The organism is Streptomyces sp. NPDC048603 (assembly GCF_043199475.1).
Classification (GTDB): Bacteria; Actinomycetota; Actinomycetes; order Streptomycetales; family Streptomycetaceae; genus Streptomyces.
Genome location: NZ_JBICVY010000005.1, coordinates 454675 through 509733 on the forward strand (window position 1 = coordinate 454675; position 55059 = coordinate 509733).

54 protein-coding genes (2 of these 54 cut by a window edge) are annotated in these 55059 nt (G+C 69.9%); 23 read left to right on the plus strand and 31 right to left on the minus strand.

The window, feature by feature from the left end; genetic code table 11:
- Nucleotides 1–199: the 3' portion of a hypothetical protein gene (locus ACGFQ9_RS14810; protein WP_393574150.1), read on the plus strand. 104 nt of this gene lie to the left of the window's left edge; the window shows 199 of its 303 coding nt (coding positions 105–303); its start codon lies beyond the left edge, outside the window; the stop codon is at nt 197–199.
- 75 nt (nt 200–274) lie between these two features.
- On the opposite strand, the gene ACGFQ9_RS14815 is transcribed toward ACGFQ9_RS14810, so the two are convergent.
- Nucleotides 275–1168, minus strand: coding sequence for a slipin family protein (locus tag ACGFQ9_RS14815; RefSeq protein ID WP_393574299.1), 894 nt, complete (start codon nt 1166–1168; stop codon nt 275–277).
- Nucleotides 1169–1740: 572 nt separating this feature from the next.
- Here ACGFQ9_RS14815 and ACGFQ9_RS14820 point away from each other — a divergent pair.
- The 4 genes from ACGFQ9_RS14820 (at nt 1741) to ACGFQ9_RS14835 (ending at nt 6462) form a co-directional block, all read left to right on the plus strand.
- The gene (locus ACGFQ9_RS14820; protein ID WP_393574151.1) at nt 1741–2043 is read left to right on the plus strand and encodes a hypothetical protein; all 303 of its coding nucleotides are present in this window, start codon (nt 1741–1743) and stop codon (nt 2041–2043) included.
- Between the two features lie 211 nt (nt 2044–2254).
- Nucleotides 2255–4150, plus strand: a complete 1896-nt coding sequence (locus tag ACGFQ9_RS14825) for a potassium channel family protein (protein ID WP_393574152.1) — start codon at nt 2255–2257, stop codon at nt 4148–4150.
- 531 nt (nt 4151–4681) lie between these two features.
- Nucleotides 4682–5932, plus strand: coding sequence for a molybdopterin-dependent oxidoreductase (locus ACGFQ9_RS14830; RefSeq protein ID WP_393574153.1), 1251 nt, complete (start codon nt 4682–4684; stop codon nt 5930–5932).
- Nucleotides 5929–6462, plus strand: coding sequence for a hypothetical protein (locus ACGFQ9_RS14835; protein WP_393574154.1), 534 nt, complete (start codon nt 5929–5931; stop codon nt 6460–6462). Before ACGFQ9_RS14830 ends, ACGFQ9_RS14835 begins: the two co-directional genes overlap by 4 nt.
- Here the strand turns inward: ACGFQ9_RS14835 and ACGFQ9_RS14840 are convergent.
- Nucleotides 6432–7088, minus strand: a complete 657-nt coding sequence (locus ACGFQ9_RS14840) for a class I SAM-dependent methyltransferase (RefSeq protein ID WP_393574155.1) — start codon at nt 7086–7088, stop codon at nt 6432–6434. The two genes, ACGFQ9_RS14835 and ACGFQ9_RS14840, sit on opposite strands and share 31 nt — an antisense overlap.
- Before the next feature lie 222 nt (nt 7089–7310).
- Between ACGFQ9_RS14840 and ACGFQ9_RS14845 the strand changes: the two genes are divergently transcribed.
- The 4 genes from ACGFQ9_RS14845 to ACGFQ9_RS14860 are packed head-to-tail and all read left to right on the plus strand — an operon-like array spanning nt 7311 to nt 8747.
- Entirely contained in the window at nt 7311–7460 is a 150-nt protein-coding gene (locus tag ACGFQ9_RS14845; RefSeq protein WP_393574156.1) for a hypothetical protein, read from the plus strand.
- A complete protein-coding gene (locus ACGFQ9_RS14850) occupies nt 7457–8026 on the plus strand; it encodes a PRC-barrel domain-containing protein (protein WP_393574157.1) in 570 nt (189 codons plus the stop codon). The genes ACGFQ9_RS14845 and ACGFQ9_RS14850 overlap by 4 nt, the downstream gene beginning before the upstream one ends.
- On the plus strand, nt 8023–8490 hold the full coding sequence (locus tag ACGFQ9_RS14855) for a PRC-barrel domain-containing protein (RefSeq protein ID WP_393574158.1): 468 nt from the start codon (nt 8023–8025) through the stop codon (nt 8488–8490). Before ACGFQ9_RS14850 ends, ACGFQ9_RS14855 begins: the two co-directional genes overlap by 4 nt.
- A gap of 35 nt (nt 8491–8525) precedes the next feature.
- The gene (locus ACGFQ9_RS14860; RefSeq protein WP_393574159.1) at nt 8526–8747 is read left to right on the plus strand and encodes a DUF2180 family protein; all 222 of its coding nucleotides are present in this window, start codon (nt 8526–8528) and stop codon (nt 8745–8747) included.
- A gap of 194 nt (nt 8748–8941) precedes the next feature.
- Here the strand turns inward: ACGFQ9_RS14860 and ACGFQ9_RS14865 are convergent, their stop codons facing one another.
- Together ACGFQ9_RS14865 and ACGFQ9_RS14870 are read right to left on the minus strand one after the other, a co-directional pair.
- The gene (locus tag ACGFQ9_RS14865) at nt 8942–10432 is read right to left on the minus strand and encodes a SulP family inorganic anion transporter (protein ID WP_393574160.1); all 1491 of its coding nucleotides are present in this window, start codon (nt 10430–10432) and stop codon (nt 8942–8944) included.
- A 456-nt stretch (nt 10433–10888) separates the two neighbouring features.
- Nucleotides 10889–11533, minus strand: coding sequence for a PadR family transcriptional regulator (locus ACGFQ9_RS14870; protein ID WP_393574161.1), 645 nt, complete (start codon nt 11531–11533; stop codon nt 10889–10891).
- 49 nt (nt 11534–11582) lie between these two features.
- Between ACGFQ9_RS14870 and ACGFQ9_RS14875 the strand changes: the two genes are divergently transcribed.
- The 4 genes from ACGFQ9_RS14875 (at nt 11583) to ACGFQ9_RS14890 (ending at nt 15152) form a co-directional block, all read left to right on the plus strand.
- A complete protein-coding gene (locus ACGFQ9_RS14875) occupies nt 11583–12458 on the plus strand; it encodes a class I SAM-dependent methyltransferase (protein ID WP_393574162.1) in 876 nt (291 codons plus the stop codon).
- Between the two features lie 120 nt (nt 12459–12578).
- On the plus strand, nt 12579–12755 hold the full coding sequence (locus tag ACGFQ9_RS14880) for a hypothetical protein (protein WP_393574163.1): 177 nt from the start codon (nt 12579–12581) through the stop codon (nt 12753–12755).
- A 564-nt stretch (nt 12756–13319) separates the two neighbouring features.
- Nucleotides 13320–13883 carry a DM13 domain-containing protein gene (locus tag ACGFQ9_RS14885; protein ID WP_393574164.1) on the plus strand — a complete coding sequence of 188 codons (564 nt, stop codon included), beginning with the start codon at nt 13320–13322 and terminating at the stop codon, nt 13881–13883.
- A gap of 204 nt (nt 13884–14087) precedes the next feature.
- Nucleotides 14088–15152, plus strand: a complete 1065-nt coding sequence (locus ACGFQ9_RS14890; protein WP_393574165.1) for a PucR family transcriptional regulator — start codon at nt 14088–14090, stop codon at nt 15150–15152.
- 68 nt (nt 15153–15220) lie between these two features.
- Here the strand turns inward: ACGFQ9_RS14890 and ACGFQ9_RS14895 are convergent, their stop codons facing one another.
- The 4 genes from ACGFQ9_RS14895 to ACGFQ9_RS14910 all read right to left on the minus strand — a co-directional run bounded on the left by ACGFQ9_RS14895 (nt 15221) and on the right by ACGFQ9_RS14910 (nt 17823).
- Nucleotides 15221–15685 carry a hypothetical protein gene (locus ACGFQ9_RS14895; RefSeq protein WP_393574166.1) on the minus strand — a complete coding sequence of 155 codons (465 nt, stop codon included), beginning with the start codon at nt 15683–15685 and terminating at the stop codon, nt 15221–15223.
- Nucleotides 15686–15774: 89 nt separating this feature from the next.
- Complete coding sequence (locus ACGFQ9_RS14900; RefSeq protein WP_393574167.1) at nt 15775–15984, minus strand: hypothetical protein; 210 nt, start codon at nt 15982–15984, stop codon at nt 15775–15777.
- A complete protein-coding gene (locus ACGFQ9_RS14905) occupies nt 15981–16562 on the minus strand; it encodes a hypothetical protein (RefSeq protein WP_393574168.1) in 582 nt (193 codons plus the stop codon). The genes ACGFQ9_RS14900 and ACGFQ9_RS14905 overlap by 4 nt, the downstream gene beginning before the upstream one ends.
- On the minus strand, nt 16549–17823 hold the full coding sequence (locus ACGFQ9_RS14910; protein WP_393574169.1) for a cation:proton antiporter: 1275 nt from the start codon (nt 17821–17823) through the stop codon (nt 16549–16551). Before ACGFQ9_RS14910 ends, ACGFQ9_RS14905 begins: the two co-directional genes overlap by 14 nt.
- Before the next feature lie 224 nt (nt 17824–18047).
- On the opposite strand from ACGFQ9_RS14910, the gene ACGFQ9_RS14915 reads away from it, so the two are divergent.
- Both ACGFQ9_RS14915 and ACGFQ9_RS14920 read left to right on the plus strand, forming a co-directional pair.
- Nucleotides 18048–18335 carry a hypothetical protein gene (locus ACGFQ9_RS14915; RefSeq protein ID WP_393574170.1) on the plus strand — a complete coding sequence of 96 codons (288 nt, stop codon included), beginning with the start codon at nt 18048–18050 and terminating at the stop codon, nt 18333–18335.
- Nucleotides 18336–18589: 254 nt separating this feature from the next.
- Nucleotides 18590–19105 (plus strand): hypothetical protein, encoded by a 516-nt coding sequence (locus ACGFQ9_RS14920; protein ID WP_393574171.1) that lies wholly within the window; start codon nt 18590–18592, stop codon nt 19103–19105.
- A gap of 22 nt (nt 19106–19127) precedes the next feature.
- Here the strand turns inward: ACGFQ9_RS14920 and ACGFQ9_RS14925 are convergent, their stop codons facing one another.
- From ACGFQ9_RS14925 to ectA, 9 genes are all read right to left on the minus strand, one after another.
- Entirely contained in the window at nt 19128–20966 is a 1839-nt protein-coding gene (locus ACGFQ9_RS14925) for a glycoside hydrolase family 15 protein (RefSeq protein ID WP_393574172.1), read from the minus strand.
- A 213-nt stretch (nt 20967–21179) separates the two neighbouring features.
- A complete protein-coding gene (gene ehuA, locus ACGFQ9_RS14930; protein WP_393574300.1) occupies nt 21180–21941 on the minus strand; it encodes an ectoine/hydroxyectoine ABC transporter ATP-binding protein EhuA in 762 nt (253 codons plus the stop codon).
- A 22-nt stretch (nt 21942–21963) separates the two neighbouring features.
- On the minus strand, nt 21964–22599 hold the full coding sequence (gene ehuD, locus ACGFQ9_RS14935; RefSeq protein WP_393574301.1) for an ectoine/hydroxyectoine ABC transporter permease subunit EhuD: 636 nt from the start codon (nt 22597–22599) through the stop codon (nt 21964–21966).
- Nucleotides 22599–23282 carry an ectoine/hydroxyectoine ABC transporter permease subunit EhuC gene (ehuC, locus tag ACGFQ9_RS14940; protein WP_393574173.1) on the minus strand — a complete coding sequence of 228 codons (684 nt, stop codon included), beginning with the start codon at nt 23280–23282 and terminating at the stop codon, nt 22599–22601. The genes ehuD and ehuC overlap by 1 nt, the downstream gene beginning before the upstream one ends.
- A gap of 14 nt (nt 23283–23296) precedes the next feature.
- Nucleotides 23297–24214: an ectoine/hydroxyectoine ABC transporter substrate-binding protein EhuB gene (ehuB, locus tag ACGFQ9_RS14945; protein WP_393574174.1), complete on the minus strand. Its 918-nt coding sequence runs from the start codon at nt 24212–24214 to the stop codon at nt 23297–23299.
- A 98-nt stretch (nt 24215–24312) separates the two neighbouring features.
- Nucleotides 24313–25215, minus strand: a complete 903-nt coding sequence (thpD, locus tag ACGFQ9_RS14950; protein ID WP_393574302.1) for an ectoine hydroxylase — start codon at nt 25213–25215, stop codon at nt 24313–24315.
- Nucleotides 25216–25285: 70 nt separating this feature from the next.
- Nucleotides 25286–25690 (minus strand): ectoine synthase, encoded by a 405-nt coding sequence (locus ACGFQ9_RS14955; protein WP_393574175.1) that lies wholly within the window; start codon nt 25688–25690, stop codon nt 25286–25288.
- 46 nt (nt 25691–25736) lie between these two features.
- Nucleotides 25737–27005, minus strand: a complete 1269-nt coding sequence (gene ectB, locus ACGFQ9_RS14960) for a diaminobutyrate--2-oxoglutarate transaminase (RefSeq protein ID WP_393574176.1) — start codon at nt 27003–27005, stop codon at nt 25737–25739.
- Between the two features lie 80 nt (nt 27006–27085).
- On the minus strand, nt 27086–27631 hold the full coding sequence (gene ectA, locus ACGFQ9_RS14965) for a diaminobutyrate acetyltransferase (RefSeq protein WP_393574177.1): 546 nt from the start codon (nt 27629–27631) through the stop codon (nt 27086–27088).
- Between the two features lie 344 nt (nt 27632–27975).
- Between ectA and ACGFQ9_RS14970 the strand changes: the two genes are divergently transcribed.
- Complete coding sequence (locus ACGFQ9_RS14970) at nt 27976–28488, plus strand: MarR family winged helix-turn-helix transcriptional regulator (RefSeq protein WP_393574178.1); 513 nt, start codon at nt 27976–27978, stop codon at nt 28486–28488.
- A 45-nt stretch (nt 28489–28533) separates the two neighbouring features.
- On the opposite strand, the gene ACGFQ9_RS14975 is transcribed toward ACGFQ9_RS14970, so the two are convergent.
- Entirely contained in the window at nt 28534–29682 is a 1149-nt protein-coding gene (locus ACGFQ9_RS14975; protein WP_393574179.1) for a PP2C family protein-serine/threonine phosphatase, read from the minus strand.
- A gap of 398 nt (nt 29683–30080) precedes the next feature.
- On the opposite strand from ACGFQ9_RS14975, the gene ACGFQ9_RS14980 reads away from it, so the two are divergent.
- A complete protein-coding gene (locus ACGFQ9_RS14980) occupies nt 30081–30434 on the plus strand; it encodes a DUF3040 domain-containing protein (RefSeq protein WP_393574180.1) in 354 nt (117 codons plus the stop codon).
- 25 nt (nt 30435–30459) lie between these two features.
- Here ACGFQ9_RS14980 and ACGFQ9_RS14985 read toward each other — a convergent pair whose 3' ends face one another.
- The 3 genes from ACGFQ9_RS14985 to ACGFQ9_RS14995 all read right to left on the minus strand — a co-directional run bounded on the left by ACGFQ9_RS14985 (nt 30460) and on the right by ACGFQ9_RS14995 (nt 33833).
- A complete protein-coding gene (locus tag ACGFQ9_RS14985; protein ID WP_393574181.1) occupies nt 30460–30693 on the minus strand; it encodes a hypothetical protein in 234 nt (77 codons plus the stop codon).
- Between the two features lie 38 nt (nt 30694–30731).
- Nucleotides 30732–32036 carry a Na+/H+ antiporter NhaA gene (nhaA, locus tag ACGFQ9_RS14990; protein ID WP_393574182.1) on the minus strand — a complete coding sequence of 435 codons (1305 nt, stop codon included), beginning with the start codon at nt 32034–32036 and terminating at the stop codon, nt 30732–30734.
- Between the two features lie 255 nt (nt 32037–32291).
- Nucleotides 32292–33833, minus strand: coding sequence for an alanine/glycine:cation symporter family protein (locus ACGFQ9_RS14995; protein WP_393574183.1), 1542 nt, complete (start codon nt 33831–33833; stop codon nt 32292–32294).
- Nucleotides 33834–34415: 582 nt separating this feature from the next.
- On the opposite strand from ACGFQ9_RS14995, the gene ACGFQ9_RS15000 reads away from it, so the two are divergent.
- The gene (locus ACGFQ9_RS15000) at nt 34416–35288 is read left to right on the plus strand and encodes a potassium channel family protein (RefSeq protein ID WP_393574184.1); all 873 of its coding nucleotides are present in this window, start codon (nt 34416–34418) and stop codon (nt 35286–35288) included.
- 26 nt (nt 35289–35314) lie between these two features.
- Here the strand turns inward: ACGFQ9_RS15000 and ACGFQ9_RS15005 are convergent, their stop codons facing one another.
- Together ACGFQ9_RS15005 and ACGFQ9_RS15010 are read right to left on the minus strand one after the other, a co-directional pair.
- Nucleotides 35315–40210 (minus strand): DNA repair ATPase, encoded by a 4896-nt coding sequence (locus ACGFQ9_RS15005; protein ID WP_393574185.1) that lies wholly within the window; start codon nt 40208–40210, stop codon nt 35315–35317.
- Nucleotides 40211–40307: 97 nt separating this feature from the next.
- A complete protein-coding gene (locus ACGFQ9_RS15010) occupies nt 40308–42392 on the minus strand; it encodes an SPFH domain-containing protein (RefSeq protein ID WP_393574186.1) in 2085 nt (694 codons plus the stop codon).
- Nucleotides 42393–42990: 598 nt separating this feature from the next.
- Between ACGFQ9_RS15010 and ACGFQ9_RS15015 the strand changes: the two genes are divergently transcribed.
- Genes ACGFQ9_RS15015 through ACGFQ9_RS15025 form a run of 3 tightly spaced genes read left to right on the plus strand, consistent with a single transcriptional unit; the run spans nt 42991 to nt 44053 of the window.
- Nucleotides 42991–43572, plus strand: coding sequence for a TetR/AcrR family transcriptional regulator (locus ACGFQ9_RS15015; RefSeq protein WP_393574187.1), 582 nt, complete (start codon nt 42991–42993; stop codon nt 43570–43572).
- A gap of 39 nt (nt 43573–43611) precedes the next feature.
- The gene (locus ACGFQ9_RS15020) at nt 43612–43899 is read left to right on the plus strand and encodes a YciI family protein (protein WP_393574188.1); all 288 of its coding nucleotides are present in this window, start codon (nt 43612–43614) and stop codon (nt 43897–43899) included.
- Nucleotides 43900–43909: 10 nt separating this feature from the next.
- Nucleotides 43910–44053 (plus strand): hypothetical protein, encoded by a 144-nt coding sequence (locus ACGFQ9_RS15025; RefSeq protein WP_393574189.1) that lies wholly within the window; start codon nt 43910–43912, stop codon nt 44051–44053.
- Between the two features lie 105 nt (nt 44054–44158).
- Here the strand turns inward: ACGFQ9_RS15025 and ACGFQ9_RS15030 are convergent, their stop codons facing one another.
- The 4 genes from ACGFQ9_RS15030 to ACGFQ9_RS15045 form a co-directional block, all read right to left on the minus strand.
- Nucleotides 44159–44692, minus strand: coding sequence for a hypothetical protein (locus ACGFQ9_RS15030; protein WP_393574190.1), 534 nt, complete (start codon nt 44690–44692; stop codon nt 44159–44161).
- 28 nt (nt 44693–44720) lie between these two features.
- Nucleotides 44721–47609 (minus strand): DNRLRE domain-containing protein, encoded by a 2889-nt coding sequence (locus ACGFQ9_RS15035; RefSeq protein ID WP_393574191.1) that lies wholly within the window; start codon nt 47607–47609, stop codon nt 44721–44723.
- Nucleotides 47610–47786: 177 nt separating this feature from the next.
- Nucleotides 47787–47951: a hypothetical protein gene (locus tag ACGFQ9_RS15040; protein WP_393574192.1), complete on the minus strand. Its 165-nt coding sequence runs from the start codon at nt 47949–47951 to the stop codon at nt 47787–47789.
- A 46-nt stretch (nt 47952–47997) separates the two neighbouring features.
- Complete coding sequence (locus ACGFQ9_RS15045; RefSeq protein WP_393574193.1) at nt 47998–48645, minus strand: peroxiredoxin-like family protein; 648 nt, start codon at nt 48643–48645, stop codon at nt 47998–48000.
- 117 nt (nt 48646–48762) lie between these two features.
- Between ACGFQ9_RS15045 and ACGFQ9_RS15050 the strand changes: the two genes are divergently transcribed.
- Nucleotides 48763–49389: a TetR/AcrR family transcriptional regulator gene (locus tag ACGFQ9_RS15050; RefSeq protein WP_393574194.1), complete on the plus strand. Its 627-nt coding sequence runs from the start codon at nt 48763–48765 to the stop codon at nt 49387–49389.
- Nucleotides 49390–49756: 367 nt separating this feature from the next.
- The gene (locus ACGFQ9_RS15055; protein ID WP_393574195.1) at nt 49757–50641 is read left to right on the plus strand and encodes a DUF5655 domain-containing protein; all 885 of its coding nucleotides are present in this window, start codon (nt 49757–49759) and stop codon (nt 50639–50641) included.
- 304 nt (nt 50642–50945) lie between these two features.
- On the opposite strand, the gene ACGFQ9_RS15060 is transcribed toward ACGFQ9_RS15055, so the two are convergent.
- From ACGFQ9_RS15060 to ACGFQ9_RS15075, 4 genes are all read right to left on the minus strand, one after another.
- A complete protein-coding gene (locus ACGFQ9_RS15060; RefSeq protein ID WP_393574196.1) occupies nt 50946–52085 on the minus strand; it encodes a DnaB-like helicase N-terminal domain-containing protein in 1140 nt (379 codons plus the stop codon).
- On the minus strand, nt 52082–53302 hold the full coding sequence (locus ACGFQ9_RS15065; protein ID WP_393574197.1) for a DNA cytosine methyltransferase: 1221 nt from the start codon (nt 53300–53302) through the stop codon (nt 52082–52084). The genes ACGFQ9_RS15060 and ACGFQ9_RS15065 overlap by 4 nt, the downstream gene beginning before the upstream one ends.
- A complete protein-coding gene (locus ACGFQ9_RS15070) occupies nt 53299–54168 on the minus strand; it encodes a hypothetical protein (protein ID WP_393574303.1) in 870 nt (289 codons plus the stop codon). Before ACGFQ9_RS15070 ends, ACGFQ9_RS15065 begins: the two co-directional genes overlap by 4 nt.
- A 193-nt stretch (nt 54169–54361) precedes the next feature.
- Nucleotides 54362–55059, minus strand: the 3' portion of a protein-coding gene (locus ACGFQ9_RS15075) for a hypothetical protein (protein WP_393574198.1). 133 nt of this gene lie beyond the right edge of the window; the window shows 698 of its 831 coding nt (coding positions 134–831); its start codon lies beyond the right edge, outside the window; it ends in the stop codon at nt 54362–54364.

Sequence of the window (55059 nt, forward strand, 5' to 3'; positions counted from 1 at the left end):
GCGGAAGAAGCGAGCCGGAATGCGGCTTCGCGCCTATGGCGTCCTGTGCTTCTACGCCCTCATGCTCGCCAACGGGGTCCCTCGGATCGCCGACGCGTCCACGGAGACGGTCATGTTTTGTATGAACGTCGGGTTCGGCTTCATCGCCGCTGCCGTGCTCCTGTTCCTGCTCGCGGAACGCAAGGACCCGCAGCGCTAGGGCGGCGTCGCGTGCCGCTTCCCGAGGGAAGCTGTTCGTCCCGCGCGGCGGTCCCGCCCACGTGGTGCCGGCCCCTCAGGTCCGCCGCACCGTCCCTGTTGCCTTCACGTGGGAGGGCTGGGCCGGGAGCGAAGACTCGCCGCCCGGTCCGCTACCCGTCGTCCGTGCGGTTGTCCTTGCGGGCTGCAGAGTGGCCTGGTCCTGGTGATGGTCCCCAGCGCGTTCGAGGAAGCGCAGAAGTTCGACGGGGAAGGGCAGGACCAAGGTGGAGTTCTTCTCAGCGGCCACAGCCACGACGGTCTGCAGAAGCCGCAGCTGGAGTGCGGCCGGCTGTTCGGACATGACCGCTGCGGCCTGGGCGAGCTTCTTGGACGCCTGGAACTCGGCGTCGGCGTTGATCAGCCTGGAGCGCCGCTCGCGGTCGGCCTCGGCCTGCCGGGCCATGGAACGCTTCATGCCCTCGGGCAGGGAAACGTCCTTGATCTCGACACGGTCGATGGTCACGCCCCACTCGACGGCCGGACTGTCCATCATCAGTTCCAGGCCCTGGTTGAGCTTCTCCCGGTTGGACAGCAGCTCGTCGAGGTCGCTCTTGCCCAGGATCGAGCGCAACGAGGTCTGCGCCATCTGTGACACGGCGAATCGGTAGTCCTCCACGCGGATGATCGCGTCCACCGGGTCGACGACCTTGAAGTAGATCACCGCGTCCACCCGCACGGTGACGTTGTCCCGGGTGATGCCGTCCTGGGCCGGAACCGGCATCGTGACGATCTGCATGTTCACCTTGTGCATCCGGTCGACCACGGGAACGACCATTGTGAACCCCGGACCGCGGACGGAACCCATCAAGCGGCCGAAGCGCAGTACGACTCCGCGCTCGTACTGCCTGATCACCCGGGCGGCGGCCGCCACGTACAGCACTGCACCGACGCCCACCAGTGCGAGTACGGTCAGCAGTCCCTCCAGCATGACAATCACCAGAAATCATCAGATTTTACTTCTTCTTGGGATTGTTCCCGCTGAGGGTGCGGGGTAGACCCGGGATGCCGCTCGGGCGTCAGGAAGGGCAGTTGTCGCAGGTGAGAGCGCTGGTGCTCTCGGCTGAGACTGCACGTCCTGTCACGCTCTGTGAAGAGCGCGGAGCTTGCTGTACTCGCAGCGTTTCGTCTGGGGCCAGCCGGGGGCCGGTCGGTGACCGTGTTCGCCCAGGGCTCGCGATGGCAGTGAGGGGTGCCGGCAGGCAGCCGCTGGACGCGGATACCCCGTTGCCGGCGGCCCCGGCTCGCCGCCGGGGCCGCCTCGGAGGGGTGCGGTTCGGGGCCGTCCCCTGTTAGTGGGCCGAGAACCACCGACTGGTCCGATTCCTGCCCGGGGGCAACGGTAGCTGCATGTGTAGCCGCCTTGCCCCTGAACTCTCTTGTGGGTGATGGCTCCCTGAGCTCGGGCTCCGGCCAGCACGGCTGCTCCGAGCGTGGTGGCCCGCAAGCCGCCCGACGGGAAGTTCGGCCGGTGCAGCCGATTGGCTGCAATATCCTTCTGCCGTGGTGAACTGGCGGCGTTCTCTGGTGCGTGGGTTCTGGGCTTTGGACCGGGCCATGGGCGGCCAACGGCGTCCGACGGGGATCCAGAAGTGGGTGGCCCGGCACCGGATCGGCACCGGCCTGTGCGTCGCCGTGCCCACCACCCTCCTTTTCGTGTTGCTGTCGCCCGAGGAGGGACCGGATAATCTCCTGTTCGCTGTGCTGTTCGGGCTCCTCATGGGGCTTGCCTTCGGCCTCACGGCCGCTTCGGAGCGGCTCCGGCAACATCGGCTCAAGCGTCTGGGAATATGGGACGGATCTTGAGAGGGCCTGTGGCTGCGCTGCGGCAGAGCTGGAGATGACTTCCGAGTACACCGTGGTGTAGATGGACGAGGGGACCGGCTCCCGCGTCCCGTGTTGCCGTTCGTAGTCTGGTTCAAGATGTGGACCCGCCGGGGCAACTGCCCTTCTGGCGGTGCATTCTTGATCGGTGGCGAATTTCTCTCGGTCCCAACTTCCTTTGCCCGATGGCTGGATGGTCGTATGCGGCGACGACGGTCTGGCCAGGCGGCTGGCCGTGGAACTCCGGGACGTGTACCGGGAGCGTGTGACGCTGGTGGTGCCCGAGGCCCGGGCGCCGCAGCCGGCGGTGGGGCGACGGTCCGGGCGGGCCCTCGGACTGCTCAGCCGCGTACCGGTGGCCAGGAACGCCCGCGTTCCGGCGGCCGAGCAGCCGGACCCGCACCTGCGTGTCGTGGAAGGGGCCGAACCGGACGAGGAGCTGCTGGCCGCAGCCGGAGTTGAGCGGGCCGCCGCACTGGCTCTGGTGTACGAGGACGACGAGACCAACGTGCGGGCGGCTCTGGTGGCCCGTCGGCTCAACCCCAGGCTCCGGCTGGTGATCAGGCTCTACAACCGGAAGCTGGGGCAGCACCTGGAGGAGCTGCTCGACCAGGCGGCGATCATCGCCGAACCCGGACTCGATCTGCGGGAACTGGACGCGTCGACCACGGTCCTGTCCGACGCCGACACCGCCGCGCCGGCCCTGGCCGCCTCCGCCATCGCGGGAACCAGCAAGATCGTGCAGGCGGACGGGTTGCTGCTCAGGGCGGTCGAGCGCACCCCGCCGGGCAGGGGCCAGGTCGCCGACCCGGGGCTGTGCACCCTCGCCCTGCTCTCGGCGACCACGGGCGACCCGGCTGGCACGGAGGGCTCGGAACACAGTGGCGACCGTGGGCCGCAGCTGCTGCCTGACGACCGGGCGGTGGCCGCCGCGACGGGCCGTGGCATCGTGGCCCTGGAGGCCGTGTCGCATGCCGGCCCCGTCGTGTCGGCGGGCCGTCTGGCGGGGGCGACGCTGCCCGTTGCCTCTTTGTTCTCCCGGCGGCTGCGGTGGTCCCTGGCAGGGATCGTCGCGGCCGTGGCCGCGCTGGCGGTGGCCTCCTGGATCACGACCGGGGACCATCCACTGCACGCGGCCTACATCACGCTCCTCGACATCTTCGCGATCAACGATCCCGCGGTGGAGGAGCCGGCCGAGCGCAAGACACTGCAGATACTTGCGGGGTTCGTGGGGCTTCTCCTGCTACCGGTGCTCGTGGCGGCGGCACTGGAGGGACTGGGGGCGTTCCGGACCGCGACCGCGCTGCGCCGGCCGGCCCGCCGGACGTCCGGCCATGTCGTTTTGCTGGGGCTCGGCAAGATCGGGGCACGAGTGCTGGCCCGACTGCGCGAGCTCGAGATTCCGGTGGTGTGCGTGGAATCCGACCCGGAAGCCAGGGGCATCGAGCTCGCGCGCCGGCTGCGCGTACCGGTCGTCCTCGGCGACGTGACCGAAGAAGGCGTGCTCGAAGCGGCGCGGGTCGGCAAGGCGCACTCCCTGCTCGCCATGACCAGCGCGGACATCACGAACCTGGAGGCAGCCCTGTACGCGCGGGCGGTCCGTCCCGATCTGCGGGTCGTGATGCGGCTCTACGAGGACGACTTCGCCACCGCCGTGTACCGCACCCTGCGCGCCACACACCCGGACGCCCTCACCCGGAGCCGCAGCGTGACCCACCTGGCGGCACCCGCCTTCGCCGGCGCGATGATGGGCCGGCAGGTACTCGGCGCGATACCGGTCGAGCGCCGCGTACTGCTGTTCGCCGCCCTGGTGGTGGCCGGCCATCCGCAGCTGGAGGGGCGGACCATCGCCGAATCGTTCCGGCCCGGTGCCTGGCGCGTAATCGCCCTGGACACCAGCGCACCCGAGGACCGGCGCCCCGATCTGGCCGCCGCACCAGGGGACAGTCGCCTTCCCCAGGCGGGCCTGGCCTGGGATCTGCACCCCGGGTACGTCCTCAAGCCGCAGGACCGGGTGGTTCTAGCGGCCACCCGTCGTGGCCTGGCGGAGCTGCTCGGACGTGGCGCCGTCTCCGCTTCCGGGACGTGAGACGGCTGATACCGGGAGCAGGGCAGCCTTCTCGGCCTTACTGAGCGTCAATTCTGGTCGCATTAAGCATGGTTGACGCGACTCCGATGGCGGCCACAGAGGGCGGGGATTGCCGGTCGCGGAGGCTCACGTCTTCATGTCGCGAGGCTCCGCGTCGCCGTCTGCGCACACCGGTGTGAGAGGCCTCGTCTGGGAGTCATCGGCCGCGGCCGTAGCGAGGCCTGATCGAGTCTGGCGTGTCACGAGCGCACTTATGGCCCCGTGCGGCATGTTCTCCTGTGCGGGCTATGCCCCGGAAGTCTCGATTCGGGGAGTCTGTGGAGGTGTGCCTTGGGTGCGAGCGGAAGCGGGCAGAGCGGTTCCGAAGAGCCGCCGCGGCCCATTCCGCAAGATGCGGTACACGCGCATCCGGGACGGGAGAAAGACAGTGTGCCGGCTGCGGCGGGTCGCGCCTCAGATGCGGCACCGGAAGCGGACGAAGCCGCGCCGCAGTGGTCTACGAGATTTCGGTCGGCCTTGGGAACCGCACGGATGGCCGGTCCGCCGCCCGGGCCCTCGCGCCCGGAGTTCTGGCGCAGCCCCTTGCGGGGCCCCTGGCTGACCTCGGTGCTCGGGCTGGTCCTGCTGGCGGGTATCACGGTGCTGTTCGTGACGGGCCTGCTGTCGTACGCGGCGTACAACCCGGACCTGGCGGCGCTGAACGACCAGACGCCCGACAAGGGGTGGCTCGGCTTCTACCTGTTCTCCTGGCCGACGTCCCCGTACTGGCTCTACCGCGTCACCCAGGGCGTGCACGTCACCCTCGGGATCGTGCTCGTACCGGTACTCCTGGCGAAACTGTGGTCGGTCATCCCGAAGCTCTTCGAATGGCCCCCCGTACGGTCGGTCGCCCACGGCATCGATCGGCTGTCGCTGCTCCTTCTGGTGGGAGGCGCGGGCTTCGAGTTCGTCACCGGCATCCTCAACGTGCAGCTGCACTACATCTTCCCGGGCTCCTTCTACACCCTGCACTTCTACGGAGCCTGGGTCTTCATCGGCGCCTTCGTGGTCCACGTGGCCTTCCGGCTGCCGAAGGCCCTGCACGCGGTAGGGCCCAGGCTGGGGGAGCCGGCGCCCGGTACGGAGGACGCGGCGGGCCTGGTCTCCCCGCGCCCGGCGGCGCCGACCATCTCCCGCCGGGGCGCACTCGGCATGATCGGGCTGGGGTCGCTGGCACTGCTGGCGGTGACCGCCGGGCAGAGCGTGGGCGGATGGTTCCGGCAGACGGCGCTGCTCGCCCCGCACGGGCAGGACCCCGGCTCCGGCCCGAACGGCTTCCAGATCAACAAGACCGCCGCCTCCGTCGGGATCCGGCCCAGCGACATCGGCCCCGCCTGGCGGCTGACCGTACGCGGCGCCGGCCGACAGGTGGACCTGACCTACGACCAGCTGCTGTCCCTGCCCCAGAGCGAGTCCTCGCTGCCCATCGCCTGCGTGGAGGGCTGGTCCACCCCCGACCAGCACTGGAGCGGGGTCCGCCTCACCGACCTGGCCGCGCTCGTCGGGCTCGGCACCGACACCCCGCGGGTGCTCGTGGAGTCGGTGCAGCGCGGCGGGTCGTTCCGCTCCGTGGTCCTGCGCGACAACCAGGCCCGGGACGCCCGCTCGCTCCTCGCCGTGCGCGTCAACGGGGCCGTCCTCTCCCACGATCACGGCTACCCGGCCCGGGTGATCGTCCCCGGCGCCCCTGGCGTCCACAACACCAAGTGGGTCACCCGCCTCACCTTCGGAGGGCCGACGTGAAGTTCCACCTCCCGCACGCGGGCGGGATCGCCCTCCGGCGCCGCTACGGCGCCTCCCCGCTCCACCTGCTCCTCGTCCTCGCCTCCTTCGCCCTCGCCGTCTACGCGGGCCTGAGACTCCTCAAGGGAGACACCTTCGGCGTGGCCCTCTGGTTCGTCGGAGCGGCCCTGGTCCACGACCTGGTGCTGCTGCCCCTGTACTCGGTGACGGACCGGGCGGCGCAGGCCTGCTTCGGGACTTCCGGGCCCGGGCATCCCGCGGGGCGGGTGAGCGTCAACTACGTCCGCGTGCCGGCCTTCGTCGCCGGTGTCCTCCTGCTCGTCTGGTGGCCCCTCATCCTGCGTCGGGTGGATCACTTCACGGCGTACACGGGTCTTCCCGCGGACGGGTTTCTGGCGCGCTGGCTGCTGATCACCGCCTCTCTCTTCGCCGCCTCGGCCGCCGTCCTCCTCCTACGGATGTGGCACGGAACCAGGGCGAGCAGGCGTGCCGCGCGGGCTCAGGCCAGGGCGCGCAAGGCCAGGAAGTGACGGCCCTCGGCGGAGGACCATCGTTCGGTCGTGATCCACCCCGAGGCACGGGCATGACGGTCCAGCGCTGCGGCGCCGACGGCGGCCCAGGGGAAGAACGCGCCCACGGGGCGGCGACCCACGTGGATCCGGACCCGGCGGCGCTCGTCCACATCCTCCTGAGCGGTCTCCACCAGGAGCTGCCCGTGCCCGTGCACCAGACTTCTGATCCGGAGCAGCAGTTTTCGGGGATCACCACCGATGCCGATGTTGCCGTCGATCAGCAGTGCTGTTCCCCACCCACCCTCGTCGGGCAGCGGATCGAACACCGACCGGTGCAGTGCGGCGCCTCCTCGGCAGGCCGTGGCGCGGACCGCCGAAGGACACACATCGATGCCGAGCGCGGTGTGTCCCCGACGGATCAGCGCCTCCACGAGTCGGCCGGCCCCGCAGCCGATGTCCAGCACCCGGCCCCTGCACCGCCGCAGTACGGCCCGGTCGCCGGCGTCTGCCGCCGCGCACCATCGTTCGAGGTCCAGTGGTAGGTACCAGCCCTCGGCGTCACGCAGCGACAGGTCACCCTGCTGCGTTCGGATCGCCGCCGCGTAGGGGCCGCTGCTCCATCCTTCGGGGTCGTGGACGGTCACTTCCCATGTTTGGCCGCATGGCCAGATCGCAGTGCGCGGGGCGAGGTGGATTCCACCCGATCGGACCGCGCCCCGGTGCTCGTCTACGACGCACAGGGGATAGCGGCGCCTTCTGAGGCCAGCGATCCGGGACCGGGCCCGGCCAGAGGACAGGCATGGGGCGGTCCGGGCGGGGCAGGCACTAAAGGGGGAGCACAGCAAAGCGGGACGGAGGGCCGGATCATGGAATGGTGGCTCTGGGTGATCGCAGTGCTCGTGATCCTCGCGGTGATCGCAGTCTCGGCGCTTGTCACACAAGCGCGCCGCCGACGGGGCGAAGCGGTGGTCGAGCAGCACCATCCGCCGAGCGAGGGCGGAGGCAAACCGGGATGAGGTTCCTGATACGCGTCGCCGATGTCGTGGGTCGGCCGGTTGTAACCCTGAACGGGGATGCGATCGCCCAGGTCAAGGACGTGGTCCTGGGTGCGGCGGACGGCCGTGTGACGACGTTTACCCTCAACGGCCGGGGCCTGTTGTCCGGGCCGTTGCGCGAGATCCTGCCCTGGAGCAATGTCCGCGCCTTCGGGCCCGACGCCGTTATGGTCGTCAACCGCTCGATGGTGGTCGGGCCGGACGAGACCGAGTCGACCGGGGGCACTGGATGCGGGGTTAACGGGGCTGCTGTGCTCACGGTGGAGGGCGAAGATGTGGGTCGGGTGACGGACGTGATACTCGACGTGGCGGACGACGCCGCGTGGGCGGTTGGGTACGAGGTCCGCCTGGGCCACCAGGGCGCAGGCCGCGGAACAGTCATGATGCCTGTCCCTCTGCCCATCGCGGCCACGCGCGAGAACGTGGTGGTGCCCGTGGCCTCCGTCCGGTTCACCACGGAGGACCTCACTGGATTCCGTGAGGCCGCTCGCGGACTGGAGCGGGCGTTGCGGGAGGAAGCGTCGTGAAGCGGTTCGGAGACGTCATCCGCCTGCCGGTCGTGGCGGCCGACACGGCCGAGCGAGTGGGCAAGGTGACTGGTGTGGTGCTGGCTCCTGCACCTGCCCGGGTGGAATTCGTTCATATGCACACGGCTCGCGGGGACGAGCTCGTCGCATGGGCAGAGGTACGTGCCATCGGTCCGGACGCAGTCATGATCAATCATGGGGCAGGTCCTTTCGCCGATGCGTCCGTGTCCGGCCGGCAATCCGGCCCCATAGGGAAGTCGCTGTTGACGGACCGAGGCCGGCGGCTCGGCGAGGTCCGCGATGTCACCTTCGACGAGGAGGACGGCAGGCTGGTCAGCCTGACGACAGCTGCCGACGTGCTGGACGGCGCCCGACTTCTCGGCGTTGGCGATTTCGCCGTCGTGATCACAGATCAGGCGATCCGTGAGGCCGACGAGAGCGGTTCGGGCTCTGCTTCCGGCTGAGACCGACGCGCCCTGCCGTTGAAGGGTGGATGCACATGAACTGCTACGAATGCACCACAGGGCCCGGTCCGGTCCGGACTGCGGTCGCTGTCTGCCGGGAATGCGGAGTGGGACTCTGTGGTGATCACCTGCGGGTCGAGGCACACGAGCTGCACCGCCCGGCAGGGCTGGGTAAGACCACGACGGAGCTTCCCGCGCGGCGAGTCGTCTGCCCCGTTTGCGCGTCGGCCGAGGCAACTGTGCCCGGACCGGTTTGATCGGGAGCGCAGTAGGGCGTGGGGTGGCTGCTGCCCTTACCTCGGCCGGGTCGGCCGCCCCTAAATCCTCTCGGAGTCCGGCACGCAGTTGAACGTGATTGGACTCGACCGCCCACCGCCGAGGCCGAACCAGCACTGCGGAACAGATGGGAGCCGTGGCGGAAGGCCGGGGCTCCCATGGTTTCCGTGCAGCGTCAGTGGTTGCCGGAGAGTTTGCCGGAGAGCGTGCCGTGGAGGTCGGCACTGGGGTTGTTGAGGCCGGTGATCTCGACGATCTTGCCGCGCTGGGCGTACTTGGTCTCGATCGCGTCCAGGGCGGCGACGGACGAGGCGTCCCAGATGTGCGCCGCACTCAGGTCGATGACGACCCTGTCGGGGTCGGAGACGTAGTCGAACCGGCCGACAAGATCGTTGGACGAAGCGAAGAACAGTTCGCCGGTGACCCGGTAGACGACGGTGCTGCCGTCGGGGTCGACCACGGCGGTGACCTCGGCGAGGTGGGCGACGCGCTTGGCGAAGATGACCATGGCGGTGACCGAGCCGACCACGACGCCGACGGCGAGGTTGTGGGTGGCCACCACGCAGGCAACGGTGATCACCATGACGGCGATCTCGCCCGCGGGCATCCGCCTGAGCGTCTTGGGCGCGATGGAGTGCCAGTCGAAAGTTGCGAAGCAGACCATGATCATGACGGCGACCAGGGCAGCCATCGGGATATCGGACACGATCGGGCCGAACACGATGCACAGCACCATCAGGAACACGCCCGCGAGGAACGTCGACAGGCGGGTGCGGGCGCCGGAGACCTTCACGTTGATCATCGTCTGACCGATCATGGCGCAGCCGCCGATGCCTCCGAAGAACCCGGTGACGATATTGGCGATGCCCTGGCCGATCGACTCACGGGTCTTGTTGGAATGGGTGTCGGTGATGTCGTCGACCAGCTTCGCGGTCATCAAGGACTCCATCAGGCCGACCAGCGCCATGGCGAAGGCGTACGGCGCGATCGTCGTCAGCGTGTCCAGGGTGAACGGCACGTCCGGCAGGCCCGGCACCGGCAGGGACGAGGGCAGCTCACCCTTGTCGCCGACGGTCGGCACCGCGATGGCCGCGCCGACGGTGATCGTGGTCAGGATGACGATGGATACCAGCGGGGCCGGGATCACGGTGGTGACCTTCGGGAAGAACACCATGAGCCCCAGGCCGGCGGCGATCAGCGGATAGACGGCCCACGGGACGTCACGCATCTCGGGGACCTGGGCCATGAAGACCAGGATGGCGAGCGAGTTGACGAAGCCGACCATGACGGAACGAGGGATGAACCGAATCAGCCGCGCGACCCCCACGGCGCCCAGGGCGATCTGGAAGACGCCGGCCAGGATGACGGCCGCGATGAGGTAGCCCAGACCGTGCTCGCGGTTCAGCGGGGCTATGACGAGCGCGACGGCACCGGTGGCGGCGGAGATCATCGCCCGCCGGCCGCCGACGATCGAGATGACGACGGCCATGGTGAACGAGGCGAACAGGCCGAGCGCCGGGTCGACACCGGCGATGACCGAGAACGAGATGGCCTCGGGGATGAGGGCCAGGGCGACGACCAGCCCGCCGAGCACTTCGGTGCGCCAGACCTTCGGGTCCGAGATCCAGTCGGGCTTCAGGCCACGCAGGCGCGCGGCAGGGGACACAGGAGTGGCAGCAGAAGGCAAGGGAGACAAGACCTGTCGTGTTCGGGCGCATCCCGCTCGGCGGGCCGGGCTGGGGCGGGCGGGAAGACGCGGCGGTGCCGGGGTCGGCACCCCGCAGGGGCTCCGACGGGCTCGGAACCGGAACGCTGGGAAGGGGGCCCGACCCCTGCGGTGAGGGGTGCGAGGGTGTTACGTCCTGGCGCGAAGCGTCACGGTGGGCAGGCGGCGGCGTCGAACGTGATGGGCACGCGCACGCTTCTCTCCTGCAGCAATCGGAAATGGCCGGGGGCGTCGTAGGCCCCGACACGGCAAACGGCGGGACGAACCCGCAGGCCGCCCTCGCCACGAGCCACCATACCGGGACGCCGGGGCAGGGATCGGTGTCGCCCAGGTCTGCCGAGGGTGGCGGAGGGCGCCCTGCCTGCATTTCGACCTGCGGTGCCGTGCCCCGGCGGATCACTCGTGGCCGAACTGCTCGGGCCAGTGCGCCCGCCGATCGATCCGCTCCAGTTCCGTCGGCGGGGCCTGGGCGGCGCGCGGGTCCTCGGGCCAGCCCTCGACGATTCCGGCGGCCCACTCGGCCCACGAGGCGACGAGGCGGTAGTACTCGGTGAGGAAGCCGCCGACGAGCATGGTCTGAGCGGTTCGCTCGGGAAAGGGGCCCGTTCCGGCCCTATAGGCCTCGACGGCGGAGAGATTGTCCTCGTTGCGCTCATCAGCCCACGCGCGAGCGGCCCGGAGCGTGGCGAGGGTGTCGGCTCTGGTGCCGGAATCGGCGAAGAAGACCTGGAGCAGCTGCTCGGATTCCAGAGCCGGGCCGGTCCCGGGCACGTGAAGCCAGGAGGCGAGTGCCTGGCGGCCGTCGGGGGTGATGCCGTAGACGGTGCGGGGGCGCCGACCGACCGTCTCCCGGCTGGCCTCTGCCAGGCCCAGCCGGACCAGCTTCTTCGGCTCCTCATAGATCTTGCTCTGCGCGCGGGGCCAGATCCGTCCCAGACTCCGGTCCATCTGCTGTGCGAGCTCGTACGTACTCCACCGCCGCACCGCCAGCAGGCCGAGGATGGCGTAGGAGGTAGTGGTGAGTGTCGGGGCGGTTGACATGGTGGCCTCTGAGGCGTATGCCAGAAATGAGTAGTCCCTTTGGGAGTATATGTCTCAGGTGGTGATGGGGATGCCCGAGGTGATGAGGGCCGATCCGGCCAATGCCGAGCAGGCTCGCGCGTGGGACGGTGACGAGGGCGCTTACTGGGCAGAGCACGCAGATGTGTTCGATAGGGCCCTGCGGGCCTACCGCGATGCGTTCTTCGAGGCCGCGGAAATCGGGCTTGGCGAGACGGTGCTGGACATCGGCTGTGGAACGGGGGAGACCGCTCGGGACGCCGCACGGATCGCCACGGATGGACGGGTGGTCGGGATCGACCTTTCGGCCGCCATGCTCCGGGAGGCAAGGCGCCGCGCGGTCGCAGAGGGTCTGGACAACGTCGTCTTCGAGCAGGCGGACGCCCAAATCCACCCCATGCCTCGGGAAGCGTTCGACGTGGCGATCAGCCGGACGGGGACTATGTTCTTCGCCGACGTGGTCGCCGCCTTCCGCAACATCGCCGCGGCACTCCGCCCCGGCGGGCGGTTCGTGCAGCTCGTCTGGCAGGAACCGGCCCGCAACGAGTGGTTCTCCGACTTCCGGGAGGCCATGGCCGCAGGGCGCACCATGCCCACACCGCCGCCGGGGGCTCCGGGCCCGTTCGCTCTGGCGGACCCCGACCGCATCCGTGCTGTACTGGCCGGCTCCGGATTCACCGACGTCGTCATCCGCGGGCAGGGCGCTCCGATGTGGTTCGGGGCGGAGGCCGACGCCGCGCACCGCTTCGTGAGCGGCTTGCTGGGCTGGATGCTCGAGGATCTCGACGATGAGGGGCGCGCCGGTGCCCTACGTGCCCTGCGCGACTCGCTGACGCGGCACGAGCAGCCCGACGGAGTCTTCTACGCGTCGGCCACCTGGCTCGTGAAGGCCGTCCGCGAGGCCTGAGGGCGCGACTCCAACCGGGCACTGGGTGCTGTGTCCCAGCGGCGATCCGATCAGTGAACGTATATCCCCGAGATGCGAGGATGGAGCCCCTAGGTAGTCCACTGCCTGCCAGGAGACACGATGTCCCCCACTTCACCGATCGGTCCCGCCGCGCCGTTGCTGGTCTTCGGTGCGGTGTTGACCGCGGCCGGCCTCGTGATGTACCTGGATGCCGGGCCGGATTCGCTGCTTCTGGCCATGACGGTGCTCGCCGGTGCCGCGTTGCTCGCTTTGTGGGTCGCGGCGCGGCAGCGGTGATCGGGCCGGGTGCTCGGGGTCGCGGTTCTGGGCTGGCCGTCGCTCGTTGTGGCCCCGCCCACCCGGCAGCGGAGAAACCGCGGACGGGCGGGCAGCAGCCGGCTACTTGAACGAGATCAGCTTCGTGCGGACGTGATCCGCGACCTTGTCGCCGAGAACGAGCCCGTCCTCAGCGTCCCAGGGGAAGTGGACCCCGAGCCAGATCCGGCTTTCCGCGTCCTCGAGGGCGGCCTGGCTGAAGCTGGTGAAGAACGGGCCTTGACCGGGGAGCGGGGGTCGAGGCTGCCGTCTCGGATCGCGGAGACGGGGCGCCACAGGTCGATCGGGGTGATCTCCACCGAGGAGGTGGCGGCGTGATCATGGCGGTTAGGTCTGTACCAGCGGTAGCCCTCTGGGAGGGTCCGGGGGCGGAATGACCGGCCCCGGCCCGGTGCATGGCCGGAAAACCGTGGGAGCCGGGTCCGCCCGTCCGTAATGCGGGCGTAATGGTTTGTGAACCCGGCATCCAGTTGAATGCGGTCGGAAGACACATCGCCCGTCGGGCGCGGAGCAGGGAGTCGTGGGATGAAGCTGGGTCGTGGGCGGCGCGGGCCGTTGGTGGCGGGTGTCGCCGTCGTGGTGACGGTCGCCCTGGTGGTGGGGCTCTACCTGTTCCAGCCGTGGAAGCTGTGGCAGGACGAGACGGTCAGTGAAGCCCTGCCCGCCGCCTCGCCGACTGCGCCGAGCGGGAGCCCTTCGGGGACCGTCTCCGCTGCCCCGGCGCCGCCGGCCGCGCCGCAGACCCTGACCCAGGGCTCGTTCATCAGCCACGAGCACGACACGAAGGGCGCCGCCAAGGTCGTCCGGCTGGCTGACGGCTCCCACGTGCTCCGGCTGGAGGGGCTGGACACGAGCAACGGCCCGGACCTGCGGGTGTGGCTGACCGACGCCCCGGTGAAGGAGGGCGTGGCGGGCTGGCGCGTCTTCGACGACGGCAAGTACGTCAGCTTGGGCAAGCTCAAGGGAAACAAGGGCGACCAGAATTACGAGATCCCCGCGGACGTGAACCTCGCCGACTACTCCAGTGTCGCGATCTGGTGCGACCGATTCGACGTCTCCTTCGGGGCTGCGGAACTCGCCAAGGCGTAGTCGGTCTCGGCGGGTGCCCGTCCCGAGGTCCACGCGAGCCTGCCTGGAGACCTCCCCACCCCCTCCCTTCGAACACCGGTGGTATCGGTTCGCCGCTCCCTTGGGCCGAGCCGTGGCTGCGACCTGACCTGCGGCGCCTCGCGTGCTGGGGACATGGCAGGCTGGCCCTCGGCCAGTGACGTGCACGAAGGGGCGGGGCGAAGGGTGAGCGACGAGCAGCCGAAGACGGACCAGTATCTGGAGGGCAGCGCAGGCCTCCTGCGCGAGGCCTGCGTCACCGGCCGCCGCTTCACCCGCGACGAGCTGGAGGCCCGCCGCGACGCGGGCGAACGAGCCGCCGAGGCCGGCGTCGGGCTACGGGCGCTCGTCCGCGCCCACCTGGCCCTGGCCCGTGACATCCAGCCGGAGCTCCCCGTACGGGAGCTTCCCTACCTGCTCGCTGCGCTGGAGCAGGCGGTCGACGCCTTCGCGGAGGGGTACGAGAGGGCTCAGCAGCAGGCGGTGCGACAGCAGGAGGCCGCGCGGCGGGAGTTCATCGACGACCTGCTGTACGGCGGCAGCGACCTGGGCCGGCTCGCGGAGCGCGCCGAGCGGTTCGGCCTGCGCCTGTCGCAGGCCCACGCGGTGGCGGTGGCCCAGGGCCCGGAACCGTACGGGGACGGCTACAGCATCGTCCGGGGCATAGAGGCGGCCGTCCTGGCCCGGTTCGGCAACCGCAGCATCCTGCTGACCACCAAGGACGGCCGCCTGATCTGCGTCGCCCCCGGTGACCAGCCCGACGTCCTCGCCTACTTCGCCAAACAGGCGTACGCGGCCACTGACGGCGGCCTGGTCGCCATCGGCCGGACTCACGCGGGCGCCGGGGGAGTGGTCCACTCATACGAGGAGGCCCTCAACGCCCTTGACCTCGCCCGGCGCATCGATCTGGAAGGGCCGGTCCTGCACGCGGCGGACCTGCTGGTCTACCCGGTCCTCGGGCGCGACCGGCAGGCCATGGCCGATCTGGTCAGCACCGTCCTCGGACCCCTCCGGGAGGCGCGGGGCGGCGCGAGGCCGCTCATCGACACCCTCCACGCCTACTTCGACGCGGGCTGCGTGGCCACCGATGCCGCCCGCGTACTGTCGCTGAGCGTCCGCGCCTTCACGTACCGCCTCGAACGCATCCACAAGCTCACTGGGGCCGATCCCGGGGATCCGCGCCACCGATACACCTTGCAGACGGCTGTCATCGGTGCCCGGCTGCTGGACTGGCCGCAGCAGGAGCAGTGACGGCCCGTGACGCATCGCCCGGGTCGACCCCGGTCATGGTGATGCTCATGCAGTACCGCTTGCGGGTGTCATGGCTGTCGGCAGGGGCCCTCGGCCACCGTCGCAATGACGTGGTGGCGTTCGAGGGCGGCGGGATATGCGTTGCCGGTGTACACCGGGGTCAGGGTCAGGTACATGCAGAACGCACCTTCGGTGTCTTCCGTGGAGATCGTGTAGCCGGCGACGCCGTCTCCACGGACGCTCAGTCCGTGACCCGGACCTGTGCCGCTCTCCTCCACGGCGTTGCGGACCAGGTCCTCCTGGGGTGTGGTGCGGCTCGCGTAGTGGGGTTTGGCGTTCAGGGCGTCGGAGGCTTGGTGGACGGCCGTACGGAGTTCGCCTTCGCTCCAGTGCCAACTGCTGTAGAGCGAGTAGAGGACGCTGATCGCGGCGATCGGTGCGATGACCATGAGGGCGCGGCCCACAGGGTTGCGCGGGTTGTACATGTACTGGCGGGTCCGCGCGTGGCGTACGAATACGGGCTGCTCGTTCACCGGTCGTCCCTGATGCCGTCGGGATCGCTGATCTTCATGGGATGTCCCCTATCCGAGGGAGTCGGTCCGGCCAGAGGTCCTTGTGACGGTCAATGGGGTCGTCGCCGCGTGGTTGTCCAAGCCCTGCGGACGCGGTCGCCGATCTCTCCGATCGCGATGATCAGGAGGGCGCCGAGGGCACATCCGGACAGGGGAGCCGATTGGCCCAGGAGGAGGCCGCCCAGCCAGAGTGCGGCGGTCACCAGGCCCCACCAGGCGGCGGCTCCGGCCAGGATCCGCACGGGTCGTGTCGATGTCATGCACGGGCACCTTTCATCCGGAGAGCAACCGTGGATACGACGGCGCCGGGCACCACCGTCAGCAGCCAGAGCAGCGGATGCAGCCAGTAGGGCCCGCCCAGCCAGAGCAGCAGCCAGAGGATCAGGAACGAGTCGGCGATCAGGGCCAGGGCTGCCCACGCCGCCACCGTCAGGGTCTTCGACCGATCCCGGAACACCCACCCCGGTGGGCTCAGCAGGCACCAGCCGGCGAACACGCCCAGCGTGCCGATGACCAGTGTGACGAGGGCCAAGGCCATGGAGTAGAGCGGACCTTCGGTCGCCAGCGGAACGATGGCCTGCGCCATGTCGCTCGACCCGCCACCAGCGATATCCACGTGTCCCACCTGCGCGCTCAGCTCGTCACCGGCCGGCAGCGACGCCGCGTAGGTCTGCTCGTCCGGTTCGTCCGGCACTTCCGCGCGTACAGCGGCGAACGCGACGGCGGCCGAGCCGAGGGAGGCCAGTCCGCCGAGCCCGGCCAGGGTTCCCTTGACCGGGCGACGTCCTTCCCTTCGTACGTCTTGGCGAGTGGGGTGGGGTGCCTCAGGTCCGAACATGACCCTCCAGTCGCGGAGCCGGCTCCGCCGGGTCGTGCGCTTCGCCAGCCGGTTTCGTCGCCGCGAGGAGCCTGCCGCTCGGGACGCCGGCGTCGCCCTCGACGTGGAACAGGCGAGCCACTGGAACGTCCGTGCTGCTGTGGGCGACGATCGAGAAGGCGATGCAGATCGCGATCAGGGTGTACGCGGTCTCGCCCTGAGGGATGCCGGCCTGGAGGACGAGCAGGCCGTAGACCACCGACGCGAAGCCCTTGGGGCCGAACCACGCCGCGACCAGCTTCTCCCGCATCTCGAACTTCGTGCCGAGCAGCGACACCAGCAGGGACGCGGGCCGGATGAGCACGATGGCCAGCACCACGGCCGCGTAGCCGCCCCACGACAGGTCACCGAAGAGCGCCGGCGTGAGCAGTGCGCCGAAGACCAGCAGCGCGGCGAACTTGGCGAGTTCCGCCACAGCCTCGCCAAGAGGCTCGAAGACCTCCTTGGCTTCCGGCGAGACACTGGCCATGACCGCGCCCGCGGAGAAGGCCGCCAGGTAGGGGTTGGCGTGGGTGAGGTGGCACAGCCCGTAGAGGATGATGCCGGTGGCCAGCGGCAGCAGCGGCTGGAGCCGCGGCTCGGCGCCCAGGTTCCGTACCCGGACCAGGCCCGCCAGCAGCAGCGGCAGTACGACGCCGAAGCCGAGGCCCAGCAGCAGCTCCAGCCCGATCTTTCCGAGCGAGGCCTCCGCGTGCGCCGTGGTGGGGCCGGCTGCGGCGATCAGGACGAGCACGACGGGCAGGGCGAGCCCGTCGTTGATCCCGCTCTCGACGTTCAGCAGTTGCCGGAGCTTCGCCGGCACCTCCTTGCGTCCCACGATGGCGGAGGCGAACACCGGGTCCGTCGGCGCGAGCACGGCTCCCACCAGGAACGACGTCGTCCAGTCGAGCCCCACCAGGTAGTGGGTGACCAGCGCCATGCCCACGAGGGCGAGCGGCATGCCCAGACCCAGCGCCCGCGCGGGGTTCCTCCAGTTCCGGCGCAGCGCCGGGAACGAGACGTGCATGCCGTCGGTGAACAGCACGGCGAACAGGGCGAGGTCCGCGGTGACCGCGACGATCTCGCTGTCCGGCGTGATGTGGATCAGGCCCAGGAAGCCGTCACTGACGAGCGCCCCGCCCAGGAGGAAGAGGAGTGAGGTGGACAGGACGGTCCGGGCGGCGAGCCCGGACAGCAGGACCGCGATGAGCAGTACGACCCCGAAGACAGCGACGAGCACCATGGAAAACGAGCCCCCGATCGGCGAGTGAGAGGTGTCCCCTTGACCGCCGACCAGGCTTCCCGGCACACCGAAATGGATTTTACGTATCCCTTACGCGGCCCTGACGGGTTCCTGACGGCAGCGCTCGCCCTCCTTCATTGCCGGTCGTCGGCATGAACGCGCCATGTAGGTTCCGGGTAAGGTGAGCGCCTCATTCCGGAACGGCGCCTATGAACGGAAGCCCCATGATCCACGCGACTGCGCTGGGCATCACGACGATTCTGCTGCTCCTGCCCGCGGTGGCGTTGATGTCCGGCTGGGCCCCCTCGCGCCTCCGCGATCGCACCCGGCAGGCGCGGACACTCGGATGGGCGGCGCTGTGGCTCTACCTGGCAGCGCCGCTGAATGCCGTTCCCCGGCTGGTAGGGGCGCCGCCGGCGTTCGTCATGGCCTGTACGGCAGCGGGGGTGCTCTGTGCGCTAGGCGCGGCGGCCTGCTTCCTCCGTGCGAGCACCATGGGGAGCACGCGCTGATGCGGTTTCGTAGCTGCCGTGCCGCCCTCTACCGCTGGGTGAGGGACGAAAGACGTCTCGGTCGCGTGCTCGCGGCCCTCGGCCTTCCGGTCGCCTGCCTGGGGGCGGCAATGTACGTCCTTCCCGGTCCCGGCTTTCCCGTCGTGGTCATTGGCCTGAGCTTCCTCGTGACAGGAGTTGCCATGGCGTTGGCCGGGAATGACGGAGGGCAATAGGGATCCGGCCGGTCCGCGCGGCATTCGGGGGTGGGAGATGTGAGCTCTTCCGACGAGTACTTCCGCGAGCTCAGGCGCAAGGAGGAATGGGAGCGCAACCAGCAGGCCGCGGAGAACCTCACCGGTCCCCGGTCTCCGTACGCGGCCTCGCGCGGCTCATCACGCACGCCCAGGTCGTCCGGGTCCTCGGGGTGCGGATGCGCAGGATGGGGCTGCCTGGTGCTCGTGGCCGTGGCCGCGCTCGGCGGGTGGCTCTTCTACAGAGAGTTCCGCCAGCGGGACGACGTCCGCACGGTGACAGCGATCCTGTGCGGCAAGGAGGAGGACGGCCGGGACCGGCTCATCCGCACCAGCGAGGGCGACTTCCGCCTCGGGGACGTCCCCGACAGCACGGCCGCGGAGCAGTACGACGCACTGCGCACAGGTGGGGTCTACGACATCTCCTACCAGGGAATGGAGATGCCGCTGCTGCCGCGACCCGTTACCCGTGGCGTCACACCCGTGGCCGACGGAGCTCAAGGCCGCAATCTGGGATCCTGTCCCGCTGACAGCTGACCGGTTCCGTGGTCTTTCCCGATCACGAGAACCAGGCGTGGGTGGACAGTTCGGGGATGAGGCCGTGTGTCGCCCGGGCGATCAGGACCGCCGACGACACGAGCCCGACATGGCTGAGGCCCTGGGGGAAGTTGCCGAGGAACGCCCCGTCGCCCGGAGCGACTTGTTCCGGCAGTAGGCCGAGCTCGTTCGAGTACGCGCACAGCCGGTCGAACAATTCCACTGCTTCCCCCACCCGGCGCTGTCCGACGAGGTTGTCCACCAGCCAGAACGAGCAGAGCAGGAAGGCGCCTTCCGGGCCGCCCACCCCGTCCGGGGACTCCTCGGGCAGATAGCGGTAGAGGAGCCCGCCACCCGCGTCCAGCTGTTCGGCGACCGCCCGGCACGTCGCGACCATCTTCGGATGGTCCGCGGGCAGGACCCGTCGCAGCGGCAGTGCGAGGAGCGAGGCGTCCAGTCCCCCGTCCGGGGCGAGGTGTTCGGTCAGGGCACGTCGTATCGGATCCCAGGCGTTGTCCAGGATGTGACGGGTGATGGCCTCGGCGTCGGCCTCCCACCCCTCCGCGTCACCGGGCAGGCCCAGACGCCGGGACAGCCTTGCCGCGCGGTCCAGGGCGACCTGGCACATCGCCGCTGAATAGGTGAAGGGCCGGGGCGATGACCGGACTTCCCAGATTCCGTGGTCGGGCCTCGCCCATGCGGTGCGAGCGGCCTCCGCGAGGGCGGTGAGCCGTTTCCAGAGGCCGGGAGCGAAGGTCCCGCCCGTAGCCGCCCACTGGAAGGCGCAGTCCAGCACCTCACCGTAGACGTCGTGCTGCGTCTGGCGGGCAGCGTCGTTGCCCCAGCGCACGGGCCTCGACCCGCGGTAGCCGGACAGTTCCGGATCGACTACTTCCAGGGGTGCGGGGCGCCCGTCGATGTCGTAGACGACCCGAGGGCCCCCGGACGCGTCCACCGCGTCCAGTACCCACGTCAGGAAGCCGCCGGCCTCCATGGGCAGACCGATCCGCCGCAGCGCGAAGACCGTATAGGCGGCGTCCCGGATCCAGGAGTACCGGTAGTCCCAGTTGCGGTCGCCCCCGATGCGTTCGGGCAACGAGGATGTCGCCGAGGCCACGATGGCTCCGTTGGCGAAGTGGTCCAGGAGCTTGAGGGTGATGGCGGAACGGTGGACGAGCCGGCGCTGGGGCACGTCTTGGACGAGTCGGCCGGACCAAGCCCGCCACCGTCGTACGGTCTCGGCGAGTGGGTCGTCGTCCACCTCCGCCGGTGAACCGGCGCTAGGGCCCCACTGGAGGGCGATCCACAGGCGTTCCCCTTCCCGTAGGGGAACGCCGGGCCCTCGTGGCAGCGGGCGGGAGCTCCGGAGGACCACCTTCACGCCTTGACGCGGGCACCACATCCGCAGCTCCTCGGCGGAGCCCTCGACGAGTGACCCTCCCCGCGGTGCGAAGTGAAGGGACACCGCCGGCCGGCCGTGCAGCACTCGTACCAGACGGATCAAGGTTCCGGTGCCGGCGGCGGCGTCCTCTTCCAGGACCGCTCCGGGCCTCAGACGCATACCGTCCGTGACCTCGACGGCACCGTGGGGCGACCGGATCTCCGTGACCAGCACGCCGGTGCCTGCCAGGTAGCGCTGCCGGCTGTGGGTGGCTCCGGCGACCGCCAGCCGGAACTCTCCACCCCGGTCCGGGGCCAGCAGGGGGCACACCAGCGGCGGCGAGTCGAACCGCGGCACGCACAGGAAGGCTATCGAACCGTCCCGGGCGACCAGGGCACACGTCGTCCCGTCGCCGATGAGCCCGTGGTCCTCGATCGGCGACTGCCGGTCCTCGGAGGAGAGCGATCGCCAGCCGGTCATCGGTAGTGACCCCTCCCCGGGGACACGCGGCCCATCGGCGCCGCCACCGGAATGCCGATAGGGGCGGGAGCACCGAGCTGGGTGTCCATGGCTCCTCCCGAGGCAGGCGGCGGCCGGTCCGCTGTCACCCCCTTACCCAAGCGCCTACCCAGGACCCGACGGCGTAGACCGGCGGGCGTCGGCCCGCCCGCCGCCCGGGAACATGGCCGCCGATCACAGGACCGCGCGCAGGAAGGACCTCGTGCGCTCGTGATCCGGTGCCTCGAAGACCCGATCGGGCGGGCCGGACTCCAGGACGCGGCCGTGGTCGAACATCAGGACCCGGTCCGAGACCTCGCGGGCGAAGCCCATCTCGTGAGTGACGCACAGCAGGGTGATGTCCGTCGTCCGGGCGATGTCGCGCAGCACGTCCAGCACGCCCGCCGCGAGCTCCGGATCGAGAGCCGAGGTGACCTCGTCGAGCAGGAGGACCTCGGGACGCATCGCGAGGGCCCGGGCGATCGCCACCCGCTGCTGTTCGCCGCCGGAGAGCCGGGTCGGATGGGCCTCCCGGCGGGCCGCCAGACCGACGAGGTCGAGCAGCTTCCTCGCATGGTCCTCCGCCTCGTCCCGGTCCAGGCCGAGCACGTGCACCGGGGCCTCGACGACGTTCTCCAGCACGTTCATGTGCGGGAAGAGGTTGAACTGCTGGAACACCATGCCGACGCGCCGCCGGGCGATGCGCAGGTAGCGCTCGTCGGCCGGCACGAGCCGTCCCGCAGGCCCCTGGGACATGTGGGAGTACGGGCGCCCGGCCAGGTGGATGGTGCCCTCCGTGACCCTCTCCAGGGTCATCAGCAGCCGCAGGATGGTGGTCTTCCCCGAACCGCTGGGCCCGATCAGCGTCACCCGCTCGCCGGGCGCGACGCTCAGGTCGAGGCCGTCCAGGACCGTGCGCGCGCCGAACCGCTTCACCACCCCCTCGAAGCGGATCATCTCCGAACCGTGCGTCTTCGCGTCAGTGGGCAAGTCGCTTCTCCAGACGTCGCATGAGCAGGGAAGTGGGGCAGCTCGCCAGCAGGAAGATCACCGCCGCCGTGGTGTAAGCCTCCAGGTAGGCGAAGTGGGTGCTGCCGTACTCGTTCGCCCGGTGGACCATCTCCGGTACGGCGATCACCGCCAGGTAGGGCGTTTCCTTGAACATCGAGATGACGTAGTTGCCGAGGGACGGCAGCACGTTGCGGATCGCCTGCGGCAGTACCACCGCCCGCCACACGCGCCGGCGCGGCAGCGACAACGCGACGCAGGCATCCCACTGCCCCAGGGGAACGGCGTCGATGCCGGCCCGGTAGACCTGTGCCGTGTACGTCGCGTAGTGGACGCCCAGCACAACGGTCCCGAGGGTGAGGGCGTCGACGCCGGGGACGAGCACCCAGGCGGCGAACAACTGGACCAGCAGCGGGGTGGAGCGGATGAACTCGGCCAGGCCCGCGACCGGCAGGGCGATCCATCGGGTCGGTGCACGCAGGAGTATGGCGACCACCAGGCCGAGGAACAGGGCGAGCACCGAGCCCAGCGCGGTGGCCGCCAGTGTGAGCCCGAAGCCCTGGAGCACCGCGGGCAGGCCCTCCCACGCAGTCTCCCAGGACCACATCACGCCTCGCCCCCGTTCGTACTCCGGCCGAGCCGGTTCGCCGCAACCGATTCCAGGGCCTTCATTCCGGAGGAGAGGAGGGCCGCGAGCGCGAAGTACATCAGCAGCAGGGTCAGATACGCGGTGGAGGTGTCCCCGGTCGCGGACCGGAGCTGGTCCAGTTGGAAGGTCAGGTCGGAGATGGTGATCAGCGAGAGCAGAGGCGTGGCCTTCAGCAGCTGGATGAGGAGGTTTCCAAAGGGCGGGATCATCAGCACCACGGCCTGGGGCAGCACGATCCGCCGCATGCGCAGCCAGGGACCCATCCCGAGAGCGATCGCTGCCTCCCGCTGTGAGTGGGGAACGGCGCCGACCGCCCCGCGGACGACCTCCGCGCCGTACGCGCCGTGGTTAAGGCCCAGGGCCAGCACCCCGCAGGCCAGCGGTTCCAGACGGAAGCCGAGCACGGGCAGCGCGAAGAAGAGCCAGAAGAGCTGGACGTACAGGGAGGTACCGCGGAGGAACTCGACCGCCAGACGGGCCGGAGCACGTACCGACCGCCTCGGCGAACACGATGGAAGGCCGAGCGCGAGCGCCACCACCAGGGCCGCGGCGGCACCCAGCACGGTGGCCAGGACGGTGATCCACAACCCTTCGCCCACCTGCGGCGCGGCCCGGACGAACTCCTCGAAGAAGTCGTTCATACCTGCCCCGTCCGTCACGCCCGGCAGAGGTCGGAGGTCCGCAGCGAAGGCGGAGGCACCTCGCGCTCGGTGAATCCGTAGGCGCCGATCAGGCGTACGTACCGGGCCGGATCCCCTGTGATGCCGGCCAGTTCCCGGTTGAAGGCGTCCCTGAGCTGCCCGGCACCCGGGCGGAAGACGGCCCCGCCCGGGCTGTACTGAGGCTTACCGTCCAGCTCGGGCACGAAGGGTTCCAGTACCTCTACCTCCGCCCCCTGGTTGACCTTGGCGAGCCAGCGCAGCGAGATTCCGGTCAGGGCGAAGGCGTCGATCCGCCCAGCGACCAGGGCGTCGAGACCGTCCTGCTGCTTGGCGAGCGCCTTCACTGCCGATGGAGCGACGCCCGCGGCCTTCGCGTACGCGGCTTCCACCGCAGCGGTGAGAACCCCGACCGTCACGCCCCGGTCGGCGCAGGACTTCAGATCGGACAGCCCGCGCGGGTTGCCCTTGCGGACCATCAGCGCGGTGGGGGAGACGAACTCAGGCTCCGAGAAGATCACCTTGGCGCACCGCTCGGGGGTGATGGCCATGCCGGCGCTCACCACGTCGAACCGGTCGGCGAGGAGTCCGGGGATCAGGGCACCGAAGTCGGTCAGCGTCGGGCGCAGTTCGGGTACGCCCAGCGCGGTGAAGATCTCCCGGTGCAGGGTCGGCGCCTCTCCGGCCAGGGCGCCGCCGTCCTGGAAGCCGAAGGGCGCCTCCCCGGCGAAGCCGACGCGGACGAACCCCCGCTCGCGCAGCCTGTCCAGCAGCGCGGGGTCCCCCGTCGGGGCTCCGCTGCCCGGTTCTGTCCTGCTGCACGCGGTGGTCAGGGGCGGGATCAGTACGGCTCCGGCGAGCAGGGCCGTACGGGAGAGGAAGCTCCTGCGACTGGGGTGGGCGGGCCGGGGCATCCGGCTTTCCTTTCTCCGGGGTGAGGCGCGCGCGGGTCCGGGCCGCGGTGGAGGAACCGCCGGCCCGGACCTCTGTGCGCCCGCGGACGTGACGGGGATCAGCCGACGGGCGTGAAGTCCCGTGACGCGATGTAGGAGGGGCGTCGTACGGGGGCCGCGAAGGGGGCGACGGGGCGGTTCTCCACGCTGTTGAACACCAGGAAGACGTTGCTGCGCGGGTACGGGGTGATGTTGTCGCCAGAGCCGTGCATCGCGTTGCAGTCGAACCAGGTGGCGGAGCCGGCCTCGCCCGTGAAGAGCCGGATGCCGCACGCGGAGGCGAACTTGGAGAGTGCCTCGTCCGAGGGCGTACCGGCCACCTGCATCTGGAGCGACCTCTTGTAGTTGTCCTCGGGGGTCTCACCGGCGCAGCCCAGGAAGGTCCGGTGCGATCCCGGCATGATCATGAGTCCGCCGTTGGTCGAGTAGTTCGGCGTCAGCGCGATGGACACCGAAACGGTGCGCATGTGCGGCAGCCCGTCCTCGGCGTGCCAGGTCTCGAAGTCGGAGTGCCAGTAGAAGCCGGTCGCACCGAAGCCGGGCTTGAGGTTGATGCGGGACTGGTGCACGTACACGTCGGACCCGAGGATCTGGCGGGCCCGGTCGGCGATTCGCGGGTCGGCGGCCAGCTCGGCGAAGACCTCACTGATCCGGTGGACTTCGAACACCGACCGGACGGAGCCGGACTTGCGCTCCACGATGGACCGGTCGTCTGCACGCACGGCGGGGTCGGCGAGCAGACGGTCCATCTCGGTCCGGTACGTCTCCACCTGGGCGGGGGTGATGAGCTGTTCGACGGGCAGGAAGCCGTCGCGGTCGAACTGCTCCAGTTCCCGGGCCCAGAACGGGCCCTGAGTTCCGGGCTCGGACCAGACGACGGGGTCCTTGCGCCCGATGAAGGCCTCCTCGGCTCGCCTGGTGGGGTAGAGGTCGGTGACGGTGCGGTCGGCAGCAATACTCATGGTGGTGCTGTCCTCGTTCCTTTCGGCTTCGGCCGGTTCGCTGGCGGTCAGGTCGGACGCTTCAGCCACGTCAGATGGGGTCCGGTTCGGTGAGCAGCGGGTACACCCCGTCCTCGTCGTGGTCCTCCCGCCCGGTGACGGGCGGGTTGAAGACGCACAGGCAGCGGAATTCCCGTTTCACGCGCAGGGTGTGGCGCTCGTGGCCGTCGAGCAGGTACATGGTTCCGGGGACGATCTGGTGGGTCTCGCCGGTCTCCTCGTCGGTGAGTTCGGCCTCGCCCTCCAGGCAGACCACGGCCTCGACGTGGTTCGCGTACCACATGGAGGTCTCGGTGCCGGCGTAGAGCACGGTCTCGTGGAGGGAGAAGCCGACCCGTTCACTGGCCAGGACGATCCGTTTGCTCTCCCAGGTCCCGGAGGCGGACTTCACATGGCGGTCGGTTCCCTCGAGGTCCCGGAACGATCGGACGATCACGGTGGCGTTGCCTTTCGTTGCTCGGTGCGGGGCTGGTGGGTGGTGCTCAGGTGGTCTCGCGCACGGCCCGGGCGAGGATCTCCAGGCCCTCGTCGAGTTCGGTGTCCGACACGGTGAGGGGCGGGAGCAGCTTGACCACTTCGTCCTGGGGTCCTGAGGTCTCGACGAGCAGGCCGTACTCGAACGCCTTGCGGCACACGGCCGCCGCGCGTTCCTTGTGGGTGAACTCCAGTCCCCAGACCAGGCCGCGCCCCCGGTAGGTGGCGCCGAGCCGTCCGTGTTCGGCGCACAGCTCGCGCAAGGCCCGCTCGATCCGCCCGCCGTTGACGAGGGTGCGCTCGCGCAGGGCTCCGTCACGCCAGTAGGTCTCCAGGGCTGTCGTCGCGGTCACGAAGGCGGGGTTGTGGCCGCGGAAGGTGCCGTTGTGCTCGCCGGGCTCCCAGAGGTCGAGCTCGGGCTTGAACAGGCACAGGGCCATGGGCAGCCCGTAACCGCTGATGGACTTGGACACCGTGACGATGTCGGGGGTGATCCCCGCCTCCTCGAAGGAGAAGAACTCACCGGTCCGGCCGCAGCCCATCTGCACGTCGTCGACGATCAGCAGCATGTCGCGCCGCCGGCACAGGTCGGCGAGGCCGCGCAGCCACTCGGCCCGCGCCACATTGACCCCGCCCTCGCCCTGTACGGTCTCCACGATCACGGCTGCGGGGTGGTTGAGACCGGACCCCTGGTCCTCCAGCAGCCGTTCGAACCAGAGGAAGTCCGGGACCCGTCCGTTCAGGTAGTTGTCGAACGGCATGGGTGTGGTGTGGACCAGGGGGATGCCGGCCCCGGCACGCTTGAAGGCGTTGCCGGTCACCGCGAGCGATCCCAGGGACATGCCGTGGAATGCGTTGGTGAAGGACACGACGGCCTCGCGCCCCTTGGCCTTGCGGGCCAGCTTCAGGGCTGCCTCGACGGCGTTCGTGCCCGTCGGGCCGGGGAACATCACCTTGTACGGGAGCCCCCGGGGTTCGAGGATCGCGGAGTGGAAGGTCTCCAGGAAGGCGCGCTTCGCCGTGGTCGACATGTCCAGGGCGTGCGTGATGCCGTTGCGTTCGATGTAGTCGAGGAGGGCGCGCTTGAGGACGGGGTTGTTGTGGCCGTAGTTCAGCGAGCCCGCCCCGGCGAAGAAGTCGAGGTAGGAGCGGCCCTGTTCGTCGTGGAGCCGGCTCCCTTCCGCGCGATCGAAGACGACCGGCCAGGCACGGCAGTAGCTGCGCACCTCCGACTCCACGGTCTCGAAGACGGTCCGGCTCGGTACTGTCGTGGTCAAGGTCTTTCTCCAGTGGGTTTCGGCTTCCGGCCGCCCAGTGAGCGCGGGCGGCGGTCAGTGCCTGCGACGGGCGGTTGCGTTCAGAAGGACAGGGGTGCGATGCGGTGCAGCACCTCGGGCTCATGCCCGGAGCCGGGGAACTGCTCCGCCGGGAACAGGACCTCCCGCTTGACCTGGGCGCCGTGTCGCTCCGCGTACGAGGCGAACAGTCGCTCGGACGCCACGTTCCCGGGAGTGATGGTGGTCTCCAGGCAGTCGATGCCGCGCTGGGTGGCGACACGCAGTGAGAGGGCGTCGAGCAGTGCGCCGGCGACGCCCAGGCCACGCACCGATTCGGCGACGGAGATCTGCCAGATCAGCAGGGTGGCCGGGGCGTCGGGACGGACGTAGCCGGTCACGAAGCCCACGACGTGCCCGGTGCGGTCGCGGGCGACAGCGGAGGTGCCGGCGAAGTCACGGCACCAGAGCAGGTAGCTGTAGACGGAATTGACGTCCAGGGTCTTCGCCTCGCGCGCCAGCTGCCACAGAGCGGGGCCGTCTTCGGGGCCGGGGCTGTCGATGTGCAGGCTGGAAGGCGAGCGAGGGGGTGTGCGGGGGTGGGCCGGGTCTGCATGAGCAGTGGTCATGGGGGCCGAAGTTACCCAGCGGCGGACGAAATGACATGCCGTGCGGGGGTTCCGCCATGGGTGTTGACCGTGATAACTGCAGGTCTCTGTCCGGCGCTTGGAACAGGTCCGACGGTCGATCTGTAGGCGGATATGTCTGGATATTAGCCCCCCGAGTCGGGTTTCATAACGAGCGCGTAACGCATTTGCCCTGTGCCAAATTTGCGACGTGAAAGTTACCCCATTGTCGGCCGTCAGCATGTTTTGGCCGCTGCGGGCTGGACAGGAGCGCAGGTCGGACAGCCATTGCGGAGCCCGGACCGGGGTGCCCGGGGGTGAGGCAGGCGTGGGCGGTACAAAGAGATATGACCGAATACCTTGAGGCAGGCGAGGGAACGCCCCACGACGACGTGGATGACGTGACCCGGGCCGTACTGACCGCTTCCCGCCTGCTCGTGGCGATCTCGGCGCGCTCGCTGGCCGCAGCGGAGGAGAAGGTCACACTGGCTCAGTTCAGGATGCTCGTGGTCCTGGCCGCTCGAGGATCGGCGAACTTGGTCGTCCTGGCGGAGCTGCTGGGCGTCAACCCGTCGACCGCCATGCGCATGGTGGACCGGCTCATCGCGGCCGGACTCGCCGACCGTCGGCCCAACGCCGAGAACCGGCGGGAAACGGTTCTGACCGCGACGCCGCCCGGCCGGCGTCTGGTGGAGGAGGTGACGGCCCGGCGCCGTGCCGAAGTGGCCGCCATCGTCGCGCGCCTCGACCCCGCCGAACGTGCCGGCCTGATCGGCGCTCTCGACGCGTTCAATGCCGCCGGGGGCGAGCCCCCGGTAACCGATCCCGCGGACTCCTCCTATCCGCTCGGCTGGTCCTAGTCGACGGCCAGGGGGTGACCGGACCCAGCGACGCGCGCGTGTCGATCACTGCTCCGATGGTTCGGGCGCACGATCAAAGCCGCTGCGACCGACCCGAGGAGTCATGCCGAGCCCTTCCCGGCACCGCAGGAGGAGCATCGCCGCGTCGTCGCGCAACGGGCCGCCGGCGTAGGCGACGACGTCCGCCTGGAGGGCGTCCAGCGCGCGTTGAGGATCCCCGTCCGCGAGGAGATCGGCGCGGTCCGCCAGGGGGTAGAACTCCCCGTCCGCGCCACGGGCTTCCGAAATTCCGTCGGTGTAGAGGAGTAGTTGACACCCTGGCCCGAAGGGCACGGAATACGGCTCCGGAGCATCGGAGGCATCCCATACCAGGCCGAGCGGTGGCGTGTGGCGGCGCGGCGCGGGGAACGAGACGCGGCCGTCGTCTTCCATGACCATGGCGGCAGGGTGTCCGTAGTTGAGGAAGGTGATTCCGTCCAGCTCCGTGATCTCGGCGAGCAGGGCCGTCACGAACTTCTCGCTCCCCGGGTCGACGCCGAGCTGGCGCTGGACGGCGCGGTCGACCCGGGCGCCCACATCGGTCAACTCCCGTTCGTCGTAGGCTGCTTCCCGGAAGGCGCCGAGCACCGCAGCGGCGGTCTCGACGGCGTCCAGCCCCTTCCCCTGGACGTCGCCAATGATCACCCTGACTCCGCCGGGGACGGCCACGACCTCGTACAGGTCCCCGCCGATCCGTGCATCGGCTTCCGCCGAGGTGTACGAGACGGCCGCACGCAGATGGCCGGCCTGGCGAGGAACGGGGCGGAGCAGGACCCTCTGGGCGACCTCCGCGATGGAACGGGCACTGGCCAGTTCCCTGTCCTGTCGCTCGCGGGAGACCGCAGCGGCGATCCCGGCGGCCGTGACACCGGCGACCGCCAGCAGCGCCGTGTAGCCGCGCCGCGTCCCGAACAGGCCGTCGTAGACGCCCAGCGCACAGCACAGGGCGAGCGCCAGCCCGCCGATCGCCGCGGTCCGGCGCCATCCGCCCGCCAGGCCGGCGAAGGCGCGCCCCAGCGACACCAGAGGTAGGAGACCCACGCCAGGGCCCGCGGCAACGTCGGCCGCGGCCACGACGCCCATCACGACGTACGGCAGGGCGATCAGAGCCGGACGGGTCGACATCGACGCCGACCGGGTGCGGGTGAACACCATGTCGTACTCCTGTTTCCGTCCCACGTTCCATCGGACGATCTCTGTCCGTCTCCATGGCTGGTTTAGACTATGCAAAGATTCATGCATCGAAAGACCAGGCGGCGCGATCGTTACCTACCCCGGCAGGACGGACGCTGCGCGCAGAATCCGGAGGATCGTGGTGAATCAAGGTTCTCCTCCCGGACCCGGGCCCCCAATCCCTTTCGTACGACTGGGCGAGGTCCCGCCCCGCAGCTGGCCTTGAAGGGACATAGCCACTCGACGCCGCACCCCCTCTGGCGGTGGTTGCGTGGCTTGGCTCCGGGTATGCGGACTACATCAGGCCATCGCGCGTCACTAGGCGGCCCGGGTGCCGGAGACAGCCCGGATTCCGACGTCGAGCCGGACAGGGGGCAGTCATGAAGGAACCCAGGCTCTCCCGTCAGGAGCAGAGAATCCTCGACGGCATTGAGCAAGGGCTGCGCGGGGATGAGCACCTTGACCGCGAACTACGCACGATGCGCATGCGTCGAAGATGGCTGCCAGGGGCCGACGGACCCAAGGCGGGCAGGCTGTACTTGGCGACCTTCGCGCTCCTGGTCGTCTGCCTCGTGCTCTTCGTGGCAGCCGGGGCGACCGGCTCCCGCCTCCTGCTCTGGACGTTCTCAGGAGTCTGGGTGGCCACGGCGCCTTGCCTGCTGGTGCTGATCGGGCGCCGGTGCCGGCGTCTGATCGGTACGCGGACGGGCGGCGCGACCGGGCATGCGAAATGAGTTCGACGCGGCCGAAGACGCGCCCCTACCCCGATCGGAGTGCCGATACGGCATAGGCGACGAGGGCGGCGGCGAGCAGGGCCCACACGAGCCCTTCGGCGCCGGCGTGCAGCCAGCCCATAGACCCCAGGAGGACAGCGGCCACGGCGCCCGCGCTCACTGCACGGCCGTCCCGGAGGAACGCCCACTGGGCGGTGGCCGTGCCCGGGTGCCTGAGTTCTGTGACGGCAGTCCTGATGATCCAGGCTGCGATGATCACGGCCGCAGTGAGCAAGGCCGGGCCCATGGGTGCTCCGATCAGCGTTCCGCGACGGTTTGCCGCTGCTGGTAGATGTCTGGGATGCCGTCGGCGTCGGCGTCCACGGTCTCCTCCTCGTACAGCCGCTTGTACAGCTTGTTGCGGCGGCGCAGGAGGAGGGCGGCGAGGGCCGCGGCGGTGACGGAGCCGATGAGGACGGCGGCCTTGATCTGTTCGGTGATCGCGTGTCCGGGGAAGGCGAGCTCGCCGACGAGGAGGGCGACGGTGAAGCCGATGCCGGCGAGGACGGCGAGGCCGAAGACGTCGGCCCAGGCGAGGTCGGGGTTGAGGCGGGCGCGGGTGTAGCGGGCGGCCAGGTAGGTGCCTCCGAAGACGCCGAGGATCTTGCCGGCGACCAGGCCCACCACGACACCGAGCGGTTCGGGCCGGGTGAACACGTCCGCGATCGCGGAGCCGGAGACGGCGACCCCGGCAGCGAAGAGCGCGAAGAGGGGGACCGCCACACCCGCCGAGAGCGGGTGGACCAGGTGGGAAACGCGCGCCCCGGGCGAGACTTCCTCGCCCTTGTCGAGGGTGGTGCGCAGGATCAGGCCCATGGCGACGCCGGCGACGGTGGCGTGGATGCCACTGTTGTACATCAGCGCCCAGATCGCGATGCCGAGGGGGACGTACCACCACCAGCCGCGTACGCGGAATCGCTGGAGGGCGTAGAAGAGGGCGAGGCCGGCGAAGGCGCCGCCGAGGGCCCAGAAGTTCAGGTCGCTGGTGAAGAAGATCGCGATGATGAGGATGGCGCCGAGGTCGTCGACTACGGCGAGGGTGAGGAGGAAGGCGCGGAGCGCTGAGGGCAGGTGGGTGGAGATGACGGCCAGCACGGCGAGGGCGAAGGCGATGTCGGTGGCCATGGGCACGGCCCAGCCGTCGAGGCTGCCGCCGCCGAGACCGGCGGTCAGTGCGTACAGGGCGGCCGGGACGGCCATGCCGCACAGTGCGGCCACGACGGGCAGGGCGGCCGTGGCCGGGGTGCGCAGTTCGCCGACGACGAGTTCGCGCTTGAGTTCGATGCCCGCGACGAGGAAGAAGATGGCGAGGAGGCCGTCGGCGGTCCAGTGCCCGACGGACAGGTCGAGGCCGAGGGCGGGTATGCCGAAGTGGAAGTCGCGTATCTGCTGATAGGTGTCGCCGAGCGGGCTGTTGGCCCAGATCAGGGCGATCACCGCGGCGCCGAGGAGCACCAGGCCGCCGATGGTCTCGGTCCGCAGGGCTGCGGCGATGGCGCGACGCTCGGGCCAGGGGAGCAGGCCGAGGAAGGTGGATCGCTGTGGGGGCGGGGCGGCGGTCATGAGAGGGGTACCTCCGGGGCGTCGGCTGACAGCGGGCACACGGCCCCTAGGACGCCGACCAGACTTCCCGGCACACCCCGCGCCTGCTCCTCGATGTGATGAGCGTATTGACGCGTTCTTTACACCCTATCGGGAGGGCGGGGATGTTGCCAGGGGGGCTTTGACGTGCGGGAACAAGGGGCAGCGGGCCCGTGGGCACCAAGGCGCGAGGTGCTCACGGGCCCGCTGCGAGGAGCCGGGCCGCCGGGGGGACGGTCAGACGGTGGTCTTCACCGGCTCCTGGTCTTCGTCCTCGTCGGCTTCGATGTCCTGGCCGGCATCGCGGCGGCGGGCGAAGTCGAGGAAGTGGTTGAGCTCCCGCTTGACGACGGGTGCGAGCAGGTACAGGCCGATGATGTTGATGACGGCGAGCATGAAGAGCACCGCGTCGGCCATGTCGATCAGGGTCTGCAGGGTCAGCAGGGAGCCGCCGACCGCGAAGAGGGTGTACATGACCTTGAAGGTCATCTCACTGGCCCTGCTGCGGCCGAACAGGTGCGTCCAGGCCTTCATGCAGTAGTAGCCCCAGGTCAGCACCGTGGAGATGGCGAACAGCATCACCGCGATGGTGAGGATGTACGGGAACCAGGGCAGGACGGTGGCGAAGGCGTCGGAGGTGATGGTGACGCCGCCGATGGACTCGCCCTTGCGGGCCTCGCCCCAGCTGGCCGGGTTGGCGATGACGATGGTCAGCGCCGTCATGGTGCAGATGATGACGGTGTCGATGAACGGCTCCAGCAGGGCGACGAGGCCTTCGCTGGCGGGGTGCTTGGTCTTGACCGCGGAGTGGGCGATCGGGGCGGAGCCGAGGCCGGCCTCGTTGGAGAACGCGGCCCGCTTGAAGCCGATGATCAGCGCGCCGAGGACGCCGCCGGCGACGCCCTGCGGGTTGAAGGCGCCCTCGATGATCGTGGAGATCGCGGCCGGGACGGCGGTGACGTTGACGGCGATGACGACGAGGCAGGCGGCGATGTAGATGCCGGCCATGGCGGGGACGAGCTTGCTGGTGACCGAGGCGATGGAGCGGATGCCGCCGAGCAGGACGACGCCGACCAGGGCGGCGATCAGGATGCCGAAGAACAGCGCGCCGGCCGAGGAGCCCATCATGCCGTCCTCGCCGCCGGTGACGGAGACCAGCTGGGCGTAGGACTGGTTGACCTGGAAGAGGTTGCCGCCGAAGAGGCCGAAGAACAGGATGAACGCGGAGGCGAGGACGGCGAGGACCTTGCCGAGGGTCTTGCCGCGGGCGCCGAAACGCTCGGTGAGGCCCTTGGGCAGGTAGTGCATGGGGCCGCCGGAGACGGTGCCGTCGGCGTGCACCTCGCGGTACTTCACGCCGAGGGTGACCTCGACGAACTTCGTCGCCATGCCCAGCAGGCCGCAGAGGATCATCCAGAACGTGGCGCCGGGGCCACCGATGGAGACGGCGACGGCCACACCGGCGATGTTGCCGAGGCCGACGGTGCCGGAGACGGCTGCGGTCAGCGCCTGGAAGTGGTTGACCTCACCGGTCGAGCCCTTCTCGTCGTACTTGCCGCGGACCACGCGCAGGGCGAGCGGGAACTTGCGTATCTGGACGAGTCCGAACCAGGCCGAGAAGACCAGACCGGCGACGACCAGCCACGCGACGATCAGCGGGAGCTGGGTGCCGTTGACCGGCACGGAGTAGAAGACGACGTCACCGAGCCATTTGGCGATGGGCTCGAAGAATCCGCTGACAGCCTTGTCGACGGAGTCGGTGAAGGAGTCGAGTGACATGTGGCAAAACCTCGATGGCGCAGACCGGTCCCGTGCGGAGGGCCGGTGTGTGAAGGCGGGCTGTGAGCGAACGCCGTTGTCCGATCGGCGACCCGTGGCGCCACCGGTCCGCGGACACGGAGCGGGGAAAGGCGCCTTGGTCGTGCAGGTGGAACACGTACTGCAGGTGGTGCCGCGACCTGGTGCCGGCCGCCACTCCGGAGTTCCGGCGAGGGGTGGGCCGGAGCGGAGTTGCGTATTCCTAGCACGCTCTTTACGTCTTCTTTAGTGACGCCCATCACAGTGGCTGATTCAATGCGGCATTTGCCCAGGTCTGGTGACCGGATCGTTATTCGGATCTGAGGTTCTCCTGAGCGAACAGCCCCCTGGCTCCGCCGGCTCTCCCGGGTGCTTCGCGTCGACTTCCCCCACGTCTCCGGCCGTGGTGGACGTCCGGCGCGTCACCGTCCACCCTGCGGAACTCGCTGGTAGGCAGGGGTGTGGCGAAAGGTCGACCGTGCCTTCCTGGCCGGAAGGCGCACACCGCCGCCGGGCTGGGTCGAACCTGATTCGGTCTGCCTTGTGGCTGTCGGGAGGAGGCGCATGGGCTGGCCCGTGGCCGTTGTCGGTGCGGTTTTGGTGCTGTTCGTCCTTCGGGACGTGTTCCATACGCTGTGGCACCCGACCCGGCACGGGGGCCTGAGCCGCCTGACCATGACCGCCATGTGGCGTCTGGCGAAGGCATTGCCACGGCGTGGTGCCGCAGGGCTGGCGGGTCCCGTGGCCATGGCGGTCGTCGTGGCCGTGTGGTCCCTGACGGCTGTGGTGGGATGGGCCCTGATCTACTGGCCGTTCATGCCGGAAGCCTTCGCCTACGCTCCCGGCCTGCGGCCGGACGACCACGCCGGATTCGAGGACGCCCTGTACGTCTCCCTGGTCCACATCTCCACGCTCGGGCTCGGCGACATCGCCCCCACCGAGGGATGGCTCAGGATCGTCGCGCCGATGGAGTCCCTGGTCGGATTCGCACTGCTCACCGCGACGGTGGCATGGACCCTCGGCGTCTTCCCGGCTCTGGCCCGCCGCCGCTCCCTGGCCCTGAGGATCTCGCACCTCGTCCGCACCCACCCCACCACGGACCAGGTCGACGCCGACGCGGGCGCGGCCATCCTCGACGGTCTCGCCGCTGACGTGACCGTCGTCTCCGTGGACTTCCTGCAGTACGCCGAGTCGTACTACTTCCATGACGGGGACAGGCGCTTCTCGCTCGCCGGGCAGATCGCGGGTGCCGTCAGCCTCGCGGATCAGGCCTCGGCAGCCTGGCACCCCGATGTCCGGAGGTCGGCGGCTGTCGTTCGTGCCGCTCTGGACGATCTGGCGGCCATCCTCGACAGCCGTTTCCTGCGCACCCGGGGGTCGGCGCGTGAGGTCTTCGAGGCGTACGCCCGCGACCACGGCCACCTGGGCGGGGCCTGACATCGGATGATTCCCCTGCCTCGGCTTCAGGGGTGAGCGGGCCTGTCGACTGCGTGCTCGTCCTGTTCCCCGCTCGGCTGGATCTCCGCCTTCCTGAGGGCGCCTTCGACGGCGGCGAGGCGGTCGGCGATGAGGTCGAGTGCGGCCACGGCCCGGACCAGCGGATCCCCGCCCCTGCCGCCGGCCTGCCGCCCGCGGACGTACGAAGTGGTGATTTCCTCCCAGCGGGCCGCCTGCCGGGGGGAGAGGGACCCGCGTAGGGCGGAAAGCTTGAGGAGGTTGGCCTCGGCCCCCGTGGTCAGGGTCTGTGCCTCGGCGGTGTAGTGGTCGTCGATCACCGCGTTCAGTTCGGCGTCGTTCATGGCGGGGGAGATCCGGGCCGCGATCCGGTTCATGCTGCGGTAGGAGCCCTGGAGCAGGAACGGGGGCTCGGTGCGGTCGGTGTCGTGCTGGGCGGCCGAGGAGATGTAGGCCGCGTTGACGGCGAGGACGGTGGTCCGGGCGGTCAGCAGCCTCCGGAGCACGTCGAGGACTTCGGCGAGTTCCATCGTGGCGTAGGGGTGGGTCAGGCGGTCGGCGCGGGCGGTCAGGTCGCCTTCGGCGAGGCGGACGAGGAGGCCGAGGTCGTCGCGGTCGCGTCCGGCGAGCGGGGCGAGGACCGGATTCGAGGTCAGGGCGTTCTCGACGAAGCTGAAGGCGAAGGCGTCCTCCTTGCCGGTGAGGACGTCGCCGAGGTTCCACACGTCGGCCCGGTTGGCGAGCATGTCGGGTACCTGGAAGCGCTGCCCGGACCGGGTGTACGGGTTGCCCGCCATACAGACGGCGAACCTCTTGCCGCGCAGGTCGCGGCCGCCCAGGGTGCGGGTGGTGTCGCACAGCGGGATGAACTTCTGGAGCAGTTCGGGGGAGGTGTGCTGGATGTCGTCGAGGTGGAGCAGGATGTTGTTGCCGGCCTCCAGGGCGAAGGCGATCTTCTCCAGTTCGCGGCGGGCCGCCTCGTCCGGGGCGGCGTCCGGATCGAGGGAGGTGGTGGCGGGACCGAGAGCGGGGCCGTCGACCTTGACCAGGAGCAGCCCGAGGCGCTGGGCCACGTACTCCATGAGCGTTGTCTTCCCGTACCCGGGCGGGGAGAGCAGGAGGAGCAGTCCGTGGGTGTCGGTGCGCTTGGCGTCGCCGGCGGCCCCCAGCTGCTTGGCCAGGCTGTCGCCGACAAGCGGGAGGTAGACCTCGTCGATCAGTCGATTGCGGACGAAGGACGACATGACGCGTGGCCGGTGGGCGTCGAGTCGCAGCTGCTGGTGTTCGGCCGTGACCAGAGCAGTGCGCTGGCGCTGGTAGGAGCGGAAGCCCGGCACGTCGGTCCGCGCGAACTCCGAGGTCCGGGAGAGGAATTCGTCCAGACGCAGCTCCAGTGCGCCGTCGACGATGCGGGAATGGGTGCCGAGGAGCCCTGTGACGATCTCCGTGGTGGCGCCGTCGACGGTGTAGCGGGGCAGGGACGGGCACAGCTCCACGGCGGTCGCCTCTGCGATGTCTCCTTCGTCGACCTCCTCGCCGGTCGAGGCCGCGTACGCGCCGAGCCAGGCTTCCACGAGTTGCCGGCGTTCGAGCGGATCGGTCAGGGCCATGAGGTCCTCCGCATAGGACGCACCGCGCGTCTGGACACCGTGCCGGAACCCGTCGAGGAGTGCGCCGGCGGCGGCCGATACCGCGAAGCCCGCCGGGCCTGACGTGAGTTCTTCGAAGAGGTAGGCGGCGGTTCGGTCGGGGTGTACCGGGCCGGTGGCGAAGGCGGCCACGGCTCGGGCGAGTTCGGCCTGGAACTGGCCGAGGGCCGGGCTGCCTCCGAAGACGGCGCGGGCGCGGCCCAGCGAACCCGCCCGTCGGCCGATGGCCTCGCGTTCGACGTCGGTCAGACCGAGGGCCCAGAAGAGCACGGCGGCGGCGCGGTCCCGTGCCGGATGGCGGAGGGCGCCGGCGGACTCGTGCAGCCGGAGGACTGCGCGCAGGATGGCGGTGGCGTCGTGGTCGTGGACGCCACGCTCGAGGCCTTCGTCGTACGCGGCCTCGGCGGCCCGTCGTACCAGCCGCTCGAGTCCGTCTCCGGTTTCGGCCAGGACTGCGGCCCCGTGGTCCGCCAGCAGCCGGGCGGCCAGGTGCTCGGCCCGGTAGACCTGGGTCGACTCGCCCGGCAGTACGCGGTCCCAGTACGGTCGGGTGGCGGCGAACGCGGGGTCGGTGACCGAGCGCCGGTAATCGGTGCCGGCCAGGGCGAAGGCCATGCCGTCCTGGTGCGGTACGAGCGTGAGGTCGGAGGGCTGCCGGGTGACGGCGAACAGGTGCCGGCCCAGCCGGATCGACCCGCCGTCCTCCGAGTAGAGGTCGGTGCGGTCGCGCAGGGCGCGGCCGGCCTCCTGCCGGGCGGCCGAGAGACGGCCGGTCAGCTCCTCCGCCCGTACCGCGTCGCCGAGTTCCCGGAGTTGGCCGATGCTGCGGTGCAGCCCGGTCACCAGGGGGTCGGAGGCGAAGAAGGTGTTGACCTCGTCCGCGTCGGCGAGGTCCGACGCCCGGCGGGCCACGGACTCCAGAACGCGGTGGGCGGAGCTCGAGAGAGCCTCGGCGCGTCGGGCCCGGGCGTCCTGGAGACCCTGGCGGCGGGAGGAGAACGCGTCGTGCACCTCGGCACGCTTCTCGGCGACCTGGGCGAGGAAGTCCTCCTGCTCGGAGAACCGCGCTTCCAGGTTCTCCAGCCGGAGCAGGAGGCGGGCAAGCTGGGCGTCGCAGTGCTCAGGGGTCTCGGCGGCAGCCAGAGCGCCGGTGACGGTCTGGCCCAGCAGCGCGAACTCGGCGGTGAACTCGGCGATTCCCTCCTGCCGCAGGAGCTCCCGCCTGCGGGTACCGATGGTGGACCGGGCCCGGTTCACGTCCGCCATGGCGTCGGCGACGCGCTCCAGGATGGTGATGCGTACGGTGGCGTCGCCGACGTCCAGGCCGGACACGACCTCGGTCAGCTGTTGCAGCCCGAGGATGTGACCCTCCAGCCGGCGACGCAGGGGCTCGGCCTCGGCGACCGTGGTGACCGTCCCGGCCTCGGTGACGAGCCGGTCGGCCTCGGTGCAGTACGCGGCGAACGCGTCCTCGCGCTGGAGGTGGGTCATGGCCCGGTGAGCGGTGGATTCGATGGCGACGGCCACGTCCGCCGCCAGGGCTTCGATGCCGGTCGTGTCGGCGTACCGCATGTCCCTGAGGGTGACCAGACGTCCCTGGGCCCGGCGCAGTTCGGTGATTCGGCCAATCCACTCCTCGGCGGCTGCCGGGGCCTCGCTCCGGATGCGGCGGATCAGTGCGCCGGCGGTCCGGTGTGCTTCCGCGAGCGCGTCGGCCGCCTGCCCGGTCAGGCTCCGGACCGTCGCGAACTCCTCCAGGATTCCCGCGGTGGTCGCACGGACGGCCTCCAGCGGACCGCTCAGGTCGGGGCCGCCGGACCCCGCTCCCGTGAGCTCCGCGAGCCAGGGGAAACGGTCCGCGGTACGGACGCAGGAGGCGAGCAATGACTCGTACATCGCCGCGGCGGTTCCGGTGGACGCGTCCCGGGTGTCGGCGGCCTGCCGGGCGATGGCCAGGGTGTCGGCTACGGCGCGGACGAGCTCGGGGTTGCCGATGCGGGCGAGCGGCCCGTCGGCAGCAGCGGCCGCGGGATGCAGGTCGGACGTGAAGGGGGTGGACCAGATCTGCACGGCGTGCGCCCGTGCCGATCGGGCCGGGTCCGGGCGCAGCATCACCACGGTGCCGTCGTCGAAGCGGGCATGGCCGTGGCAGGGGAGCGGGGCGGTGACCTCCTTGCGGATCAGGTTGTAGGGGAGCAGCAGGCTGCGCCCGCCGTGCCGGGCCCGGAAGACGAAAAGAAGGTCCTCGCCGTTCGGGGCCGGAACAGACTGCTCGAACTCCAGGTCGGTGGTATCGGTTTCGAACGTCCTGACGTTGCCGGAGGCCAGGCAGTATCCGCCGGGAAAGACGATGCCCTCGTCGTCCGGGAGACGTCGGCAGGATCCGCCGATGCCGTCCAGCCGGACCACGGTGTTCGTGAGGGAGTTGTAGACCAGGTGGCGCCGGACCTGCTCCTTGTAGGGCAGGACACGGAGGAGCACCAGGGAACCCACGACGGCGTACGCGATCTCCGCGTCCGCGAGGGACTGGAGGGCTTCGTCCACGGGCTCGCGGTGGAGGGCCTCCTCCGACTCGGTGTCGTTCTCGGTCTTGACGGTGAGGGAACCGCCGACCGTCGAGACGAAGACGCGCCCGTCGACGGAGACGTGCGGGTGGCGGCCGGTGACGTGGTCCTCCCGGGTGGTCGCCTGCCACTGGATGTCGTGCGGGGGAGGGAGGACGTTGTCGCGCTCGCCCTGGGCGTCCAGGAAGCGGGCTTCGCCGGAGGGCGTGATGGACCAGCGCAGGACGCGGATGTCCTCGGTCCGTTCGCCGGTGCGGAAGACGGCGAGCAGTCTGCCGTCCACGTGCCGCAGCCGCTGCAGCCGGGCGTCGTGGTAGTAGCGGTGCAGCGCCTGGAACTCGTGGCGGAAGGCGGGGTCGTCCAGGAGCCCCGGCACGGCGTCCTCGGGGAGCGGGTTCAGGTCGCGGTCGTACAGTGCCAGGACATCGCGCACCTCCGCCTCGCCACCGCTGCGGTCGGCGGACCGGTCGTAGCCGAAGAGGAGGTGGTCGCCCACACCGATCAGGTCCGCGGCCGTGCGACTGTCGCCCGTGCGCAGCTGCCCGGACCCGGTGAGTGTGAGTCCGGCGGAGCCGAACACCGCGACCCGGGCCTCGTTGAGGGATTCTGCGCCCCGCGCCAGCTCCCGGGCCTGGGTCGCGAGCCGGTCCCGCAGTACCTCGTACGTCCCCGTGTCCGTGCCCGTGGTCATCCGTTCTGCTCCTTCGCGTACAAGATTGTGATGTGGCCGGGAGGCCGCCGAGCCACGCTCGGCTGCCTCCCGGCCGTTGACCGCACCCCCGTGGCGGTCAGCTTCTGGTGGCGGCGCCGTTCACCGAGGCCGGCCGGGCCGAGTCGGCTGTCGCCGCCGCACCGGCGAGTTCGCTCACCGGCAGGTCGGCCAGGCCCAGGTCACGTGCCTTGGCCATCAGTTCGTCCAGCTGTCCCGAGCCTGCGGGCATGAGCTTCATCAGCAGGGCGGAGACGCTCAGATTGCGTACGTCGGAGGTGGAGACGGCGCCCAGGGCGCGGGTGAGGTCCTCGGTGAAGGAACCGGTGCCGTCCAGCCAGCCGGCCGTCAGGGTGCGTGCCGTCTGCGAGTTGTCCATGAACCCGTCGATGGCGCGACCCATCGACATCGCGCCCACGATGCGGTCGAAGAACGCGGACTCCCCTCCGACGATGCTGATGTCGGCGCTCTCCAGCCCGGTCGCGAGCACCGTGGCCTGGGCCTCGGCCACCTGCCGCTGGGCGTCGAGTCCGGCGAGCCGGATCTCCTTCTCGGCCTCCAGCCGCAGCCGGTACTCCTCGTGCGTCCGCGACGCTTCGTCCAGTGCGGCCATGGCCGCCGCCTTGTCGGTCAGGCCGGATGCCTCCGCCTTCAGCTTCTCGCCGATCCCCACCGCCTCGGCCAGCGCCAGCTCGCGGGCACCGTCCGCCTCGGCCTTCAGCCGCGCCGCCGTGGCCTCGGCCTCGGCCCGGCCGGCCTTCTCGATCACGTCGGCTTCCCTCTCCCGTACGGCGACGGCGGCCAGACCCTGGGCGGCGGCCTCCGCCTGGATGCCCTCGGCGAGGCGGATCTTGGCGCGGGCGTCGAGGTCGGCGGCCTTGTTGCGGGCCTCGGCCAGGGTCAGCTCCTCCGCTGCCCGGTGCACGGCCGCCTGCTCGGACGCCTCGGCGGCCTTGATGTCCTTGACCAGCCGCTCCTGGGCCTCGGCCTCGGCGGCGATGACGACCGCCTGACGGGTGCGCTCGGCCTCCTCCACCGCCCGGAGCCGTTTGATGGACTCCTCCTGCTCGGCGACCGTACGGTCCACCGCGACCCGCTCGCGCACGACCTCGGCGATCTCCCGCTTCTCGGTCTCGACCTCCTTGTCGGCCGCGATCCGCGTCAGTTCGGTCTCCCGCTCCCGCGCGATGACCTCCAGCAGCCGGTCCTTCTCGATGCGCTCGTTCTCGATCGCGATGACCCGCTCGCGGTTCTTCGCCGCGACGGCGACCTCCCGGGCCTGGTTCTCCCGCTGAATGCCGAGGTGCTCCTCCGTCTTCAGGAAGGCGGTCTGGGAGCGCAGCCGCTCCTCCTCCACCACCCGGGCGATCTCGGCCTCCTCGCGGGCCCGTGAGGTCTCGATCTCGCGCCGCTGCTTGATCTCGGCGTCGGCCTGCCGGCGCTCCAGTTCGAGGATGGCCTCGCGGGCGTCGACGTTCTGGCGGGTGATCTCCTTCTGCTCGTTCTGCCGGAACTCGTTGGTGCGCACGTTCTCGATGGCCGTCAGCTCGGTGATCTTGCGGATGCCCTGGGCGTCGAGGATGTTGCCCGCGTCGAGCTGGGCGAGCGGGGTCTGCTCCAGGTAGTCGATCGCCGCGTCCTCCAGGCTGTAGCCGTTGAGGTCGATGCCGATGATCTCGATGATCTTGAAGCGCAGTTCGTCGCGCTTGGTGTAGAGGTCGGTGAAGTCCATCTGCTTGCCGACGGTCTTCAGCGCCTCGGAGAACTTGGCGTTGAACAGCTCCTGCAGCGTGGCCTTGTCGCTGGCCCGGGCCGTTCCGATGGCCTGCGCGACCCTGATGACGTCCTCCGCGGTCTTGTTCACCCGGACGAAGAACGAAATCCGGATGTCCGCACGGATGTTGTCCCGGCAGATCAGCCCGTCGCGGCCGGTGCGGGAGATCTCGATGGCCTTCACCGAGATGTCCATGATCTCGGCCTTGTGCAGGACCGGCAGGACGACCTGACCGGTGAAGGTGACGTCCACCCTCCGCATCCGCGACACGATCAGGGCCTTGCCCTGCTCGACCTTTCGGAACAACCGGGTCAGGACGACCACCACGACGAGCGCGACGACCAGGAGACTGAGGATGAGCAGGCCGAGGCCCGACGTGATGGCATCCATGAGGAATCCCCCCTTGAGAGTGAGTGCCGACGTGGCGCGGACGACCCGCCGCAGACGGAAGGACGCCGCGGGCTGGAGGCGGACGGCCCACCAAAGACACCGAGCGAACGGAGCACGCACGCTTCCAGCCCCCGTCCAGTGTCCACCGCGCATCGCCACGCGATTCCGGCGCCCGGCAGGCTGAACCTGGGGGCGCCCTGGAGTCCTCATACTGTCTTGGCTGTTGAGACTCAGTCATTGCCGGTGACCGGCAGTCTTTACGTGTCTTTAACGCGACCCCGATCTGCGGGGTGCCCGGCACGCGAGTCCGACCTCGTCGCCCTGCGCGAAGCCCTGTTGCAGGGGTTGCGAGAGGTGTACCGGGGCCGGCAGGAGGCTCTGCTCGCTCGAACCCGGCTCATCCTGGCGATGGCTGCCCGGCACGGCTGAGCCTTCGGCGCGATTGCATGTGCGCCCGCCGCAGCGGCGGTCGGCTGCGGCCGGCCGCGGGATATCCGGTCCTCGTGCAGCCTTGACGCATCCTAGGACGCATGTCCTAGAGTTGCGTCCGCGGCTGGGACGCTCGTCCTAGCGCTGAGTCGGGACTGTGGGGGTGCACGTGGCCAGGAGTACGGGTACACGGGCGCAGATCGTCGATGCCGCGAACCGGCTTTTCTACGAGCAGGGTTTCGAGCACACATCGTTCGCGGCGATCGCCGAGGCGGTGGGCATCTCGAGGGGCAACTTCTACCACCACTTCAAGACCAAGGACGAGATCCTCAACGCGGTCATCGAGGCCCGGCTCCAGAGCACGCGAGACATGCTCGTGGACTGGGACCGGGACGAGCAGGATCCGGCTGAGCGGGTGCGACGGTTCGTGGAGATCGTCATCGCCAACGGTGCGGACATCCAGAGTTACGGCTGTCCCGCCGGAACACTCACGAACGAACTCGCCAAACTCGGTCATCCCTCACGACTCCAGGCTGTCGCCGTCTTCGATCTCTTCCGGACGTGGCTTCGGGGACAGTTCGAGGAACTCGGGTTCGCGATCGAAGCCGACGACTTCGCGATGCATGTCCTGGCCTTCAGCCAAGGCGTTGCCACCCTGTCCAACGCCTTCCACGACAGCGCGTTCGTGCAGCGCGAGGTCGATCGCCTCCACGACTGGCTTGGCGAGCGCCTCGCAGACTCCCGTCGCTGAGCCGGCTGCCCACACCACCAGCAAACCAAGGAGACTTCCGTGTTCGTCGTCCTGCTCCGCTTCGCAGCCAACAAGAGCCAGGCTCCCGATCACATGGCAGGCCACCAGGCATGGATCCAGGAAGGCATGAGCGATGGGGTCTTCCTGTTGATCGGAGGAATTCAGCCTGGTCAGGGCGGTGTTGTGTTGGCCCACAACACGACCCTCGACGACCTGCGGCTGCGTGTTGAGGCCGATCCGTTCGTCGCCCACGAGGTCGTCTCGGCCGAGATCATCGAGATCGCCCCGAACCTCACCGATCCGCGGCTCGCGTTCCTGGCCGGCTGAACCACGGACCGTGTTCATCGCCGGCGCCGACGCCTTCGAAGCCCTGGGCGTGGAGCGGCTGTCCGGCGCCACGACGGTCGGCGGGGTGCCGCCGCTGCTGGTCATGGCCGAGGAAGTGTCCGAGGCCCTCTTCGAGTACGAAGAGGCCGGCTGAGGCTCTGTCGTACGTGGCGCCCGGTTCCCCTGTCGGGCCTCGCAGAACAGGGTGAGGGCCCCACCGCGGTCGGCGGTGGGGCCCTCGCTCATGTCAGGGTCCCGGTCAGGCGCGGCGTACGGTGAACGCGCACCAGGCGGTCCACTCGGATGCGGTGTTCCCGTCCTTGACGCGCATCCGCCAGCGGTAGTCCCCGTTGGTGAGCTTGCCACCGGGCAGCTGGTAGGCGGCGTCCTGGCTGGTGTCGCTGGTCAGCTGCTTGCGCAGGACCTGGGTGCCGTCGGCGGTGTCCACCTCGAAGGCGACCTTCCGGCGGGGGCCGGCCGAGGCTGGCGTCTCGACGGTGCCGGGCGGGGCCACCGACTCCAGGGTCGCGGCGAGCGTGGCGGAGTCGCTGGTGACTACCGGCTTGGCGGACCCGCCGCAGAACTGGAACCCGGCGTAGGGGCCGTCGGAGATCCGGGGCACCGCCGGGGTGCGCAGCAACAGGTCGGGCTTGGCCTCCAAGGCCTGGGCGGCACCGTCCGAGGACCCGGCGAGGGCCAGCGGCGCCGCCGCGCCGGCCAGTGCCAGGGCCGCGGTCACCGCAAGGGCGGCGCGCCCGGGCCGGCCCCGGAAGGGCTTGTTCCACACACGCATGGCTGTGTCTCTCTTCCTCACGGGGCCGCTACTTGACGTAGAGGGTGTGGCCGGGCTCGGGCGGGGCGATCTGGGTGCACTTGTACGAGGTCCAGCGGTGCTCGGCGACCAGGCGCCTGCCCTGGGCATTGCAGCCGCCGAGGTTGTTCAGGTCCTCGTACTTGACCCAGTCGGGGGCGGTGTTGGCCTTGAGCCTGTTCGCGGTGACGTAGCCGGCGGCCTGGCCGCCGGCCGCGACGCCGTCGGTGCCGTCCCACCGGTAGTGCACGCCGAGCCAGACCCGCCCGACCGCGTTCTCCGTGGCCGCGGCCGAGAAGGTGGTGAACGTACGGGTCACACCGAGTGCGTTGGGGTCCTCGGTGGTCGCGGTCCACGTCATCTGGTCGGTGCCGAACCAGTCCTGCATGACCCGGGCCCAGGCACCGGCGAAGGTGGCGTGACCGGAGATGTAGGCGGGGAAGGGAGGGCTGAAGTGCTTGCCGTCCCGGTCCTGGGACAGGGGCTGCCAGCTCGGGTCGCCGACAGTGTTCGGATTGCCGTCGCCGTCCTCCCGGATCGCGCTCTCGGGCCGCCACAGGTCGATCTCGGTCTGGTACTTGGCGTCCCAGGCCGTCACCGCCGCGTCGGCCATGGCGAACGCGGTGAGAGCGAACAGCTTCGCGTTCCCGGCGACCGTCAGGCCCTGCTGGCGGGAGAGGATCTGGGTGTGCTCGAAGAGCTGGCCCGGCGGCTTGTACGTGCCGTCGAGGTCATTGGCCCAGAACAGTGCGGCCTGTTTCTGATCGGCCGTCCTGGTGGTGGAGTCGGCGCGGCCCAGGCTCTTCACGTCGTTGAACTGGTCCGTGTAGGGCTGGCTCTTGAGCAGAGTGTCCATGACCGTCTGGCCGGCCGGTCCGGCCGGGCGGAACTGCGATCCCGAGGTCATGCCGAACGGCTTGACCGTGCCCCACTGCGGAGTGGCGCCGGTGATGGGAGCCCCGGACGCGTCCGTGCTCGTCGGACGCCAGTAGCCGGGGACCGTGCTGCCCGTGTACGGCGCGACGGACGCCGAGCCGTCGCCCTGCCGGGCGGCGATCATCGCGGCGGCGGACTTCTGTCCCACCTCGGTGCCCGCCGCACGCTGCTCCGCGGTGACGGCCGGCGGGATCGTCGAGCGCGCGTTCTCCAGCGCCGTGTCGAAGCCGAACTTGGGGTCCGGATAGACCGACTTCAGGACCTCGTAGGCCGCGTGGTCGATGGCGCTGTTCACGTCCGGCAGCGCGCCGTTGGAAGCCGTCGCCTTGGTGAGGTACGGGGCGCCCAGGCACTTGGTGTCGCCTTCGGCGCAGCGGGCGGAGTTGGCCGCGTCGTAGATCGCGCCGTGCATCATCGCGCCGGCCCGGGCCAGCGGGCCGGGGGCTCCGCCGGCCGTCTTGTACGTGGCCTGGAGGACGTCGTTCCAGTAGACGACGTGGTCCTTGACCGGGTCGGCCGGGGCCTCGTAGGTCACCAGGATGGAGGGGGCGTTGGCGGGCGCGTCACCCGAGGCGAAGATCTTGAACGACTTGTAGTCGGTCTCGTCCGTCGCCCGCAGGCCGACCGTGTCCACCTCGCGCGTGATCTGGGACCACTGCCTGACGAGCGGGGTGATGTCCTCCGACAGCCAGCGAGGTCCGCAGTCGCCGTGGCCGTAGGTCTGAGTGGAGGAGGTGACCTTCGAGCGCCAGGCCGGCTGGGTGGACCAGCGGGTGGCGGCGTCGGCCTTCCCGGTGTCCCAGATCTCCCAGGAGCGCGGCTCGCAGGAGTCGGACCACACCGAGTACAGGTTCAGCTCGGCGTTGAGCACGTCCTGGCCGGTGACCGACGAATGGCGCGGGAAGTTGACGAAGGAGCGCGCCTCGGTCTTCTGCCAGGCCCGGCCGACTTCGAGGCCGATGTTCGCGGAGTTGTCCCCGGTGTCGCCGTTGCGGACGAAGGTGTCGAAGTTCTGGCCGAAGTACACCGCCGGGTCGATGGTAACGGGGTACTTGGTGGCGGGATCGGCAAGGAAGCCCTTGTCCGCCTGGACCTTGAGGTCGAAGCCGGAGGCCTTCTGCACGACGTCCAGCCCGACCGCTGCCCGGTTGGTCTCCGCCTGCCCGCGCCGGTCGCGTGAGGAGTCCCACATGTAGGCGCTCGGCAGCTTCCCGACCGCCTGGCCGGTCCGGGCGTCCGTGAGTGTCACGGTCCGGTCGCCCTGCAGGGCTGCCTTGATGCCGGTGGCCTTCACCGGGAGGGTGAAGGCGGCAGCCCGCTCGGCCGCCGCCCGGTCCTTGACGACCAGGTACTGCTCGAAGCCGGTCCGGGTCGCCTCGACGACCAGGTCGGTGGCGGGCAGGACGTTCGTGTACGTGGCCTTGGGGCCCTGGAGGGTGGGCTCGGGCAGGGCGCCCTGCCAGCCCAGGGCGACCGCGTGCTCGCCGTGCCCCAGGGTGACCAGGTCGCCGCCCGCGGCGGCGGTACGGCCTGCCAGCTTCAGCCCGCGCGGGTGCGCCTTGGAACGGACCGTTCCGTCCGCCGCCTTCACCAGTGAGACGTCGATGTCGACCCAGCGGCCGTTCTCGCGGTACCGCACGGGGCCGGCGTGGGACTCCATCGCCATGCTGCCGTCGGGATTGGCCCAGAGGGTGGTGTTCTCGGTCCGGGCGCCGGTCACCTCGATCCGGCGGCCCTGGGCCTGCGCGGTGAGCCGGGCCAGCGACGCCTCGCGGTCCTCGCCGGCCGTCGCGGTGGTCGAGGCAACTGCGCCTGAGGCCGACGGCGTTGTCGCATGGGCGGGCCCGGCCATGCCGGCCATGAGTCCCGCCTCGGCGAGCAGGAGGAGGGAGAGTGGGGCGGCCAGGCGGCTGCCCCGGACGGGCCCCCGCGCCCGTCCGGGCGCTCTGGTGGATCTGTGCACGCTGTCAACTCCTGAAAACAGAGAGTGGTGGTACAGACCTGCGAATCCTCATCCGGGGCGGATCATGAAGGCCATGCCCTTTTCGGCATGAGTCCCACTCAACGTTGACCGGAACCTTTCGGTTGTCCGCTGTCCGGAACCGGAACCCCGGGCCGTCGCATGTATGTCAGGTATCCGTCATCCGGAGTCCATGGCCGCCTCGACAGTCACCGCGTGCAACGGGTCAGGCCCGGCCCCTCCGGCTCTGGGCGCGACCGCGGCGGTCAGGGCCCGGCCGACGGCGACGGTATGGCTGGGGGAGTCGTTGCCGAGGACGAGCAGGGACCCCGCGAGTCGCTCCAACGACCCCAAGGTCGGATCCGTCGATGGGGGCGACGGAGGAAGGCGGTCAGGTGAGAGAGTCAAGGGCGGCGAGGATGTCGGCCGGTTCGGCACGGGTCATGTAGTCGCTGTTGACGAACGTCCAGCGGATTGTCCCCTCGCGGTCGATGACGTAGGTCGCGGGTATGGGCAGGGTGCGTGTGTGGCCGGCGTTGGACCGGTTGAGATCGATGCCGAAGCCCTCGTATACGGCCGCGAGGTCCTCGGGCAGGTCGAAGGCGAGGCCGTACTGCTGGGCGGTGTCGCAGCCGAGATCGCTCAGGACGTCGAAGGCCAGTTCGTTCTTCTCGGCGTAGGAGAGGGATTCGTCGGGGATCTGCGGGGAGACGGCCACCAGGCGGGCGCCGCGGGCGGTGATCTCGTTGTGGTGCTGCTGCAGGGAGCGGAGTGCGATGTTGCAGTACGGGCACCAGGCGCCGCGGTAGAAGGTCAGCACCACAGGGCCCTCGGCCAGCAGTTCACCGAGGTCGACGGTCCGTCCGGTAGCGGAAGGCAGGGTGAAGGACGGGGCCTTGGTGCCCACGGCCGGCGAGCGGTCGGCCTGACCGGACTCGGCCAGCTCCTCGGCGGCTCGCTGCATGACGGCCCGCACCGTTGCGGGGATCTGCTCCTGGCGGCTTGCGTAGAAGGTGCGCAGCTCGGTGTTGACGCTCATGGGTCTTCCCTCCCGATATCTTGGAACGTTCGTTTCAAGATAGGAGTTCGAGTGCACTCCAGGTCAACATCCGTGGCGGTATCTTGGAATTCTCGGTTCAAGTTGGCGAGGTGGAGCATGCCGGACATCAAGCACTTCGACCCGGACACCGTCCTGGACACGATGGTCCGGCTGTTCTGGAGGCAGGGCGTGGCCACGACCGGCGTCCAGGACATCGTGAACGCGACTGGACTCAACCGCTCCAGCCTGTACGCGACCTTCGGCGGCAAGCAGGAGCTGTACCGCGCCGCCCTGGAGCGTTACGTCGAGCTCCGCTCCCGCCCGACCCTCGGCCGCATCACCGAGGACGACCGGGGGCTGCCGGCCGTCGTGGAGTTCTTCGATACGCTGATCGACACCCGCTGCACGGGCGAGTACGCCCAGTGGGGCTGCATGGTCTCCAACGCTCACGCCGGCGCCGAGAACAGCGACCCCGAGGTGCGGGCCATCCTCGACAGGCAGCACCGGCGCCTGCGCGACGCGCTGTACACGGCACTCCTCTCGGCCCAGCGGCAGCGGCAGCTCGGCGAAGGCGCCGACCCCGACTGCGCGGCCGACATGCTGGCCCTGCTCGCGCACGGGGTGAACCTGCGCTCCCGCGTCGGGGCGGACGCGCGGGAACTCAGGAGAACCGTCACGGCGGCGATCGGAGCAGCGACCGGCGTGGCCAGTTCCCCGCCCACGGCGTGTCGGCCCCTGACCTGAGCATCCGGCCGGACACCGTTCGCTGCCCGAGGCCGCCTACCGCTGACGACGGGCAGCCAGCCCAGACGGTGCTGGGTGACCGTCAGCTGGTGTCTCACGGGTCCTCCACCACATGTGACGCACGTTTCGCGCTCGCCCCATCCGCTTCCTGACGCGGTGTCATGCACGGAATGACGGTCTTCCGGGCCGGGCTGTCGGGCCTGACCGAAGGCGGCTTCGGTGTCCCTGAGCGATACCGCTGTCGCCCGTGGGCGGGCGTGATCACCCCCTGGGAGTGGTCATGTTGCGCAGTCAGCGTGCGGATTCGCCAGCCGCTTGGAAATAGGGTCGAACTCCCGTGCGTTAGGTCAGGTCCATGAAGGGGGAGGTGTCGGGACTGAAGCTGTTCAGCACAAAGGGCGGCGTGGTGGAGGTTGCACCGCGACTTGCGGAGGCCGAGGCAGGTGTACAGGCTCTCGTCGAGAGCGCGATGGAGGCCATGCTTGGGGTCAAGTTCCTCGCCACCGAGTACAGCACCGGTCCGGTCCACGGCGGGCGTATCGACTCGTTGGGGCTGGACGAGAACGGGGCTCCCGTGATCATCGAGTACAAGCGGGCCACCGACCCCGGCGTCCTCTCACAGGGCTTGTTTTACATGGCGTGGCTGACGGACCACCGCACCGAGTTCCAGGCCCTGGTGCGCGAGCGCCTCGGGGTGACGGCCGCTTCGCGGGTGCTGTGGAGCGCGCCGCGGCTGATCTGCGTGGCCGGCGACTTCACACGCTACGACCTGCACGCGGTCCGGGAGCACCGTCGGTCGATCGACCTGGTGCGATACAGGCTGTACGGCGACCACCACATCGCACTTGAGACGGTCGCTTCGGTCACCGGGCAGGCCAAGGCGCCCCGCCGCCCCCGCCGTAGCCGTGCCAGCGCGGTGCCCGCCCAGAGGGCGGCCGGGGCGATGGCGGAGCTGACGGCGGCAGTGGAAGAGGTGCTGCTGGGGCTGGGCGAGGACGTGTCGAAGGTCGAGCGCAAGCAGTACGACGCGTACCAGCGGCTGCGGAACCTCGCTTGCGTCACCCCGCGCCAGGACAGGTTGCTGGTCTACCTCAAGGCCGCGCCGGCGGCGGTAGATCTCGTGCCGGGCTTCACCAGGGACGTGACGGGGCTGGGGCATCACGGCACGGGCGACCTGGAGGTGCAGCTTCGGTCCGAACGGGACGTCGAGCGAGCGATCGACCTGTTTCGGCTCTCCTACGCCGTGGCGTAGGGCGGACTGGCCTTCCCGGTGTTGGCGGCGCGGGGGTAACGCTGGCTGCCCGGTCGGCGTAGTGGGGCTCCTCCCGATCTATTCGGGCGAGGACCATCGTGTCCGGGCCGGTGCTGCGGAAGCCGAGGTCGTGAAGGTGGGAGCGGGCGGCTTCGCTCGTGGGGCCGGAGGTTGTGGCGAGAACGCCAGGGTGGTGGTCGGGGTGAAGGGCGAAGCTGACGTGGGCGTCGGCGGGGGCGTACGGCATGCGGAACCTTCTGTGCGGAGCGGGAAGCGGTAGGAGGCCGGCGAGTGCGAGAGAGCCTCACCGGGCGGGGCGAGCCGGGTGGCGCACTGCTGGGCCGGCCCGTGCGGCCGGTTGCCGGGACATTGGGGTCTGGACGGTCGCGGGAGAAGCGCCACGTGCTCCTGAACTCGCCTCTCCGACGGCCTGGTGCCAGCGGGCCCGTACGGAGGACAGCGTGGCGAGGGCTCGGCGGCTGCCGGTGGCCAGCTGGTGGACGGTGGTGGCTTCGTCCGCAGTGAGGGTTTCGATCCGGGCGGCGACATCCTCGGCTTGGCGGAGTAGGGCGCGCTGGAGGATCTTCTGCCCCCAGTGCTCGGGTGCCCCTGCGGGATGGGAGACAGTGTCGAGGACCTCGGTGGGACCGAAACCGTCGTGAAGGAGACCGCGCTGCTGTGCCTCCCACAGCACGGTGATCGGGTCCACTGGTGCACCACGGCGGACCAGGCTGGTGAGGCACGCGAAGAGGGCGGCGTGCATCGTAGTGGTGAGGTCACTCTCGTGCAGCCACCGCATCCGCGGCAGGTCCTCGGGGTGGGCGGCGGAGGCGGCCAGCAGCATCCGCTCCTCGTCCGCGGCCTCGGCCGATGTCTGGACTGCGGCTGTGGGCGCAGCCGGGGTTCGGGGCATCGAGCCGGGGTGGGACGGGAAGGCGGTTGCCAGCTCGTCGAGGTAGACGGCGAGCTGGTCGGCCCGGGTGAGGACCGTCCGGGCCGGATCGGGCCCCGGGGCGCGGGCGGCCTGGGCGAGGAGACCGGCATGCCGGCGCAGAATGCGGCGGGCGTGCCCGGAGCGGACCATCTGCGCGTAGGCAGGGGCGTGGGCGTCGGTGGGGCAGACGCTGATGAGGGTGTGCAGGTAGGAGGCCGTCAGGGCTCGGGCCTGGGGCTGGGCCGCGTCGAGGAGCTGGTTCGGCCACACCGGGCTGGTGCGGTGGACCTCGGGCGCGGGCGGGGACATCGTGCGCATCGCCGCGAACAGGGCGCTGTGCGCGGTGTTGGCGAAGTGCTCGGGCTCGAGGGGCCCGATGGTCTTGAGCCGCTCGGGAACCAGGAGCAGGGCCCCGAGCAGGGCCTGTTCGGCGTAGTGGACCACCGGCGGTGGCTCCGGGTACTGCAGCAGATCCTCGTCGGCTTCGGTACGGGTGGCGTCGGACATCATGCCGCCAGGCCGAAGTCGTCGCGGCTGAGCACGCGTTCGACATGGGGTGCGATCAAGTGGGCCGCGAGCAAAGGGGGAACAGCGTTCCCGATCTGGGAGAAGCGCTGCCCTTTGTTGCCCTGCCAGGGGTAGGCCGGCGGGAAGGACTGCAAGATCCCTGCCTCCTCGGCGGTGATCCGGATCGCCGGCGGTGGAGTCTCTGCGGGGCCCGTCGTCGTCCAGACGCATTCGTTGGCGCGGTTGCCGAAGAACAGCGTGGCGGCCGGTTCGGTCACGGGCCGGATCGCCGCGTTCGCCTGGCTGTTGCTGCGCAGGACCCAGTCTCGTCCGCCCCCGCACCGCGGCGTCCGCGGAGATTCCTCCGTGCAGTTGCAGGGAGATCCGGTCTTGGGGTTCTGGTTGCGGAGCGGGGGGTTCTTCCATGCGCCGCGGTCGCGGGCGTCGGAGAGGGTCTTGCGGGAGCCGGAGGGGAAGGGCTCCGGTCCGCCCCCGGGTCCGCCGCCGGCGCACACGGTGGGTACGGGCCCGTCGGTGCGACCCCAGCCCAGGGCTTCGGCCATGGATACCCACGTCCGGCGGCCGGGTCCGAAGAAGGTCTCCGGATCGCCGAACTTGGCGTGCGTCGGCTCGGGCGGGGCTGCCGTACGGGTGCGGGAGGCGATCAGGATCGCCCGCCTCCTCGTCTGCGGCACGCCGTAGTCGGCGGCGTTGAGGATGCCGCTCCAGGTGGAGAACCCCCAGGAGCGGAGCACGGCGGCGTACTGCTTCCACAAGGGCGCGACATCGGGGACCTCCTCCATCAGCACCCACTCCGGCTCGCCGGCCTGGTGCAGGGCGTGGAGGTAGCGCATCGGCTCGGCGGCCAGCAGCGACCGCTGGTCCTGGCAGGCGGTGAGCAACTGTTCCCGGGTGTCCCGGCCGGCGGCCAGGTCCGCGACGGCCTGGTGGACGAGCGGCTGGTCGATCAGGCCGAGGCGTTTGCCGGCCATGCTCCACGCCTGGCAGGGCGGGCTCGCTATCAGCCCGCGGGTCCGGCCCACGAAGGGCCGAACGGGGTAGAGGGCGACGTCGGTGCGGATCGTGGTCTGTCCGGCTGCCGCCCGGGTCTTGCAGGCCCATTCGTCCCACTCCAGGCCGACGTCGCGTACGCCCAGGACGTGCAGGGCGTGCCCCCAGCCGCCCGGGCCGGCGAAGAGGTCCACGATGAGATCGTTCATACGGCCAGCCCGAAGTCGTCGCGGACCGGCTCGGGCTGATCGCCCCGGCAGGCCCACGGTGAGCAGCCGTCCACGACCCCGGCTTCGAGGGCCTCGGCATTCGGTGCGCCGGTCTCCTGCTGGAGGGCAGCCCATTCCGCGGCGGTGACATGGTCGATCGGTGCCTCGGAGAGCGGTACGCGAGAACGGTGCAGATAAGCCTGCCCGAGAAGCGGGTTTCCGGTAGCGTTCGCGCGGGCGTTTCCCTTGCGGATAGCTGCGTCGAATTCGACCACATCGGCCCACTCGTTGGGGGATGCATCCCTGATGCTCCGCCATTGCGCATTACCGTGAAAAGGGCACCCAAGGCAGCTTGACTTGGGTGTGTCGGCCAGCCCGAGCCGCTCCAGGTAGCGGACGCAGTCCGCCCGTGACCAGCCGATATCAATCAGCGGGTGCACGTTGTGCATGTACTGTACGCCGGAGTCTTTGGCCCGGTGGAATTCATCCGTGCTGATACCGACCCACTGCTCTGCGAATACTCCCTTCGGAACCCTGGACGGATAGGGGTATCGAAGGATTTCGCGTACCTTCTTCTTGATCGGCTTTATTTTATATTCCCCGGTACATTGCCGCCGGGTCATCCCTTGCTTTCCGTCCTGATTCAGGATGTAAAGCGGCATGGATGCGAATCGGTGATTCGGGTCCAGGGCGTCGTTGCGGATGTTTCCCGACGACACGCGGAGGATGGGTATCCCGGCCGGAGCGGCGATTTCCCGTTCGAGGCGGTCGAGGTGTTCGTACACCTTCTTCGGCTCCCAGCCGGTGTCTGCGAAGACTGCAATGTCGATCTTGGGGAGGGTGCCGTCTGCGGACAGGCAGAGCAGGGCTGAGCTTTGGACGCCGGCACCGAGCGAGAGGGCACGCAGCGCCGGGCGGATGGCGGTGTCCGGGGCGGTGGTGGCCGGCAGGTGGGGTGTGGTGGAGGTCGTGGCGTTGATGGCGGGTCCTTGCGGTTGGTGCGGCCCCGGGGTGAAGGGGCGTCGTTCTTGGGCGGGGTGGGCAGGCGCACGGGCCTGGTCAGCGGCTTCGAGCCGGGCCTGTCGTGGTGGGCGCCGTGGGCATCGGGCGAGCGGGGGCCGACGCGGGAGCGGTAGGCGGGGGAGCGAGGAGGGCGGCGACGGCAGTCGCTCCGCCGGTGGTGAGGCGGATGCGGTCTTGGGCCGGGCCGCCGTGGAAGGCAGGCGGAGCGCAGGCGGGTGCGCGCACGATGAGGCCCTTGCCTTCGAGGGAGCGCAGGGTGTTGATCCGGACGCTGCCGTCACGGCTGTGGACGTACTCCCGGCCCTGGCTCCGCGCCATCACGACGTGGTCTCGGGCAACCGCGTGGAGGGCGCTGAGCTCGGCGGCGGCCAGGCCGTCGGCTGCCGTTGTTGCGGAGGGCCGGCGCCGGTGTGTCTCCCGGGCGATGCCGGCGGCGGCCTCGACGGCCGCTTCCGGAGCAAGTGCTGTCAGCTCCTGCGCGAGCTGAATCTGCTCGGCTGTGCCGTCGGGCAAGCCGGTGAGTCCGGGGTGCGCGAGAGCCGAGGCGGTGACCGTGGCCTGTGCTTCGGCCAGATGGCGGACTGCTTCGCCGCTGAGGTAGGCGACTTGTTTGATCCGGACAGTGGCATCGATCAAGTCGGCGCTCGCGTACAGCTGCTGGTCGCGGACGGCCTGAACGGCCGTGAGGGCTGCATGTGCCAGCTGGGTCGCCGAGTCGGCGTGCGCGCCGAGTG

Excerpts from the sequence above, each read along its gene's own strand:
- ACGFQ9_RS14815 (WP_393574299.1), bottom strand. The coding sequence starts at position 1,168 with ATGCTGGAGGGACTGCTGACCGTACTCGCACTGGTGGGCGTCGGTGCA.
- ACGFQ9_RS14825 (WP_393574152.1), top strand. The coding sequence starts at position 2,255 with ATGGTCGTATGCGGCGACGACGGTCTGGCCAGGCGGCTGGCCGTGGAA.
- ACGFQ9_RS14830 (WP_393574153.1), top strand. The coding sequence starts at position 4,682 with ATGGCCGGTCCGCCGCCCGGGCCCTCGCGCCCGGAGTTCTGGCGCAGC.
- ACGFQ9_RS14845 (WP_393574156.1), top strand. The coding sequence starts at position 7,311 with ATGGAATGGTGGCTCTGGGTGATCGCAGTGCTCGTGATCCTCGCGGTG.
- ACGFQ9_RS14850 (WP_393574157.1), top strand. The coding sequence starts at position 7,457 with ATGAGGTTCCTGATACGCGTCGCCGATGTCGTGGGTCGGCCGGTTGTA.
- ACGFQ9_RS14860 (WP_393574159.1), top strand. The coding sequence starts at position 8,526 with ATGAACTGCTACGAATGCACCACAGGGCCCGGTCCGGTCCGGACTGCG.
- ACGFQ9_RS14870 (WP_393574161.1), bottom strand. The coding sequence starts at position 11,533 with ATGTCAACCGCCCCGACACTCACCACTACCTCCTACGCCATCCTCGGC.
- ACGFQ9_RS14875 (WP_393574162.1), top strand. The coding sequence starts at position 11,583 with ATGTCTCAGGTGGTGATGGGGATGCCCGAGGTGATGAGGGCCGATCCG.
- ACGFQ9_RS14880 (WP_393574163.1), top strand. The coding sequence starts at position 12,579 with ATGTCCCCCACTTCACCGATCGGTCCCGCCGCGCCGTTGCTGGTCTTC.
- ACGFQ9_RS14885 (WP_393574164.1), top strand. The coding sequence starts at position 13,320 with ATGAAGCTGGGTCGTGGGCGGCGCGGGCCGTTGGTGGCGGGTGTCGCC.
- ACGFQ9_RS14900 (WP_393574167.1), bottom strand. The coding sequence starts at position 15,984 with ATGACATCGACACGACCCGTGCGGATCCTGGCCGGAGCCGCCGCCTGG.
- ACGFQ9_RS14905 (WP_393574168.1), bottom strand. The coding sequence starts at position 16,562 with ATGTTCGGACCTGAGGCACCCCACCCCACTCGCCAAGACGTACGAAGG.
- ACGFQ9_RS14910 (WP_393574169.1), bottom strand. The coding sequence starts at position 17,823 with ATGGTGCTCGTCGCTGTCTTCGGGGTCGTACTGCTCATCGCGGTCCTG.
- ACGFQ9_RS14915 (WP_393574170.1), top strand. The coding sequence starts at position 18,048 with ATGATCCACGCGACTGCGCTGGGCATCACGACGATTCTGCTGCTCCTG.
- ACGFQ9_RS14925 (WP_393574172.1), bottom strand. The coding sequence starts at position 20,966 with ATGACCGGCTGGCGATCGCTCTCCTCCGAGGACCGGCAGTCGCCGATC.
- ehuA (WP_393574300.1), bottom strand. The coding sequence starts at position 21,941 with ATGATCCGCTTCGAGGGGGTGGTGAAGCGGTTCGGCGCGCGCACGGTC.
- ehuD (WP_393574301.1), bottom strand. The coding sequence starts at position 22,599 with ATGTGGTCCTGGGAGACTGCGTGGGAGGGCCTGCCCGCGGTGCTCCAG.
- ehuC (WP_393574173.1), bottom strand. The coding sequence starts at position 23,282 with ATGAACGACTTCTTCGAGGAGTTCGTCCGGGCCGCGCCGCAGGTGGGC.
- ehuB (WP_393574174.1), bottom strand. The coding sequence starts at position 24,214 with ATGCCCCGGCCCGCCCACCCCAGTCGCAGGAGCTTCCTCTCCCGTACG.
- thpD (WP_393574302.1), bottom strand. The coding sequence starts at position 25,215 with ATGAGTATTGCTGCCGACCGCACCGTCACCGACCTCTACCCCACCAGG.
- ectA (WP_393574177.1), bottom strand. The coding sequence starts at position 27,631 with ATGACCACTGCTCATGCAGACCCGGCCCACCCCCGCACACCCCCTCGC.
- ACGFQ9_RS14970 (WP_393574178.1), top strand. The coding sequence starts at position 27,976 with ATGACCGAATACCTTGAGGCAGGCGAGGGAACGCCCCACGACGACGTG.
- ACGFQ9_RS14975 (WP_393574179.1), bottom strand. The coding sequence starts at position 29,682 with ATGGTGTTCACCCGCACCCGGTCGGCGTCGATGTCGACCCGTCCGGCT.
- ACGFQ9_RS14980 (WP_393574180.1), top strand. The coding sequence starts at position 30,081 with ATGAAGGAACCCAGGCTCTCCCGTCAGGAGCAGAGAATCCTCGACGGC.
- nhaA (WP_393574182.1), bottom strand. The coding sequence starts at position 32,036 with ATGACCGCCGCCCCGCCCCCACAGCGATCCACCTTCCTCGGCCTGCTC.
- ACGFQ9_RS14995 (WP_393574183.1), bottom strand. The coding sequence starts at position 33,833 with ATGTCACTCGACTCCTTCACCGACTCCGTCGACAAGGCTGTCAGCGGA.
- ACGFQ9_RS15000 (WP_393574184.1), top strand. The coding sequence starts at position 34,416 with ATGGGCTGGCCCGTGGCCGTTGTCGGTGCGGTTTTGGTGCTGTTCGTC.
- ACGFQ9_RS15005 (WP_393574185.1), bottom strand. The coding sequence starts at position 40,210 with ATGACCACGGGCACGGACACGGGGACGTACGAGGTACTGCGGGACCGG.
- ACGFQ9_RS15010 (WP_393574186.1), bottom strand. The coding sequence starts at position 42,392 with ATGGATGCCATCACGTCGGGCCTCGGCCTGCTCATCCTCAGTCTCCTG.
- ACGFQ9_RS15030 (WP_393574190.1), bottom strand. The coding sequence starts at position 44,692 with ATGCGTGTGTGGAACAAGCCCTTCCGGGGCCGGCCCGGGCGCGCCGCC.
- ACGFQ9_RS15045 (WP_393574193.1), bottom strand. The coding sequence starts at position 48,645 with ATGAGCGTCAACACCGAGCTGCGCACCTTCTACGCAAGCCGCCAGGAG.
- ACGFQ9_RS15050 (WP_393574194.1), top strand. The coding sequence starts at position 48,763 with ATGCCGGACATCAAGCACTTCGACCCGGACACCGTCCTGGACACGATG.
- ACGFQ9_RS15060 (WP_393574196.1), bottom strand. The coding sequence starts at position 52,085 with ATGATGTCCGACGCCACCCGTACCGAAGCCGACGAGGATCTGCTGCAG.
- ACGFQ9_RS15065 (WP_393574197.1), bottom strand. The coding sequence starts at position 53,302 with ATGAACGATCTCATCGTGGACCTCTTCGCCGGCCCGGGCGGCTGGGGG.